The sequence below is a fragment of the Vogesella sp. AC12 genome (genome assembly GCF_024437575.1).
Taxonomy (GTDB): Bacteria; Pseudomonadota; Gammaproteobacteria; order Burkholderiales; family Chromobacteriaceae; genus Vogesella; species Vogesella indigofera.
On sequence record NZ_JANFNU010000003.1, the window covers coordinates 29,793 to 84,979 of the forward strand.

The 55,187-nt window shown below is 66.2% G+C and carries 57 protein-coding genes and 3 tRNA genes (1 of these 60 only partly in view); 20 read left to right on the forward strand and 40 right to left on the reverse strand.

Annotation, left to right across the window (positions count from 1 at the left end; genetic code table 11):
* Positions 1-2 precede the first annotated feature (2 nt).
* The 4 genes from NOM55_RS06470 to cutA form a co-directional block, all read right to left on the reverse strand.
* Positions 3-75 (reverse strand) — tRNA-Lys (locus NOM55_RS06470).
* Positions 76-90: 15 nt separating this feature from the next.
* Positions 91-166, reverse strand: a tRNA-Lys gene (locus tag NOM55_RS06475).
* Positions 167-180: 14 nt separating this feature from the next.
* A tRNA-Lys gene (locus NOM55_RS06480) sits at positions 181-256 on the reverse strand.
* A gap of 122 nt (positions 257-378) precedes the next feature.
* Complete coding sequence (gene cutA, locus NOM55_RS06485) at positions 379-702, reverse strand: divalent-cation tolerance protein CutA (RefSeq protein ID WP_255907947.1); 324 nt, start codon at positions 700-702, stop codon at positions 379-381.
* A gap of 15 nt (positions 703-717) precedes the next feature.
* Between cutA and NOM55_RS06490 the strand changes: the two genes are divergently transcribed.
* Positions 718-1,158, forward strand: coding sequence for an FxsA family protein (locus NOM55_RS06490; protein ID WP_255907948.1), 441 nt, complete (start codon positions 718-720; stop codon positions 1,156-1,158).
* On the opposite strand, the gene NOM55_RS06495 is transcribed toward NOM55_RS06490, so the two are convergent.
* Positions 1,144-1,446: a DUF167 family protein gene (locus NOM55_RS06495; protein WP_047966607.1), complete on the reverse strand. Its 303-nt coding sequence runs from the start codon at positions 1,444-1,446 to the stop codon at positions 1,144-1,146. The genes NOM55_RS06490 and NOM55_RS06495 overlap by 15 nt on opposite strands.
* A gap of 75 nt (positions 1,447-1,521) precedes the next feature.
* On the opposite strand from NOM55_RS06495, the gene NOM55_RS06500 reads away from it, so the two are divergent.
* The 5 genes from NOM55_RS06500 (at position 1,522) to NOM55_RS06520 (ending at position 4,278) form a co-directional block, all read left to right on the forward strand.
* On the forward strand, positions 1,522-1,986 hold the full coding sequence (locus tag NOM55_RS06500) for a Dps family protein (RefSeq protein ID WP_255907949.1): 465 nt from the start codon (positions 1,522-1,524) through the stop codon (positions 1,984-1,986).
* Between the two features lie 50 nt (positions 1,987-2,036).
* Positions 2,037-2,876 carry an energy transducer TonB gene (locus NOM55_RS06505; protein WP_255907950.1) on the forward strand — a complete coding sequence of 280 codons (840 nt, stop codon included), beginning with the start codon at positions 2,037-2,039 and terminating at the stop codon, positions 2,874-2,876.
* Positions 2,877-2,889: 13 nt separating this feature from the next.
* Complete coding sequence (locus tag NOM55_RS06510) at positions 2,890-3,252, forward strand: VacJ (RefSeq protein ID WP_255907952.1); 363 nt, start codon at positions 2,890-2,892, stop codon at positions 3,250-3,252.
* A gap of 89 nt (positions 3,253-3,341) precedes the next feature.
* Positions 3,342-3,752: a thioesterase family protein gene (locus NOM55_RS06515; protein WP_047966611.1), complete on the forward strand. Its 411-nt coding sequence runs from the start codon at positions 3,342-3,344 to the stop codon at positions 3,750-3,752.
* 34 nt (positions 3,753-3,786) lie between these two features.
* On the forward strand, positions 3,787-4,278 hold the full coding sequence (locus NOM55_RS06520; protein WP_047966612.1) for a peroxiredoxin: 492 nt from the start codon (positions 3,787-3,789) through the stop codon (positions 4,276-4,278).
* Between the two features lie 63 nt (positions 4,279-4,341).
* On the opposite strand, the gene NOM55_RS06525 is transcribed toward NOM55_RS06520, so the two are convergent.
* The 8 genes from NOM55_RS06525 to def all read right to left on the reverse strand — a co-directional run bounded on the left by NOM55_RS06525 (position 4,342) and on the right by def (position 12,864).
* Positions 4,342-5,106 (reverse strand): molybdopterin-synthase adenylyltransferase MoeB, encoded by a 765-nt coding sequence (locus NOM55_RS06525; RefSeq protein ID WP_255907953.1) that lies wholly within the window; start codon positions 5,104-5,106, stop codon positions 4,342-4,344.
* Positions 5,107-5,158: 52 nt separating this feature from the next.
* On the reverse strand, positions 5,159-6,427 hold the full coding sequence (locus NOM55_RS06530) for a sigma-54 dependent transcriptional regulator (protein WP_120810170.1): 1,269 nt from the start codon (positions 6,425-6,427) through the stop codon (positions 5,159-5,161).
* A complete protein-coding gene (locus tag NOM55_RS06535) occupies positions 6,427-8,538 on the reverse strand; it encodes a PAS domain-containing sensor histidine kinase (protein ID WP_120810171.1) in 2,112 nt (703 codons plus the stop codon). Before NOM55_RS06535 ends, NOM55_RS06530 begins: the two co-directional genes overlap by 1 nt.
* A complete protein-coding gene (locus NOM55_RS06540; RefSeq protein ID WP_255907954.1) occupies positions 8,538-9,149 on the reverse strand; it encodes a DUF4390 domain-containing protein in 612 nt (203 codons plus the stop codon). Before NOM55_RS06540 ends, NOM55_RS06535 begins: the two co-directional genes overlap by 1 nt.
* Positions 9,112-10,359 carry a 16S rRNA (cytosine(967)-C(5))-methyltransferase RsmB gene (gene rsmB / locus NOM55_RS06545; RefSeq protein ID WP_255907955.1) on the reverse strand — a complete coding sequence of 416 codons (1,248 nt, stop codon included), beginning with the start codon at positions 10,357-10,359 and terminating at the stop codon, positions 9,112-9,114. Before rsmB ends, NOM55_RS06540 begins: the two co-directional genes overlap by 38 nt.
* An 84-nt stretch (positions 10,360-10,443) precedes the next feature.
* On the reverse strand, positions 10,444-11,298 hold the full coding sequence (gene htpX / locus NOM55_RS06550) for a zinc metalloprotease HtpX (protein WP_255907957.1): 855 nt from the start codon (positions 11,296-11,298) through the stop codon (positions 10,444-10,446).
* 57 nt (positions 11,299-11,355) lie between these two features.
* On the reverse strand, positions 11,356-12,276 hold the full coding sequence (gene fmt, locus NOM55_RS06555) for a methionyl-tRNA formyltransferase (protein ID WP_255907958.1): 921 nt from the start codon (positions 12,274-12,276) through the stop codon (positions 11,356-11,358).
* Positions 12,277-12,360: 84 nt separating this feature from the next.
* Entirely contained in the window at positions 12,361-12,864 is a 504-nt protein-coding gene (gene def / locus NOM55_RS06560; RefSeq protein ID WP_255907960.1) for a peptide deformylase, read from the reverse strand.
* Positions 12,865-12,979: 115 nt separating this feature from the next.
* Here def and NOM55_RS06565 point away from each other — a divergent pair, with 115 nt between their 5' ends.
* From NOM55_RS06565 to topA, 4 genes are all read left to right on the forward strand, one after another.
* Positions 12,980-13,996 (forward strand): LysM peptidoglycan-binding domain-containing protein, encoded by a 1,017-nt coding sequence (locus NOM55_RS06565; RefSeq protein WP_255907961.1) that lies wholly within the window; start codon positions 12,980-12,982, stop codon positions 13,994-13,996.
* Positions 13,993-15,102 carry a DNA-processing protein DprA gene (gene dprA, locus NOM55_RS06570; protein WP_255907962.1) on the forward strand — a complete coding sequence of 370 codons (1,110 nt, stop codon included), beginning with the start codon at positions 13,993-13,995 and terminating at the stop codon, positions 15,100-15,102. The genes NOM55_RS06565 and dprA overlap by 4 nt, the downstream gene beginning before the upstream one ends.
* An 18-nt stretch (positions 15,103-15,120) precedes the next feature.
* The gene (locus NOM55_RS06575; RefSeq protein WP_255907963.1) at positions 15,121-15,579 is read left to right on the forward strand and encodes a DUF494 family protein; all 459 of its coding nucleotides are present in this window, start codon (positions 15,121-15,123) and stop codon (positions 15,577-15,579) included.
* 279 nt (positions 15,580-15,858) lie between these two features.
* On the forward strand, positions 15,859-18,153 hold the full coding sequence (gene topA / locus NOM55_RS06580) for a type I DNA topoisomerase (RefSeq protein ID WP_255907964.1): 2,295 nt from the start codon (positions 15,859-15,861) through the stop codon (positions 18,151-18,153).
* Between the two features lie 138 nt (positions 18,154-18,291).
* Here the strand turns inward: topA and NOM55_RS06585 are convergent, their stop codons facing one another.
* Both NOM55_RS06585 and NOM55_RS06590 read right to left on the reverse strand, forming a co-directional pair.
* On the reverse strand, positions 18,292-18,861 hold the full coding sequence (locus tag NOM55_RS06585; RefSeq protein WP_255907965.1) for a carbonic anhydrase: 570 nt from the start codon (positions 18,859-18,861) through the stop codon (positions 18,292-18,294).
* Between the two features lie 44 nt (positions 18,862-18,905).
* On the reverse strand, positions 18,906-19,250 hold the full coding sequence (locus tag NOM55_RS06590) for a zinc ribbon domain-containing protein YjdM (RefSeq protein ID WP_255907966.1): 345 nt from the start codon (positions 19,248-19,250) through the stop codon (positions 18,906-18,908).
* Between the two features lie 330 nt (positions 19,251-19,580).
* Here NOM55_RS06590 and NOM55_RS06595 point away from each other — a divergent pair, with 330 nt between their 5' ends.
* From NOM55_RS06595 to NOM55_RS06605, 3 genes are all read left to right on the forward strand, one after another.
* Positions 19,581-21,602: an NADPH-dependent 2,4-dienoyl-CoA reductase gene (locus tag NOM55_RS06595; RefSeq protein WP_255907967.1), complete on the forward strand. Its 2,022-nt coding sequence runs from the start codon at positions 19,581-19,583 to the stop codon at positions 21,600-21,602.
* Between the two features lie 323 nt (positions 21,603-21,925).
* The gene (locus tag NOM55_RS06600; RefSeq protein WP_120810180.1) at positions 21,926-22,750 is read left to right on the forward strand and encodes a phosphate/phosphite/phosphonate ABC transporter substrate-binding protein; all 825 of its coding nucleotides are present in this window, start codon (positions 21,926-21,928) and stop codon (positions 22,748-22,750) included.
* Positions 22,750-25,902, forward strand: coding sequence for an EAL domain-containing protein (locus NOM55_RS06605; protein ID WP_255907968.1), 3,153 nt, complete (start codon positions 22,750-22,752; stop codon positions 25,900-25,902). Before NOM55_RS06600 ends, NOM55_RS06605 begins: the two co-directional genes overlap by 1 nt.
* 61 nt (positions 25,903-25,963) lie before the next feature.
* Here the strand turns inward: NOM55_RS06605 and NOM55_RS06610 are convergent, their stop codons facing one another.
* Positions 25,964-26,452: a TlpA disulfide reductase family protein gene (locus NOM55_RS06610; RefSeq protein ID WP_255907969.1), complete on the reverse strand. Its 489-nt coding sequence runs from the start codon at positions 26,450-26,452 to the stop codon at positions 25,964-25,966.
* Positions 26,453-26,575: 123 nt separating this feature from the next.
* Here NOM55_RS06610 and NOM55_RS06615 point away from each other — a divergent pair, with 123 nt between their 5' ends.
* From NOM55_RS06615 to NOM55_RS06635, 5 genes are all read left to right on the forward strand, one after another.
* On the forward strand, positions 26,576-27,520 hold the full coding sequence (locus tag NOM55_RS06615) for a carbohydrate kinase family protein (protein WP_120810183.1): 945 nt from the start codon (positions 26,576-26,578) through the stop codon (positions 27,518-27,520).
* A 173-nt stretch (positions 27,521-27,693) separates the two neighbouring features.
* Complete coding sequence (gshA, locus tag NOM55_RS06620) at positions 27,694-28,977, forward strand: glutamate--cysteine ligase (protein WP_047966630.1); 1,284 nt, start codon at positions 27,694-27,696, stop codon at positions 28,975-28,977.
* 7 nt (positions 28,978-28,984) lie between these two features.
* Positions 28,985-29,938 carry a glutathione synthase gene (gene gshB / locus NOM55_RS06625; protein ID WP_120810185.1) on the forward strand — a complete coding sequence of 318 codons (954 nt, stop codon included), beginning with the start codon at positions 28,985-28,987 and terminating at the stop codon, positions 29,936-29,938.
* A 47-nt stretch (positions 29,939-29,985) separates the two neighbouring features.
* Complete coding sequence (locus NOM55_RS06630; protein WP_255907970.1) at positions 29,986-31,005, forward strand: FAD:protein FMN transferase; 1,020 nt, start codon at positions 29,986-29,988, stop codon at positions 31,003-31,005.
* Positions 31,002-31,385: a diacylglycerol kinase gene (locus tag NOM55_RS06635; RefSeq protein WP_120810187.1), complete on the forward strand. Its 384-nt coding sequence runs from the start codon at positions 31,002-31,004 to the stop codon at positions 31,383-31,385. Before NOM55_RS06630 ends, NOM55_RS06635 begins: the two co-directional genes overlap by 4 nt.
* On the opposite strand, the gene NOM55_RS06640 is transcribed toward NOM55_RS06635, so the two are convergent.
* The 23 genes from NOM55_RS06640 to NOM55_RS06750 form a co-directional block, all read right to left on the reverse strand.
* A complete protein-coding gene (locus tag NOM55_RS06640) occupies positions 31,374-32,294 on the reverse strand; it encodes an alpha/beta hydrolase (protein ID WP_120810188.1) in 921 nt (306 codons plus the stop codon). The genes NOM55_RS06635 and NOM55_RS06640 overlap by 12 nt on opposite strands.
* Before the next feature lie 21 nt (positions 32,295-32,315).
* Positions 32,316-32,618, reverse strand: a complete 303-nt coding sequence (locus NOM55_RS06645; RefSeq protein WP_047966669.1) for a hypothetical protein — start codon at positions 32,616-32,618, stop codon at positions 32,316-32,318.
* A gap of 10 nt (positions 32,619-32,628) precedes the next feature.
* A complete protein-coding gene (locus NOM55_RS06650; protein WP_255907971.1) occupies positions 32,629-33,561 on the reverse strand; it encodes a sodium-dependent bicarbonate transport family permease in 933 nt (310 codons plus the stop codon).
* 91 nt (positions 33,562-33,652) lie between these two features.
* Entirely contained in the window at positions 33,653-34,234 is a 582-nt protein-coding gene (locus NOM55_RS06655) for a GNAT family N-acetyltransferase (protein WP_047966636.1), read from the reverse strand.
* A 170-nt stretch (positions 34,235-34,404) separates the two neighbouring features.
* Positions 34,405-35,280, reverse strand: coding sequence for a phosphoribosylaminoimidazolesuccinocarboxamide synthase (locus NOM55_RS06660; protein ID WP_255907972.1), 876 nt, complete (start codon positions 35,278-35,280; stop codon positions 34,405-34,407).
* Positions 35,281-35,290: 10 nt separating this feature from the next.
* Entirely contained in the window at positions 35,291-35,701 is a 411-nt protein-coding gene (locus NOM55_RS06665) for a VOC family protein (protein WP_120810191.1), read from the reverse strand.
* Between the two features lie 48 nt (positions 35,702-35,749).
* Positions 35,750-36,880: a 5-(carboxyamino)imidazole ribonucleotide synthase gene (locus NOM55_RS06670; RefSeq protein ID WP_255907975.1), complete on the reverse strand. Its 1,131-nt coding sequence runs from the start codon at positions 36,878-36,880 to the stop codon at positions 35,750-35,752.
* A 1-nt stretch (position 36,881) separates the two neighbouring features.
* Positions 36,882-37,370 (reverse strand): 5-(carboxyamino)imidazole ribonucleotide mutase, encoded by a 489-nt coding sequence (gene purE, locus NOM55_RS06675; protein WP_047966639.1) that lies wholly within the window; start codon positions 37,368-37,370, stop codon positions 36,882-36,884.
* A gap of 298 nt (positions 37,371-37,668) precedes the next feature.
* Positions 37,669-38,424: a YbgF trimerization domain-containing protein gene (locus NOM55_RS06680; RefSeq protein ID WP_255907976.1), complete on the reverse strand. Its 756-nt coding sequence runs from the start codon at positions 38,422-38,424 to the stop codon at positions 37,669-37,671.
* A gap of 61 nt (positions 38,425-38,485) precedes the next feature.
* Positions 38,486-39,049 (reverse strand): OmpA family protein, encoded by a 564-nt coding sequence (locus NOM55_RS06685; RefSeq protein ID WP_047966640.1) that lies wholly within the window; start codon positions 39,047-39,049, stop codon positions 38,486-38,488.
* 66 nt (positions 39,050-39,115) lie between these two features.
* Positions 39,116-40,414, reverse strand: coding sequence for a Tol-Pal system beta propeller repeat protein TolB (gene tolB / locus NOM55_RS06690; RefSeq protein ID WP_255907977.1), 1,299 nt, complete (start codon positions 40,412-40,414; stop codon positions 39,116-39,118).
* Between the two features lie 4 nt (positions 40,415-40,418).
* Entirely contained in the window at positions 40,419-41,273 is an 855-nt protein-coding gene (locus NOM55_RS06695; protein ID WP_255907978.1) for a cell envelope integrity protein TolA, read from the reverse strand.
* Entirely contained in the window at positions 41,273-41,677 is a 405-nt protein-coding gene (locus tag NOM55_RS06700) for an ExbD/TolR family protein (RefSeq protein ID WP_255907979.1), read from the reverse strand. Before NOM55_RS06700 ends, NOM55_RS06695 begins: the two co-directional genes overlap by 1 nt.
* A 103-nt stretch (positions 41,678-41,780) precedes the next feature.
* Complete coding sequence (locus tag NOM55_RS06705) at positions 41,781-42,446, reverse strand: class I SAM-dependent methyltransferase (RefSeq protein WP_047966643.1); 666 nt, start codon at positions 42,444-42,446, stop codon at positions 41,781-41,783.
* 64 nt (positions 42,447-42,510) lie between these two features.
* Positions 42,511-42,690, reverse strand: a complete 180-nt coding sequence (locus tag NOM55_RS06710; RefSeq protein WP_047966672.1) for a DUF3460 family protein — start codon at positions 42,688-42,690, stop codon at positions 42,511-42,513.
* A 52-nt stretch (positions 42,691-42,742) separates the two neighbouring features.
* Complete coding sequence (locus tag NOM55_RS06715) at positions 42,743-43,624, reverse strand: hypothetical protein (RefSeq protein ID WP_255907980.1); 882 nt, start codon at positions 43,622-43,624, stop codon at positions 42,743-42,745.
* Positions 43,576-45,282: a tetratricopeptide repeat protein gene (locus NOM55_RS06720; RefSeq protein WP_047966645.1), complete on the reverse strand. Its 1,707-nt coding sequence runs from the start codon at positions 45,280-45,282 to the stop codon at positions 43,576-43,578. Before NOM55_RS06720 ends, NOM55_RS06715 begins: the two co-directional genes overlap by 49 nt.
* A gap of 37 nt (positions 45,283-45,319) precedes the next feature.
* The gene (locus tag NOM55_RS06725; RefSeq protein ID WP_255907981.1) at positions 45,320-47,473 is read right to left on the reverse strand and encodes a UvrD-helicase domain-containing protein; all 2,154 of its coding nucleotides are present in this window, start codon (positions 47,471-47,473) and stop codon (positions 45,320-45,322) included.
* A gap of 106 nt (positions 47,474-47,579) precedes the next feature.
* Positions 47,580-47,810: a DUF2061 domain-containing protein gene (locus NOM55_RS06730; protein WP_255907982.1), complete on the reverse strand. Its 231-nt coding sequence runs from the start codon at positions 47,808-47,810 to the stop codon at positions 47,580-47,582.
* A 366-nt stretch (positions 47,811-48,176) separates the two neighbouring features.
* The gene (locus NOM55_RS06735; protein WP_255907983.1) at positions 48,177-49,019 is read right to left on the reverse strand and encodes an isopenicillin N synthase family oxygenase; all 843 of its coding nucleotides are present in this window, start codon (positions 49,017-49,019) and stop codon (positions 48,177-48,179) included.
* A 356-nt stretch (positions 49,020-49,375) separates the two neighbouring features.
* A complete protein-coding gene (gene cysE, locus NOM55_RS06740; RefSeq protein ID WP_047966649.1) occupies positions 49,376-50,158 on the reverse strand; it encodes a serine O-acetyltransferase in 783 nt (260 codons plus the stop codon).
* Between the two features lie 69 nt (positions 50,159-50,227).
* The gene (gene rng / locus NOM55_RS06745) at positions 50,228-51,724 is read right to left on the reverse strand and encodes a ribonuclease G (RefSeq protein ID WP_047966650.1); all 1,497 of its coding nucleotides are present in this window, start codon (positions 51,722-51,724) and stop codon (positions 50,228-50,230) included.
* Between the two features lie 15 nt (positions 51,725-51,739).
* Positions 51,740-52,336 carry a nucleoside triphosphate pyrophosphatase gene (locus tag NOM55_RS06750; protein WP_120810202.1) on the reverse strand — a complete coding sequence of 199 codons (597 nt, stop codon included), beginning with the start codon at positions 52,334-52,336 and terminating at the stop codon, positions 51,740-51,742.
* Between the two features lie 305 nt (positions 52,337-52,641).
* On the opposite strand from NOM55_RS06750, the gene NOM55_RS06755 reads away from it, so the two are divergent.
* Together NOM55_RS06755 and NOM55_RS06760 are read left to right on the forward strand one after the other, a co-directional pair.
* Positions 52,642-54,276, forward strand: coding sequence for a methyl-accepting chemotaxis protein (locus NOM55_RS06755; RefSeq protein ID WP_255907984.1), 1,635 nt, complete (start codon positions 52,642-52,644; stop codon positions 54,274-54,276).
* Positions 54,277-54,349: 73 nt separating this feature from the next.
* Positions 54,350-55,084, forward strand: coding sequence for an ABC transporter substrate-binding protein (locus NOM55_RS06760; RefSeq protein ID WP_255907986.1), 735 nt, complete (start codon positions 54,350-54,352; stop codon positions 55,082-55,084).
* Here the strand turns inward: NOM55_RS06760 and tcdA are convergent.
* Positions 55,081-55,187, reverse strand: the 3' end of a protein-coding gene (gene tcdA / locus NOM55_RS06765) for a tRNA cyclic N6-threonylcarbamoyladenosine(37) synthase TcdA (RefSeq protein WP_255907987.1). It continues 679 nt past the right edge of the window; 107 of the gene's 786 nt are visible here — the last part of the coding sequence; the start codon falls outside the window, past its right edge; the stop codon is at positions 55,081-55,083. The genes NOM55_RS06760 and tcdA overlap by 4 nt on opposite strands.

Sequence of the window (55,187 nt, forward strand, 5' to 3'; positions counted from 1 at the left end):
GGTGGGTCGTGCGGGATTCGAACCTGCGACAAACGGATTAAAAGTCCGCTGCTCTACCAACTGAGCTAACGACCCCCGTAAGGGTCCTGATGGTGGGTCGTGCGGGATTCGAACCTGCGACAAACGGATTAAAAGTCCGCTGCTCTACCAACTGAGCTAACGACCCATCAGGGGTCTCGGTGGTGGGTCGTGCGGGATTCGAACCTGCGACAAACGGATTAAAAGTCCGCTGCTCTACCAACTGAGCTAACGACCCCCGAGAGAACGAAACTATACCGAAGCCGATTTTTCGCGTCAAGATTTTCTTGGCCGATAATTTGAAATTTGTGCTATCCGCCAATATTCCGTAGCAAAACACACGCAAAAACAATTTTTGCGTCAAGGGCTTGAAAGAACTTCCGCGGCCACCCATGTCAAATAAGCCGGCAAGCCGGCCGCCAGCGGCAGCACGACGATCTCCGGCACCTCGTAGGGATGCAGCTGCAACAAGCGCGCCTGCAGTGCCGGATAGGCCGCCGCGGTGGTCTTGATCTGCAACGGCACCTCGCTGGCGTTTTCCAGCTTGCCCTGCCAGCGATACACTGAGCGGCACGGCGCCATGATATTGACGCAGGCGGCGAGTTGCTCGCCGACCAGCGTCTCCGCAATTTGTTGTGCCAGTGCCGCATCCGGCACATTGCACAGCACCATGATCACTTCCATTTGGATACCTGTTTTATGCGTGCGTTTCTGATCGTATTGTTGCTATACCCGTTTGCCGAGATCTTCTCGCTGATCACGCTGGCCGACGCCATCGGCGGCGGCTGGACCATCGCCTGGCTGCTGTTCACCGTGCTGCTCGGCGTGGCGATGATGCGCAACAGCAAGCTGGCCAGCCTGCTGACCATCGGCTCGGTGCTGAAACAGGGCCAGGTGTCGCTGCTCGCCCTGCTGTGGCCGCTGCGCGTGATGCTGGCCGGCCTGCTGTTTGCCATTCCCGGCCTGATCAGCGACGTGCTGGCCCTACTGCTGATGTTGCCATGGCGCGGCCCGACGCTGGCGAACATGGCACCGCCGTCGCCACCGCCGCCCGCGGACGGCAGCGCCGGCGGCGACATCATCGAAGGCGAATACCAGCGCGTCGACAAGACCGTCGATCCCAACTCACGGTTGCATTAAGGCCTGCAGACGGGCCAGTGCGGTGGCGGCATCGATGCCGCGGATGGCGACGATCTTATGGCGGTTGCGCTCGCCGCTGAGCAGCGTCACCGACGACTTGGACACCGCCAGCGCCTGCGCCAGCCACAGCAAGAGCGCGGCATTGGCCTTGCCCTCCACCGGCGGTGCGGCCAACCTGATCTTCAGCGCGTCGCCGTATTCGCCGGCCAACGCCGTCTTGCGCGCGCCGGGCTGCAGGTGCAAGGTCAGCCGGATACCATCCGGCTGCGAAGTTAACCAGGGGTTCATGCCTGCCCCACCTCAAAAAGGCTATTGTAAATCGGGCGTATACTGCAACGACACCCATAAAGACAGGAGATCACCATGGATATTGGAATCAGCGAACAGGATCGTACCCGCATTGCCGAAGGCCTGTCGAAACTGCTGGCCGACACCTACACCCTGTATCTGAAGACCCACTATTTCCACTGGAACGTCACCGGCCCGATGTTCCAGACGCTGCACCTGATGTTCGAGCAGCAGTACAACGAACTGGCGCTGGCCGTCGACCAGATCGCCGAGCGCATCCGCGCACTGGGCCATATCGCCCCCGGCAGCTACGGCGACTACGCGCGCCTGACCTCGATCGCCGAAAGCCAGGGCGTGCCCAAGGCGCAGGACATGATCCGCGAGCTGGTGCAGGCGCACGAGACGGTCTGCCGCACCGCGCGCTCGCTGTTCCCGGTGACCGAGCCGGCCAACGACGAGCCGACCGCCGACCTGCTGACCCAACGCCTGCAAGTGCATGAAAAGACGGCATGGATGCTGCGCAGCCTGCTGGAAAGCTGAGGCCGCGGCGCGCGTGATACACTGCCGCAAAGTGTAACCGCACGCTCACCATGACACGTTTCACACCTACGCCAGCGCCACCGGACAAATCGCTGTTTCATGCCGCGATCCTGGTATCGCTGGCGCTGCATTTACTGTTGCTGCTCGCCGTCGGCCGGCACGGCCTGCCACGCATTCCGTCATGGCAGCCGGCGGCGCTGCAAGTCACGCTGCTGGCAACGCCGCCGGCCAGCGCCCCGCCGCCGCTGGCCACGCAACTGGCGCAGCACGACAGCCAGGCCGGCAGCGCCGCCCCGGCTGCCAAGCCCGCACCGGCGGCAGTCGCCACCACCACCGCTGCCACCAGCGTCAGGGCCACGCCGGCACCGGCCGCTCCCAAGGCCGAGTCCACTGCGGTGCTCAGCCGTACACAGTCCGCCTACACCACACCACCACCCACCCCGGAAGCGGCGCCGCGCAGCGCCCAGGACTGGCTGAGCCAGGCGCGGCAGCTGGGCAGCAGCGCCAATGCCGCCGCCGGCGAAGCGCAGGACAAGGCCAAGGCGGTGTTCGGCGTCAGCGCCACCGGGGTCAGCTGGGCGCGCTACGTCGAGGATTGGCGCCTGAAAATCGAACACATCGGCAAACGCAACTACCCGGCAGAAGCGCGGGCGCAGAACCTGTACGGCAGCCTGGAGCTGGCGGTGGTGATCCGCGCCGACGGCGCGCTGCAGGAAGTGCGCCTGCTGCGCAGCTCCGGCCACGCGGTGCTGGACCAGGCCGCGCAGAACATCGTGCGCATGGCCGCCCCCTACGCCCCGTTCCCGCCAACGTTGGCCGCAGAATTCCGCAGCCTTGAAGTGGTGCGCAAATGGAGCTTCACCACCGCCAACCAGCTCTCCGCCAATTGATACAGGATCCACCATGTTTGAAGTCAATCGCAGCGTCGTCATTCTGAAACCGCGTCAGCCGTTCGCCGACTGGCTGGGTAGCCTGCCCGGCGCCCCGGTCGTGGCGCTGGACGAGCTGCGCCGCAACGGCAATGCACTGCTGATCCCGCACGTCGACGATGTCGACCCCGCCGATTTCCTCGCCGAGCACTACCACGCGTTGTTCAGCGCCGAGCTGGCCGACTGGTGCGAGGACGACACGCTGTGGCCGCCGACGCTCAGCGCGGCGCTGTTCATGGACTGGTTCGACATCGACATCCACCCGGTGCTGACCGATCTGGTCAGCAGCCCGCTGGCACGCGAGGCGTTCCAGCCGTTTGATCTGGATAGTCAGTAAGCGCCGGCGCCGGCTGCTCACCGCCGGCACGGCAACAACAAACTGACACCACCTTGCCGGCAACGGCACTCCCACACGAAGGGGCAATCATGATTCACAGCACCAGCATCAAGGTCCGCGGCTACCACCTCGACCTGTACAGCCACGTCAACAATGCGCGCTACCTCGAGTTCCTGGAAGAAGCGCGCTGGACCTTCTTCGAGGAATGCGCCGACCTGCCGGCCTTTCTCAGCTCCGGCATCGCGCTGATCGTGGTCAATATCAACATCGACTACCGCTACCCGGCGACCATGAACGACCAGCTGGCGATCGAGACCGCGGTCAAGTCGGTCGGCAACCGCAGCGCGGTGATCCACCAGTGCGTGAAGCTGGCCGGGAGCGACACCGTGGTGGCCGAGGCCGACGTCACCTTCGTCGCGTTTGACGGCAAGCAGAACAAGGCGGTGGCGATCGAGGGTAAACTGCGGGAACTTCTGACCGGGCTGCAACACCAAGCCTGATCCTCACCGCCTTCGCAACAGGACAGACTCAGTCATGAAAAAATGGATACTGGCACTGGTCGGCATCGCCGTACTCGCCATCGTCGCCTACCTCGCGCTGTTCAACAAGCCGCAGGCGCCGCAAGTCCACTACACCAACCTGTCGGGCCAGACCGCCAGCACCGACAGCCTGAAAGGCAAGGTGGTGCTGGTCAATTTCTGGGCCACCAGCTGCAGCGGCTGCATGGCCGAGATGCCGAAACTGCGCGCCACCCACGAGAAGTATGCGCCGCAAGGCTACGAAACCGTGGCGGTGGCGATGAGCTACGACCCGCCCAACTACGTGCAGACCTACGTCAAGGACACCGCGCTGCCCTTCTTCGTGACGCTGGACAGCAGCGGCAGCATCGCCAAGGCGTTCGGCGAGGTGCAGCTGACCCCGACCTCGGTGCTGATCGACAAGCAGGGCAATATCATCAAGCGCTATGTAGGCGAGCCGGACTTCACCGAACTGCACCAGCTGATCGAGCAGAACCTGAAGGCCTGATCGCGCAGGCCGCAAAAAAGCCGTTGCCATCTTTCGATGGCAACGGCTTTTTTCATGCCGCAGTCAGTGACAACGTTGGCCGCACACCGGGCAATCCGGATCGCGTGGCACCTTCAGCTGGCGGAAGCTGCCGTCCAGCGCGTCGTACAGCGTCAGCTGCCCCAGCGCCGGACGACGCCCGGCCAGCAGCTTGATCGCCTCCACCGCCTGCAGGCTGCCGATGACACCGACCAGCGGTGCCAGCACGCCGAAGGTGGCGCACGGCCCGTCGCTGGCCTCACCCTCGTCCGGAAACAGGCAGTGATAGCACGGCGACGCGTCGTCGCGCACGTCGTACACCGCCAGCTGGCCGCTAAAGCGCACCGCGGCGCCGGACACCAGCGGCACCCTGGCCGCCACACAGGCGCGGTTGATCGCGTGGCGGGTGGCGAAGTTGTCGGAGCAGTCCAGCACCAGATCGTGCGCCGCCACTTCCGTCACCAGCCGCTCGCCGGCCAGCCGCTCGGCCAGCAGCCGCAACTGCACGTCCGGATTGATGGCGGCCAACCTTGCCGCCGCCGAATCCACCTTGCGCTGCCCCAGCGTGCCCATGTCGTGGATGATCTGCCGCTGCAGGTTGGTCAGCTCAACGGTATCGTCGTCGACCAGCGTCAGCTGACCGACACCGGCACTGGCCAGATACAGCAGCGCCGGCGCGCCGAGGCCACCGGCGCCGACCACCAGCACCCTTGCGGCCAGCAGGCGCTGCTGGCCGTCGATGTCGATTTCCGGCAGCAGGATGTGCCGGCTGTAGCGCAGCAGGGCTGCGTCGTTCAGTTCTTGCGTCATGATGCAAAAATGGCCGCAAACGCGGCCATCTCCCTTGATCTTGATTCAGGTTTTATTCTTCCACACCCTTGCGGCTGAACTTGACGCCCAGCTGCTTCAACTTGCGGTAGAGGTGGGTACGCTCCAGGCCGACCTTTTGCGCCACCCGGCTCATATTGCCGTTTTCCAGCACGATGTGGTACTCGAAATAGCGCCGTTCCAGCTGTTCGCGCAGTTCGCGCAGCGGCAGGCTGAAGTCGAAACCGGTTTCTTCCGCCGGCTTGTCGTGGCGGAACTGCGCCAGCACCTTGTTCACTTCCGGCGCGTCCAGTTCGCCGGATTCGGCGGTCAGCGCCAGGCTCTTGATGATGCTGCGCAGCTGTTCCAGGTTGCCCGGCCAGTCGTACTGGCGCAGCGCATTCAGCGCCGCGGTGGTCAGCTTGCGGCTGGGCACCTGCTTCGACTCCACCAGCTCGTGCAGGATCTGCTCGGCGATCGAGGTGATGTCTTCCGGGTGCTCGCGCAGCGCCGGGATCGGCACGATCACGCTGGACAGCGCGGTCAGCATGCGGTTGTCGCACTCCGGATCGACCAGCAGCTCCTGCAGCGGACGGCTGCAGGAACAGATCAGCCGCACATTGAAGCGGTCGAGCTTGGACAGCAGGAACAGCAGGCCCTGCTGCGTGCGGCGGCTGTACTGGCCGATTTCCGGCAGGAACAGCACGCCGTTATTGGCCTTCTGCAGCAATTCCAGCGGCGCATCCGCCAGCTGCTCCACCTTGGCCGGGGTCACCCACGGCGTATTGCCCTGGTGGAAAAAGCGCGCCACCAGCTCGAAGCCGGCACCGGATTCACCGGTCAGCAGCACCGGTGACTTCAGTTTCGATACCCGTTCCAGCTGCTTCTTCAGCTCCTGCACGGTTTCGCTCTTGCCCATCTTGTCGAGATTGAGCGAAGTATTGGCCTGCATGTCGCCATATTTCAGCGCACGCTGCACCGTGGTCAGCAGTTTCTGCAGGGCGATCGGTTTTTCGAGGAAATCGAAAGCACCGATGCGCGTTGCCTCAACGGCAGTGTCGATGCTGGCGTGACCGGACATCATCACCACCGGCATGTTCAGTTGCCCGGATTTGGCCCACTCCTTGAGCAGGGTGACGCCGTCACAATCCGGCATCCAGATATCCAGCAGCACCAGCGCTGGTCGGGTCTGGTTGCGCAATTGACGAGCCACTTCGGCATTTTCAGCCAGCGCGACGGTATAGCCTTCGTCCTGCAAAATCTCCGAGAGAAGCTCCCGGATACCGATCTCGTCATCAACAATCAGAATATCGCTGCTTCGCATTAAGCCTCCAGCAAGGGCAGGGTGAGAAGGATGCGCGCACCGCCGCTCTGTGCATTGGCAAGGGTGATCTGTCCATGGTGTTCCTCCACTATCTTTTTCACCACGGCCAGTCCCAATCCTGTCCCCTTGGCCTTGTTGGTTACATAAGGCTCAAACGCACGGGGAAGGATGTCCGGACTGAAGCCAACACCGTTGTCCTCTACGCAGACGAGCACGTTCCTTCCTTCTAGTCGGGTGCTAATTTGAATCATCGGGATGTCAGCGTCAAGGATTGCATCTTGTGCGTTCTGCAAAAGATTATGCAACACCTGACGCAGCAAAGCCGCGTCCCCCATGACTGGCAAGGCTTGCAGGCTTAAATCCACCTTCAGCGCGGGGTTACTTTCGTACAGCACCAGCACCTCGCGCAGCAGCGTATTCAGCTCCAGTTTGACCAGTTTGATCTTCGGCGCCCGTGCATAATCGCGGAAAGCGTCGACCATACCCTTGAGCGCGGTGACCTGTTTGATGATGGTATCGGTGGCGCGCTTCAGCATCTCGGCATCCGACGGCTGCAGCTTGTCGGCCAGTTTCATCGCCAGCCGTTCCGCCGACAGCTGGATCGGCGTCAGCGGGTTGCGGATCTCGTGCGCCAGCCGTTTCGCCACCTCGCCCCACGCCGCATCGCGCTGCGCGCGGCCCAGTTCGGTGATGTCGTCGAACACCACCACGTAGCCGGTGGCCGGCTGTTCCGGCAGGATGGCGCCGCGCGCCACCAGCTGCCGCGGCCCCTGGGCGCCAAGGTAGTCGATCTGCTGCTGCCAGTCGTGCGGATTGGTGGTCGCCGCCTCGCGCAGGATGGTTTCCACCAGCGGCGACAGCTCCGGACGCAACACCGGCCACACCTGCAGCTCGTGGCCGGACAGCTCGCCGAAGTCGACGCCGAGAATGCGCGAGGCACTGGTGTTGGCCGCACGCAGCTGCCAGTTGTAGTCGAAGGCGATCACCCCGGTCGACAGGTTGGCGAGGATGCTCTCCAGGTACAGCTTGCCCGATTCCAGCAGGCGCCGGCTCTCGTCGGCGGTCAGCCGCGCCTCGTCCAGCTGCTGCGTCATGCGGTTGAACATGGTGGTGAGGATGCCCAGCTCGTCCTTGCGGTACACCGGGTGGCGCTTGGAAAAGTCGCCCTGCGCCACCGCGCGGGTGCCGGCGGCCAGCTCCGACAGCGGCGCCGACAGCCGCTCGGAGATGAACAGCGCAAACGCCAGCGCTGCGGTCAACGCCAACAGGAACACCAGCGCCAGCGTCAGCATGTAGAAGGTTTTCAGGCCGTCGCGCGACAGCACCAGCTGCCGGTACTCGGCGCGCGCGTCCTCGATCAGCTCGGCGTCGCGGGCGATGTCCACCGGCGCCGGCTGAATGATCTGGATGATCTGGGTCTGGTCGTTGACGTAGCTGCGGTACGACAGCAGCACCTTCAGCTCCAGCGTGCCGTCGGGATCGCTGTCGATGATCTCGTGGCTCTTGCGCTGGCGCAGGCTGCGCAGCACGTCCGGATCCGGCGCCCGCGGCAGGTAGCGCACGTCATCCGGCCCGGCAAAGCTCAGCAGCCGTCCCTGCTGGTTGTAGACCGCGATCTCCTGCACCCCCAGCTGTTCGCGCATGCGCAGCAGCTGGCTGTTGAGGCTGTGGTCGCTGTAGTCGGCGATGTCGCGTGCCACCAGCCGCGACTTGCGGCTGAGATCGGACAGCACGAAGCCGAGCGCGTTGCGCCCCAGCTCCAGGCCGCGGTCGAGCGCGTTTTCCACCTCGACGTTGAACCAGCTCTCGATACTGCGCGTCAGGAACTGCGCGGAGACGGTGAACACCAGCATGCCCGGCAGCAGCGCGATCAGGGTGAACATCACCACCAGCTTCTGCGTCAGCTTGGCGCCGAACTCGCGGCTCTTCACCCGCCGGCGCAGGCGCAGCATCTGCCGCGCCACCACCGCCAGCAGGCCGACCAGGCCGAAGGCGTTGAGGCCGAACACCCACCAGTAGTATTCCGCCAGCTTGGAGGTATTGCCGGTGGAAATCGCCAGCAGGTACAGCAGCACGAAGCCGAAAGCGGTGGCGATGACGGGGTAGCGCATCAGTTGCCTCCTGACGGGGCGATGCTGTTCCAGCCGGAATCCATCGCCCAGTCATCGGCACCCAGCGCGTTGAGCTGGAACGGGCGCGGCAGCTGGCCGAGGTCCAGCTCCAGCCGCAGCCGGCCGCGCAGCTGCTGCTGTTCCGCCGGCGACCAGTCGGCGATGTCCATCACCTTCCAGCCGGCGATGCTGCCGACCGCGGCCAGCGCTTCGTCGAGGGAGGCGTAGTTCTTGGACAGGCCACCGATGGTGACGCGGTAGCGGCCGGTGAGGCCGTAGTGGCTCAGCTTGAAACTGAGGCTGGCGGTCGGGTCGAACCAGCGTGACAGCTGCAGCCAGTAGGCCGAGCTGCGCGGTCGCGTCAGCTCGAAGGTCAGACGGAAGGTCAGCGGCACGCCCTGTTGCAGCGCCTGCTGCAGCATGGCGGGCAGGGTGATGCGGTAACGGCTGGCCACGCTGAGCGCACCGTCCTGCGCCTCCAGCTGCAGCCGCTGCGCCACGATGCCATCGGCGGCGTGGCACAGCCCGGCCTGCGCCAGCAACAGCAGGCTAGCGAGCAGTAGCAGCTGTTGCTTAAGCTTTTTCCAGCAGCGCGTAATAGAAACCGTCATGGTCTGCCGAGGGCAAGAGTTGTTCGGAGCCGGCCAGGCGTGCATCCGGATGACGCTGCAGGAAGGTATCCAGCTGCTGCTGGTTCTCTTCCGGCATGATCGAGCAGGTGGCGTACAGCATCTTGCCGCCCTTGGCCAGCAGCGGCCACAGCGCGTCCACCATCGCCGCCTGTTGCTGGCCCAGCGCGGCGAAATCGTCCGGCCGGCGCAGCCACTTGATGTCCGGATTGCGGCGCACCACGCCACTGGCGGAGCACGGCACGTCGGCGAGGATGCGGTCGAACGGCACGCCGTCCCACCAGCTGTCCGGCTTGGCGGCATCGGCTGCGGCCAACGTGGCCGTCAGCTGCAGGCGCGCCAAGTTCTCGGCCACCCGTTCCAGCCGCGTCGCGTCGATGTCCAGTGCGGTGAGCTGAATATCGGCCAACTCCAGCAAATGACCGCTCTTGCCACCGGGGGCAGCGCAGGCATCCAGCACCCGCATGCCGTCGGCGATATCCAGCCGCAGCGCCGCCTGTTGCGCGCCGAAGTCCTGCACCGAGACACGGCCCTCGGCAAAACCCGGCAGATCGCGCACATTGCACGGTGCATCCAGCTTCACCGCGTAGTCGCCGAGCGCCTTGGCGCCGCGACCGGACGCCTGCAGCGCCTCGACATAGCTGGCGGCGGTGCCGTGGCGGCGGTTGATACGCAGCGTCATCGGCGGATGGCGGTTGCTCTTTTCCAGGATGTCGGTCCAGCGCGTCGGATAGGCGGCGCGCACCTTCTGTACCCACCAGCGCGGGTGGTTGTAACGCGCCTCGTTGTCGGCCTGGGCATCGGCCAGCAGCTGGTCCTTGTTACGCAGGAAGTTGCGCAGCACGCCGTTGACCAGCCCCTTGAGGCGGCCGGCGGCCAGATCCTGCGCCAGCGTCACCGCCTGGTCGACCACCGCATACGGTGCGGCACGGGTGTGGATCAACTGGTACAGCGCCACCAGCAGCAGGCGCTCGACATCCACCGCCGGCAGCGGCTTGGGCACCAGTGCCCGCAGAATGAAGCGCAACTGGCCGAGATTGCGCAGGCTGCCGTAGGCAATGTCCTGCAGTGCGCCACGCTCGCCGGGCGTCAGGGTCTCGCTGCGCTGGATGCTGCCCAGCGCCTCGGTCAGGGTACGCCCTTCTTCTACACGCGCAATGATGCCCGCGGCCAACTCCTGGATTCGATGCATGTCAGTCTGGTTCTTTCCAATGAAACCGGCCACCGTTCGCACAGGGAACGGTGGCCGTTTTAAATAATGGTGCAATGATACCGGTCAGCGACCGTTGCGCGCTATCTGATTGAGGCGGGCAATGCGCTCTTCGGTATGCGGGTGGGTGCGGAACAGGCTGCTGAGGCCACCACCGGACAGCGGGTTGATGATCATCATCTGCGCAGTTTCCGGATGCGCCTCGGCCGCCGGCATGATACGGCCCTGCGCGTAGTACTCGATCTTCTGCAACGCACTGGCCAGCGCCAGCGGATCGCCGCTGATTTCGGCGCCGCCGCGGTCGGCCTCGAATTCGCGCGCGCGCGAGATCGCCATCTGGATCAGGCTGGCCGCCAGCGGTGCCAGCAGCGCCACCGCGATGCTGGCGATCGGGTTGGTCGGGCGCCCTTCCTCGTCACGACCGCCGAAGAACATCGCGAAGTTGGCCAGCGCCGAGATGGCACCGGCCATGGTGGCGCTGATGGTGGAGATCAGCGTGTCGCGGTGCTTGACGTGGGCCAGCTCGTGCGCCATCACCCCGCGCAGCTCCTGGTAGCTGAGCATGCGCATGATGCCGGTGGTGGCGGCCACCGCCGCGTGCTCCGGATTGCGGCCGGTGGCGAACGCGTTCGGCTGCTCCTCGTGGATCACGTACACGCGCGGCATCGGCATCTGCGCGCGCTGCGCCAGCTCGGCCACCATGTTGTACAGCTCCGGCGCGGTGCGGGCATCCACCTCCTGCGCGTTGTACATGCGCAACACCATTTTGTCGGAGTTCCAGTAGGCAAACACGTTCATCACGCCGCCGAACAGCAAGGCCAGCAGCATGCCGCTCTGGCCGCCGATCATGCCGCCGATCATCCCGAACAGCGCCACGATCGCCGCCATCAGGATGGTGGTTTTCAGCCAGTTAAAGCCCATCGCGTCCTCCTTTGTACCAGTCCATGCTCCCGATATGGGGGCATCGGCATTGGAATATCAAGCCCCGAGCAGGGTTCCCGCCAGCGCGCTGCGACCGGCGACAAACTCGCGTGCGGCCAACCTTTTGCCGCCGGCGGCCTGCAGCTGGGTCAGCACCAGCAGGCCGGCACCGGTGCCGACCACCACGCCGTCGGCGTCGGCACGCAGCACCTCGCCGGCCGGCGCCGTGCCGGCCACGGCGTGTGCCTGCCACAGCTTCAGCGCCTCGCCACCCAGCAGCGTGTGCGCACCCGGTGCCGGGTTGTAGGCGCGAATGGCGCGGGCGATGTCGGCCGCCGGCTGCGTCCAGTCGATGCGCGCCTCGTCCTTGCTCAGCTTGGCGGCGTAGGTAACGCCCTCCTCCGGCTGCCGCTGCGGCGTGCAGCCGTCCAGCTGCGCCAGGGTGCCGACGATGGCGTCGGCGCCGAGCGCGGCCAGCTTGTCGTGCAGGCTGGCGGCAGAGTCGTCGGCCGCAATCGGCAGCGGGCGGATGCTCAGCATGTCGCCGGTATCGAGGCCGACATCCATCTGCATGATGGTGATGCCGGTTTCCGCGTCGCCGGCGAGGATGGCGCGCTGGATCGGCGCCGCCCCGCGCCAGCGCGGCAGCAGCGAGGCGTGGATGTTGAGGCAGCCGCGCGCTGGCATGTCCAGCACCGCCTTGGGCAGCAGCAGGCCGTAGGCGGCCACCACCATCACCTCGGCGCCGACCTCGGCCACCAGCGCCTGCGCTTCCGGCGTCTTCAGCGTCAGCGGCTGCTCCACGCGCAGGCCGTGCTTAAGCGCCAGCCCCTTCACCGGGCTGGGCTTCAGCTTCATGCCGCGCCCGGCCGGGCGGTCCGGCTGCGTCAGTACCAGCGCAATGTCGTGGCCGGCATCAAGCAGCGCCTGCAATGCGGCGGCGGCGAATACCGGCGTGCCGGCAAAAATCAGTTTCATTCGGGCTATCCTTGCAAATGCAAAGGGACACGCGGCGCGTGTCCCGACACCAGCTTGCGGCCAACCCTGGCCGCCGTCCCTGGCTTACAGGGTGTGCTTCTCGCGCTTTTTCATCTTGGTGCGGATGCGGTTCTGCTTCAGATCGGACAGGTATTCGACGAACACCTTGCCGTCGAGGTGATCCACCTCGTGCTGCAGGCAGATCGCCAGCAGGCCGCCGGTCTCCAGCTCGAAGAATGCTCCCTTGGCGTCCTGTGCACGCACCTTGACGTGCTCGGCGCGGGTCACCTTGTCGTAGATGCCGGGCACCGACAGGCAGCCTTCCTCGTACACCGTCTCGCCGTCCTTGTGCAGGAACTCCGGATTGATGAACACGCGCGGCTCGTTGCGGTCCTCGGAGATATCGATCACGATCAGGCGCTGGTGGAAATCCACCTGCGTCGCCGCGAGGCCGATACCCTTGGCCTCGTACATGGTCTCGAACATATTGTCGATCTGCTGCTGCAGCGCGCTGTCGAAGCTGGTTACCGGCTGGGCAACCTTGTGCAAACGCGGGTCGGGGTAATGCAGAATGTTGAGCAGTGCCATAATCAAACCGTTATTCCAGTTGTAGGATGCCGTGACAGGCAACGATAATGTTGCCAGCATCCGGTTTCACTATAAATTACTGAGCCAGTGCCGGTCAGGTGGGGTCAAATCATCAATGTTTAAACCTATTATACCGCTCATCCTCGCGCTGGGCCTCTCTGCCGCCGCATTTGCCGACACCCTGGTGCTGCGGCCAGATGCGCCGCAACGCTACGTGGTCAAGCGCGGTGACACGCTGTGGGACATCTCCGGCCGCTACCTGACCGCGCCGTGGAAATGGCCACAGCTGTGGAACATGAACCGCGACGAGGTGAAAAACCCGCACTGGATCTATCCCGGCAACGTGCTGTACCTGGAAATGGTCGACGGCAAGCCGCGGCTGCGCCTGGACAGCAGCGCGCTGCGCGTGGTCAAGCTGTCACCTCGGGTGCGCGCCGAGCAGCTGGACAGCGCCATTCCCACCATCCCGGCCCGGATCATCGACCCCTTCCTCAAGCGCCCGCTGCTGATCGAGGACGAGGCCAGCTACCTGCAGTCGCCGAAGATCATCGCCGGCCCCGACAACCGCGTGATCCTGTCCACCACCGACCGCGCCTACAGCCAGGGGTTGGACTCCGGCGGCCTGTGGCAGGCCTACCGCCTGGGGCGCACCATCACCGATCCGGACAGCAACGAGGTGCTCGGCCATGAGGCCACCTACGGCGGCGACCTGATGGTCGACAAGCTGGACGAGGTGTCCACCCTCAGCGTGCGCAAGATCGCGGAAGAAGTGCTGGTCGGCGACCACCTGCTGAAGAGCCTGCCGGCGCCGCTGCTCAACTACACCCCGCACGAGCCGCCGCCAGAGCTGGAGGGCCGCATCGTCACCAGCTACGCCGGTGTCAACGAGATCGGCCAGCAGTTCAACGTGCTGATCAACCGCGGCGCACGCGACGGCGTCGAGGTCGGCCACGTGTTCGGCATCTACCGCGCCCCGCGCCAGATCAGCGTCGACAAGAAGCAGCAGGTGACCCTGCCCAGCGAGAAAGTCGGCCGCCTGATCGTGTTCCGCGTGTTCAACAAGGCCTCCTACGCGCTGGTGCTGGACGCCACCCAACCGATCATGATCAAGGACCGCATCGCGCAACCGTGACCCAGCAAACCCTGCTCGACTGGGCCACGCTGGCGCTGACACCCGGCATCGGCCCGCAACGCTTCCTGCAGCTGCTGCAGCGCTTCGGCGATGCCGGCCACGCCTGCCGTGCCGGCCACGGCCAGCTGCGCGACATCCTCGACAGCAAGACGCTGGCGGCACTGGACGCCGGTGACGGCGCCCGCGCCGCCGAGGCGGCGCTGCAGTGGGCAGCGGGTGCGGACTGCCACCTGCTGACGCTCAATGACGACGACTACCCGTGCCAGCTGGCCGAAGCCGGCAGCGCCCCGCCGCTGCTGTTCGCCCGCGGCCGGCGCAGCCTGCTGGCGCAGCCGATGCTGGCGGTGGTCGGCAGCCGCCACGCCACGCCGCAGGGCGCGGACAATGCCCGCGACTTTTCCCAAAGGTTGGCCGCGCACGGCTACAGCATCGTCAGCGGCCTGGCCGGCGGCATCGACGCCGCCGCGCACGAGGGTGCGCTGCCCGAGGCCGCCAGCACCATCGCCGTGATCGGCACCGGCATCGACCGCGTCTATCCGGCGCGCAACCGCGAGCTGGCGCACCGCATCGCCGGCCACGGCCTGATCCTGTCCGAGTTCGCGCTCGGCACCCCGCCGCTGGCCGGCCACTTCCCGCAGCGCAACCGCATCATCGCCGGTCTCGCCCGCGGCTGCCTGGTGGTCGAGGCCGCGCCGCAGAGCGGCTCGCTGATCACCGCGCGGCTGGCGCTGGAAGCCGGCCGCGACGTGATGGCCATCCCCGGTTCCATCCACAACCCCCAGGCGCGCGGCTGCCACCGCCTGATCAAGGACGGCGCCCGGCTGGTGGAAAGCGCCGACGACGTGCTGGACGAGATCGGCCGCCTGGCGACGGCCCCCGCCGTCAGCGCCGTGGCCACGCCCGCCGCCAGCGACGCTGGTGCGCACCCGTTGCTGGCCGCCATCGGCTACGACCCGGTCGACAGCGACACCCTAGCGGCACGACTCAAGTTGACGGCAGGGGAGCTTTACGCGATGCTTCTTGAGCTTGAGCTGGCCGGACACATCGAAAGTCTGGACGGCGGGCGCTACCAGCGCCGATCACCGGCGCCAAGCCGTCCCACCTAACCCGATGATTAAATAAAGATGTTTGATGTTCTCGCCTATCTTCTCGAAGAATTCAACGACCCCGCAGCCTGCCCGGAACGTGACGACCTCGGTCGCCAGCTGGCGGCGGCCGGCTTTGAAAACGAGGAAATCAGCGACGCACTGGACTGGCTGGACGGCCTGAACCAGCTCAATGACGGCAGCTACGACGGTGCCGATGCCGGCAGCGGTTTCCGCTGCTTCAGCGAGCAGGAAAATACCCGCCTCAGCGGCGAGATTCGCGGCCTGATCCTGTTCCTGGAGCACAATGGCGCGCTGTCGCCGGCACAACGCGAAATGCTGATCGACCGCCTGCTGGCGATGCCGGACGACGAGATCTCCCTGCCCAGCGCCAAGCTGGCGGCACTGATGGTGCTGTGGGCACAAGGCGCGGAACTGCCGATCCTGCTCGGCGAAGACCTGCTGTGCGCGCTGCACGGCGAACCCACGATGCAATAAGAACGTGTTCACGATCTAGCGAGCTAGAGCGAGACAAGGCGAAAACGGCTGAGGAAGCGGAATTTACAAGTAGTAAATGAGCATTCCGAAGCCGTTTTCAACGCAGTATTGCCGAAGCGCAGCAGATCGCGAACAGGTTCTAAGCCCCGGCTGCGGACCTCAAAGGTTGGCCGCAGCGGAAAAACGCCCGATCAAGAGCGCAAACCTTGCGCTCTTGTTTTGTTTGATGAATACACAATATTGTCGTGCCCCCCGGCGCACTACCGAAAACAGACCGTTATGCCCTCAAACCTGCTGATTGTCGAATCGCCGTCCAAGGCGAAAACGCTGAAAAAATACCTGGGTCCGGACTTCGAAGTCCTCGCCTCCTACGGTCACGTCCGCGACCTGGTGCCGAAGAACGGCGCCGTCGATCCGGAAAAAGACTTCGCGATGAAATACCAGGTCGTGGCGCGCAACAGCAAGCACGTTGATGCCATCGTCAAGGCAGTGGCCGAGGTGGACCATGTCTATCTGGCGACTGACCCGGACCGCGAAGGCGAGGCGATTTCCTGGCACCTGGTGGAAATCCTCAACAAGAAAAAACTGCTCAAGGACAAGACCGCGCAACGGGTGGTGTTCCACGAGATCACCAAGAACGCGGTGCTGGACGCCATCGCCAACCCGCGCGCCATCGCGCAGGATCTGGTCGACGCGCAGCAGGCACGCCGGGCGCTGGATTACCTGGTCGGCTTCAACCTGTCGCCGCTGCTGTGGAAGAAAATCCGCCGCGGCCTGTCCGCCGGCCGCGTGCAAAGCCCGGCGCTGCGCCTGATCTGCGAACGCGAGAACGAGATCAAGGCCTTCGTCGAGCAGGAATACTGGTCGGTGCACCTGGACAGCCACAAGGGCCGCACCAGGTTCAGCGCCAAGCTGACCACGCTGGCCGGCACCCGGCTCGACCAGTTCGCGCTGCCCAACGAGGCGGAACAGGCCGGCGTGCTGGCCCGGCTGCAGGGCCACGACGCGGTGGTCACCAGCATCGAGAAGAAAAAGAAATCGCGCAGCCCGGCCGCGCCGTTCACCACCTCGACACTGCAGCAGGAGGCGGTGCGCAAGCTGGGCATGACCACCGACCGCGCGATGCGTACCGCGCAGCAGCTGTACGAAGGCGTGGACATCGGCCAGGGCACCGTCGGCCTGATCACCTATATGCGTACCGACTCGGTGGCACTGGCCAACGAGGCGGTCGAGGAAATCCGCGGCTACATCGGCGAGCGCTTCGATACCGAGCACCTGCCGAAAAACCCGGTGGCGTACAAGAACAAGTCCAAGAACGCGCAAGAGGCGCACGAGGCGGTGCGGCCAACCTCCATCCTGCGCACGCCGGAGGCGATGAAGCCGTTCCTGACCTCCGACCAGTTCAAGCTCTACGACATGATCTGGAAGCGGACGCTGGCCTGCCAGATGGCCCCGGCCAAGTTCGACACCACCAGCGTCGACATCAGCGTCGGCGAAGGCATCTTCCGCGCCAGCGGCCAGGTACTGGTGTTCGCCGGTTTCCTGTCGGTGTACGAGGAAGACGTGGATGACGCCGAGGACGAGGAAAACGCCAAGCTGCCGCTGCTGAACGAAGGCGACGCGCTGCCGGTGGACAAGCTGTACGGCGAGCAGCACTTCACCCAGCCGCCACCGCGCTTCTCCGAAGCATCGCTGGTGAAATCGCTGGAAGAGTTCGGCATCGGCCGGCCGTCGACCTACGCCAGCATCATCTCGACGCTGAAGGATCGCGAATACGTGATCCTGGACAAGAAGCGTTTCTACCCGACCGACACCGGCGACATCGTCAACAAGTTCCTGACCGAGCACTTCGCCCAGTACGTCGACTACAACTTCACCGCCAAGCTGGAAAACCAGCTCGACGAAATTGCCAGCGGCACGCGGCAGTGGGTGCCGGTGATGGACAGCTTCTGGAAAGGTTTCTCCAAGCAGCTGACCGAGAAGGAAGGCATCAGCCGCGCCGAAGTCACCACCGAAAGCCTGGACGAAGCCTGCCCGAAATGCAGCAAGCCGCTGTCGATCAAGTTCGGCAAGCGCGGCCGCTTCATCGCCTGTACCGGCTACCCGGACTGCGACTACACCCGCAACGTCGGTGAAACCGCGGAACAGGCCGCCGCCGAGGCGGAGGCGCCGACCATCATCGAAGACCGCACCTGCCCGGAATGCGGCGGCGAGCTGCACATCAAGAAGGGCCGCTACGGCAAGTTCATCGGCTGCGCCAACTATCCGAAGTGCAAGCACATCGAGCCACTGGAAAAACCGCGCGACACCGGCGTGCAGTGCCCGGAATGCAAGACCGGCAGCCTGATCGAGCGCAAGAGCCGCTACGGCAAGCTGTTCTACAGCTGCAACACCTATCCGAAGTGCAAGTACGCGACCTGGAACCCGCCGGTGGCCGAACCGTGCCCGCAGTGTCACTGGCCGATCCTGACCATCAAGACCACCAAGCGCCGCGGCACCGAGAAGGTGTGCCCGCAGAAGGAATGCGGCTACGCCGAACAGATCGCGCCGCCGGAAGGCAAGGAAGAAGCCTGACCCGGCTCCGCCTCAAGACAACGCCGCTGAGCTCAGCGGCGTTTTTTTATGGCCTGTCGCGCGCTTGCGGCCAACATTGGCCGCAAAAAAACCGCCGCGGCGGCAAGGCCGGGCGGCGGTGACGGGGTGAGCGCTGACTCAGGCGCGGGCCACGATCTGCTGCACGCTGCCATCCAGCGCCATCAGGTAGCTCTCCACCTGCAGCTGCGGATGCTTTTGCAGGATCGCCTTGCGCAGCGCCATCAGCGTTTCGGCGTGGACGCGGGTTTCCTTGTCCGGCGCCTGGCCGAAGTCCTCGCCCAGCACCACCTTGTAGGCACCGCAGTCGCGATGGTCGAGCAGCATCACCTTGTGGATGTGGTGCAGGCTGATGGCGACGTCGAGGTGCTCCCAGAACGCGGTATTCCACGCTGGGAACTTGCCGGTCACCGCGCCGAGCGAGGCGCCGGCCAGCACGATGTGGTCGTACTTGTCCTTCATGCCCTTGCCGGCCATGAAGCGCTCGGTGTCGTCGACCAGCCGGTAGTCCATGCACGACAGCAGCAGCGCCTCGGTGCCGCCGGCGGCGTGCGCCGTGCGCGGCAAGAAGCTGCCCAGCAGCGCCGCGGCGCCGCCCATGGCCGCGAGTTTCACGAACTGGCGCCGGCCGATCGGCTGCGCCGCGCTGCCGTGGCAGTCAGCCAGCCGCGAGTGTTGTGCCTGGCACATCGCATTTCCCCTTTCGCATTCCCGCGCGCCAGTGGCGCGGCGGATCAGGCTTTCTTGACGAATTCCGACTTCAGCTGCATGGCGCCGATGCCGTCGATCTTGCAGTCGATGTCGTGATCGCCGTCGACCAGGCGGATGCTCTTCACCTTGGTGCCGACCTTGACCACCAGCGACGAACCCTTGACCTTCAGGTCCTTGATCACGGTCACGCTGTCGCCATCCTGCAGCACATTGCCGTTGGCATCGCGTACCACGCGCTGCGGCTCGGCCTCATCCGTTGCCGCGGCATCGGCGGACCACTCATGGGCGCACTCGGGGCAGACGAACATCGCGCCGTCCTGATAGGTGAATTCCGAGCTGCACTGCGGGCATTGGGGCAAATTAGTCATGCTGTACCTTGTTTCTGAATGTGGCGGCCGCAGCGCCCCGGGCGCATCAACAACCCTGTAAACGGTGCGGTCTTTACGAGTGCCGTATTATCCGCCAGCCACCCCCGTTTTCGCCAGCAAAAGGCGCAGTCTTGTCATTACCGGCTGCCGCGCGCGACGGCCGGCGCGCACGTCGCACTCGCCCTCCCGCCGCGCCGGCGCATGGCGGGTTTGACAACTTACTGATCAGTAAGTATCTTCGCCAGCAAGGCTGACACATAACCAATAATCAACAACTTGCCTTGTGGCCAACCCTGGCCGCAACGCCGCAACCCACACGAGGGCAACACCATGACGGCTTATCCGCACCTGCTGGCACCACTGGATCTGGGCTTCACCACGCTGAAAAACCGCGTGCTGATGGGCTCGATGCACACCGGACTGGAGGAGGCGCCGCAAGGCTTCGAGAAGATGGCGGCGTTCTACGCCGAGCGCGCGCGCGGCGGCGTCGGCCTGATCGTCACCGGCGGCGTCGGCCCCAACGAGGAGGGCCGCGTGGCCGAGGGCGCGTCGATGCTGGCCGACGCACACGAGGTCCCGCAGCACCGCATCGTCACCGACGCGGTGCACGCCGCCGGCGGCAAGATCGCGCTGCAGATCCTGCACACCGGCCGCTACAGCTACCAGGAACAGCTGGTATCGGCCTCGCCGATCTGCGCGCCGATCAACTTCTACCGCCCGCGCGAGATGTCGGAAGACGACATCCAGCGCACCATCGCCGATTTCGCCCGCTGCGCCAAGCTGGCGCAGGACGCCGGCTACGACGGTGTGGAGGTGATGGGTTCGGAAGGCTATCTGATCAACCAGTTCATCGTGCGCCACACCAACAAGCGCACCGACGACTGGGGCGGCAGCTTCGACAACCGCATCCGCTTCGCGCTGGAAGTGCTGCGTGCGGTGCGGGCCGCGGTCGGCGCCGAATTCATCATCATCTACCGGCTGTCGATGCTGGACCTGGTCAACGACGGCAGCAGCTGGGACGAGGTGGTGCAGCTGGCGCAGCAGGTGGAACAGGCCGGCGCCACCATCATCAACACCGGCATCGGCTGGCACGAGGCGCGGGTGCCGACCATCGCCACCAGCGTGCCGCGCGGCGGCTTTGCCTGGGTCACCAAACGGCTGATGGGCAAGGTGGGCATTCCGCTGATCACCACCAACCGCATCAACACCCCCGAAGTGGCCGAAGACATCCTCGCCAGCGGCTGTGCCGACATGGTGTCGATGGCACGGCCCTTCCTCGCCGATGCCGAGTTCGTGAACAAGGCTGCACAGGGCCGCAGCGACGAGATCAACACCTGCATCGGCTGCAACCAGGCCTGTCTCGACCACATTTTCCAGGGCAAGCTGACCAGCTGCCTGGTCAACCCGCGCGCCTGCCGCGAGACCGAACTCAACTATCTGCCAACCACCACGCCGAAAAAACTGGCGGTGGTCGGCGCCGGCCCCGCCGGCATGGCGTTTGCCACCATCGCCGCCGGGCGCGGCCACGCGGTGACGCTGTTCGACAGCGCCAGCGAGATCGGCGGCCAGTTCAATGTCGCCAAGCAGATCCCGGGCAAGGAAGAGTTCCACGAGACGCTGCGCTACTTCGCGCGCCGTATCGAACTGACCGGCGTCACGCTGCGGCTGAACCAGCGCGTGAGCGCCGCCGAGCTGCAAGGCTTTGACGAGGTGATCCTCGCCACCGGCATCGCGCCGCGGCTACCGGCGATCCCCGGCATCGAACACCCGAAGGTGCTGAGCTACCTCGACGTGCTCAAGCACGGCAAGAAGGTTGGCCGCAAGGTGGCGATCATCGGTGCCGGCGGCATCGGCTTCGATACCGCCGAATTCCTCAGCCACGAGGGCCAATCCAGTTCGCTGGATACCGCCGCCTTCATGCGCGAGTGGGGGGTGGACATGCAGCTGGCGCACGCCGGCGGCCTGGCGCCGCAGGGGCCGCAGCCGCACCCCAGCCCGCGCGAGATCTACCTGCTGCAGCGCAAGAGCAGCAAGGTCGGCGACGGGCTGGGCAAGACCACCGGCTGGATCCACCGCGCCAGCCTGCAGATGAAGAAGGTGCAGATGATTGCCGGTGTCAGCTACGACAAGATCGACGATGCCGGGCTGCACGTGACCATCAAGGGCGAAGCGCAGGTATTGGCGGTGGACAACGTCATCGTCTGCGCCGGGCAGGATCCGCTGCGCGAACTGCAGCAGCCCTTGCTTGCCGCCGGCAAGACGGTGCACCTGATCGGCGGCGCCGATGTCGCCGCCGAGCTGGACGCCAAGCGCGCCATCGACCAAGGCGCGCGGCTGGCCGCCAGCATCTGAGCACCGGATAGCGCCCGTCCGGCGTGCCGTCACGGCGCGCCGGGTGCGGCCGGTGCCATCTCCCCCGCTTGCGGCCAACCTGCGCCCAAGGTTGGCCGCAAGACTTCATTGCTCATTGCAACGGCATTGTTGTGCATTGCCGCATTTCGATAGATTTTTCACCTCGTTTGCGCCAGATCAGTTCCCGTTTTTGCACCCGCCGCGTATTTGCTTCATCATTGGCGAGGCAATCGCGCAATTAAATTCCATTGTCATTGACGATCCTGCCATCGTGTCCATGCCGCAGCGCGCCATGGCGACCCAACGATAACGAGACTGGATGGATGGCCAAGAACCTACTGACCGCCGGCCTGCTGTGGCTGTGCCTGCTGCCAAGCGCGCACGCCGCCGCCTCGCTGGTGCTGGGCGTGGTGCCCTATATGTCGGCCCGCAAGCTGGCCACGCTGTACGAACCGCTGCGCGCCGAGCTGGAACGCACCCTGCAGCAACCGGTGACGCTGGAAAGCGCCGCCGACTACAGTTTTTTCCTCGAGCGCACGCGCCAGGGGCGCTACGACATCATCGCCACCTCGCCCTACTTCGGCCGCCTGGCGCAGCTGGAGCAGGACTACCAGCCGCTGGCGCGACCGCTGGCCGACCTGGAGCCGCTGCTGGTCACCCGCCGTGACGGCATCCGCGAGTTGGCGCAGCTGCGCGGCCAGACGGTGTCGACCAGCGACCGTCTGGCCAACCTGACCCTGGCGGCACAGCGCTACCTGAGCCAGGCCGGCTATCACCCCGGCCAGCACCTCGTCATCCACCCCACCGGCAGCCACGCCAATTCGCTGGCGGCGCTGCTGAGCGGCGAGTCGGCGGCCGCCATCATCTCGGTCAGCGCGCTGCACCAGTTCGGCGGCGACATCCATACCAGGATCCGCATCCTGGCCCGGCTGCCGCACACCACGCCGCAGCTGTACCTCGGCCACAAGCGCCTCGGCAGCGCGCGGCTGGCACGGTTGCAGCAACAGCTGCTGACCTTTGCCAATGACACGCCGCAGGGGCGCGCCTTCAGCCGCGACCTCAACCACGGCGGCCTGCGCCCGGTCAGCGAGCAGGACATGCGCGCGCTGGACCCGTTCGTCCGGGATCTGAAAGGGCTGCTGCGATAATGCGTCTGCCGCTGCGTCCCCGTTCGCTGAAATGGGCCATCATCCCGGTACTGCTGCTGATCCAGCTGCTGGTCTTTGCCGGCATTGCCTGGCAGAGCGTGCGCGTGCTGCAGGACACCGCGGTGGCGCAGGCACAACTGCGCACCCGCAGCCTGCACAGTGAGCTGCAGGCGGCGCTGATCGCGCCGTTGCTGGAGCGCGACTTCATCACGCTGCAGGAGATCGCCAGCGAGCTGACCCACGGTGGCGACATCGCCTACCTGATCATCCGCGACTCCAGCGGCAAGGAGCTGGCGCGCGCCGGCCTCGCCGACGGCCTGCAGCCGCAAGCGGACCGCTCGCTGCCGGACAGCGACGACGACATCTTCGACACCCGCTTCAAGATCAGCCAGGGCCAGATCCAGGCCGGCCTGCGGCAGAGCGAATCCAGCCGCATGCTCAGTGGCCTCGCGCAGCGCACCGGGCCGCTGATCGTCGCCGGCATCATCCTCGCCACCGGCTGGATGATCTGGGTCACGCTGTGGCTGAGCCGGCGGCTGCAATACCTGTCCCTCGCCGCCGAGGCACTGGGGCAAGGCAAGCTGCTGACGCGGGCGCCGGAAAGCCGCCACGACGAGATCGGCCGCCTCGGCGCCGCCTTCAACCGCATGGCGGCGGCGGTGCAGTCCGCCGACGAGCACTGGGCCAAGAGCCAGCGCTTTGCCGACATGCTGCTGATGGCGATCCCGATCCCGATGTTCTACAAGGACGCGCAGGGGCGCTTCCTCGGCTGCAACGCCGCCTTCACCCGCGTCACCGGCTACGGCCGCATCGACATCCGCGGCAAGACCCCGGCCGAGCTGTGGCCGGCCGACATCGCCGCGGTGCACTGTCTGCACGACGCCGAGCTGCTCGCCGGCCAGCCGCACCTCGACTACCAGGCCAGCATCGTCACCCAGCGCCAGCAGCGCCGCGAGGTGATCCTGTCCAAGGACGTGTTCTACAACGACCACGGCGACATCGCCGGCATCATCGGCGCCTGGAACGACATCACCGAGCAGACCCGCGCCGAAGAACGGCTGCGGCTGCTGGCCGGCGTGTTCAAGCACTCCCACGACGGCATCATCATTGCCGATGCCCGCGGCCGGCTGCTGGACGTCAACCGCGCCTGCTGCAGCATCACCGGCTACGAGCGCGACGAGCTGATCGGCCATACCCCGCGCAAGCTGCAGTCGGCACGCCACGACTCGGTGTTCTACCTCGCCATGCGCGACAAGCTGCAGAGCAGCGGCCACTGGCAGGGCGAGATCTGGAACCGGCGCAAGGATGGCGAGGTGGCACCGCTGCTGCTGTCGGTGTCGGTGATCCACGACCAGTCCGGCAATGTGCGCCACTACATCGCGGTGTTCGCCGACATCACGGTGATGAAGGCGCAGGAAAACCGGCTGGCGCAGATGGCGCACCACGACCCGCTCACCCAGCTACCCAACCGCGTGCTGCTGGCCGACCGCATGAAGGTGGCCATCGCCCAGGCGCAGCACAGCGGCCACTGGCTGGCGATCTGTTTCATGGATCTGGACGGTTTCAAGGCGGTCAACGACCGCTACGGCCACGAGGTCGGCGACCGCCTACTGGTGCAGGTCGCCGAGCGGCTGCAGCACACGCTGCAGGGCGGCGACACCCTGGCGCGGCTGGGCGGCGACGAATTCGTGCTGCTGCTGTCCGGCCTGCCCGACCTGCAGACCTGCCGCCACAGCCTGCAGCGGGTACTGGACACCGTCGCCCACCCGGTCTTGCTGGGGGACATCCATATCGAGATCTCGGCCAGCATCGGCGTCACGCTGTATCCGCAGGACGAGCAGGATCCGGACACCCTGCTGCGCCACGCCGACCAGGCGATGTACCAGGCCAAGGAAAAGGGTCGCAACGGCTACCAGATCTTCGACGCCGAGCACGACCGCCAGAGCCGCTTCCGCCAGGAAGGGCTGGGGCGGCTGGCGCAGGCGCTGCAGCAAGGCGAGCTGTGCCTGTTCTACCAGCCCAAGGTCAATATGCGCGACGGCAGCGTGGTCGGCGCCGAGGCACTGATGCGCTGGCAGCATCCGGACAAGGGCCTGCTGACCCCGGCCCACTTCCTCGACGACGCCGAAGGCAGCCCGCTGGACATCGCGCTGGGCGAATGGGTGCTGCGCAGCGCGCTGGCGCAGATGCGCTTCTGGCAGGCGCAGGGCATGACGCTGCCGGTCAGCGTCAACATCTCCGCCTATCACCTGCAGCAGGACAACTTCGCCGAACGGCTGGCAGCGCTGCTGGCGGAATACCCGGAGCTGCCGGCCGGGATGCTGGAAATCGAGGTACTGGAAAGCACCGCGCTGAAGGACATCACCCGCGTCGGCGCGCTGATGACCACCTGCCGCGAGCTGGGGGTGGAGTTCTCGCTCGACGACTTTGGCACCGGCTACTCCTCGCTGCTGTACCTGAAGCGGCTGCCGGCCGGCAAGCTGAAGATCGACCAGTCCTTCATCCGCGACATGCACGAGGACGGCGACGACCTCGCCATCGTGCAGGGCATCATCGGGTTGTCGGAGGCGTTCAGCCGCTCGGTGGTGGCCGAGGGCGTGGAAAGCATCGAGCACGGCAGCCTGCTGCTGCACATCGGCTGCGACCACGCGCAGGGCTTCGGCATCGCGCGGCCGATGCCGGCGGACGCGCTGCTGGGCTGGGCGCAGCAGTGGCAGGGCGCCGCCGCCTGGCAGCTGGCCAGCAAACGGCGCTGGACCGGCGACGACACCAAGCTGTTCAACCTGGAGCTGGCGCACCGCCAGGCCAGCAACCGCCTGATCGACTGGCTGCAGCAGGGATCGCGCGAGCTGCCGCAGCAGGAGAACGGCAACAGCTACCGCGACTTCGACAACTGGTATCACGGTGCCGGCAGCGCCTACTTCGGCCAGCACCCGCTGTACCACCGCATCGGCCAGCTGCACCAGCAGCTGTACACCCTGAACGAGCGGGTACTGACCTGGCGCCAGTTCGAACTGCAGGATGCCGACGAGCAGACCGTGAGCCAGCTGCAGCAACTGCGCGACGAACTGCAGCAACAGGTGCGCCAGCTGCTGGATGCGCCGGCGACCGCCGCGGCAGCGGCGAAAAGCGCCGCCGAAGTGATGATCTGAGCGGCGGCGTCAGCGCGCCCGCCGCCTCAGCGCCAGATGCCCAGGGTTGGCCGCAACGCCGTCAGCGCAGCGGCAACGCCTTCATCAGCTCCGCCTCGCTCACCAGCCCGGCGAGGCGCGCCAGCGGCCGGCCCTGTTCGTCCAGCACCACGGTAAACGGCAGCCCGCCGCTGCGGTTGCCCAGCGCGCGCATCAGCGCGATGCCCTCGCCGTCGCTCATCAGCACCGGATAGCTGACCGGCAGCTGCTTCAGGTAGGCCGCCACCTCGCCCGGCTGGTCCAGCGCGATGCCAACGAAGCGCACCTGGCGTGCGGCCAACCTTGGCGCCAGCGCCGACAGCAGCGGCATCTCCTTGCGGCACGGCGCACACCAGGTGGCCCAGAAATTCACCACCGTGGTCTTGCCCTGGTAGCGGGCAAAGCTGGCCGGCTTGCCGTTAAGCTCGGTCAGCACGGCGCTGTCCAGCAGGCCACCGGCCACGGCACCCAGCGGCAGCAGCAACAGGCCGCCCAGCAGCAGGCGGCACGAAAGCATGGTTTTTACAGACATCAGTTTATTCCGGAGTAATGCGTCAGATGGCGTTAGATCGCCACCAGTACGCCACAGTTCAGCGCGGCACGGCCGCGGCTTCGTGATAGAATGGTCGATTCCCCTTCTGTTGACGCACGGGCCATGTCCATTCTCGTTTGCGGGGCGCTAGCCTACGACACGCTGTTCAATTTCGAAGACCGCTTCGATAACCATATTCTGCCCGATCAGCTGCACAAGATCTCGACCACCTTCAAGGTGCCGACCATGCGCCGCGAGTTTGGCGGCCCGGCCGGCAACATCGCCTACAGCCTGTGCCTGCTCGGCGAGACGCCGCTGGTGATGGGCGCGGTGGGCGAGGACTTCGAGCCCTACCGCCAGCACCTGAAGCGCGCCGGCGTCGACGACCGCTTCATCCGCACCATCCGCGGCCAGTACACCTCGCAGTGCTTCGGCATCGCCGACAAGGATGGCAACCAGCTGATGGCCTTCCATCCCGGCGCCATGGACCACGCCACCGTCAACCACATCGCCGACGTGCCACAGCGCATCGAGGTGGCGATTGTATCGCCTGGCGGCCACGCCGCCTTCCTGCAGCACACCCGCGAGCTGCACGAGGCCGGCATCCCGTTCATCTTCGACCCCGGTCAGGAGCTGCCGCTGTTGTCGCGCGAGGAACTGAACGAGATCGTGGAACTGGCCAGCTATGTCGCCATCAACGACTACGAGAGCGAGCTGATGCGCGAACGCGCCGGGCTGCCGGTGGAAGTGCTGGCCGGCAAGGTCGAGGCGCTGATCGTCACCCGCGGCTCCAAGGGCGCCGAGATCTACGCCGATGACACCATCCACCTGATTCCGCGGGTGCAGATGCCGATCAAGCCGCTCGATCCGATGGGCTGCGGCGACGCCTTCCGCGCCGGCCTGCTGTACGGCATCAAGCAGGGGCTGGACTGGAAAACCACCGGCCGCCTCGCCAATGTCATCGGCGCGATCAAGGTCACCAGCCACGGCCCGCAGAACCACTTTTTCGACTGGGAAAAACTGCGCGCGCTGTACCAGCAGGCCTATAACGAACCGTGGCCGCTGTAAGCCGCCCGCGCTGAATCCGACTGGCGACCATCGGCGCGATGGCAGGCCGGCAACTGCCGCAGGCGACGGCATTTGCCGGCCTGTTTGCATTTTGACTTGAATAAGCCCTGTCGCGACCCCACCATCCTGCAGTTAAACTGACACTCATCGATTGACGGGCAAGAGAGGGATTCATGACTGTACCGCACCTGACCACGGCACTCACCGGACCGTTACTGGAACTGGAAAGCCGCATCCTGGCGGCACAGCCGCACATCGAGCACTGGTTCCGCAAGCAGTGGAACAACCATGCCGCCCCGTTCTACGGCTCGGTTGACCTGCGCAACAGCGGTTTCAAGCTGGCTCCGGTGGACATGAACCTCTTTCCCGGCGGCTTCAACAATCTGAATCCTGACTTCCTGCCGCTGGCGGTGCAGGCGGCGCAGAGCGCGGTGGAGCGAGCCTGTCCGGAGGCCAAGAGCATCCTGCTGATCCCGGAAAACCACACCCGCAACACCTACTACCTGCAGAACGTGGCGGCGCTGGTGCACATTTTCCAGCAGGCCGGACTGAAGGTGCGCCTGGGCTCGCTGAACCCTGAAATCACCGAACCGACGCAGCTGACTGCCGCCAACGGCGACATCATCACCGTCGAGCCGCTGGAGCGGCGCGGCAACCGCGTGGTGCTGGCCGACGGTTTCAGCCCCTGCATCGTGCTGCTCAACAACGACCTCTCCGCCGGCCTGCCCGACATCCTGAAGAACATCGAACAGAACCTGCTGCCGCCGCTGCACGCCGGCTGGGCGGTGCGGCGCAAGACCAACCACTTTGCCGCCTACGACAAGGTGGTCGCCGACTTCGCGCAGATGCTGTCGATCGACCCGTGGCTGATCAACCCCTACTTCTTCGCCGCCAAGGGCCTCGACTTCCAGTCGCGCCAGGGCGAGGACCAGCTGGCCGAGCTGGTGGAACAGATGCTGGAAAAAATCCGCATCAAGTACCGCGAGTACGGCATCAGCCACGAGCCCTACGTGATCGTGAAGGCCGACGCCGGCACCTACGGCATGGGCATCATGAGCGTGAAGAGCGGCGACGAGGTACGCGGCCTCAACCGCAAGGCGCGCAACAAGATGGCGGTGGTGAAGGAAGGACTGGAAGTCAACGAAGTCATCGTGCAGGAAGGGGTGTACACCTTCGAATGCGTCAACGACGGCGTCGCCGAGCCGGTGGTGTACATGATGGACCGCTACGTGATCGGCGGCTTCTACCGCGTGCACACCGGGCGCGGCGTCGACGAGAACCTCAACGCCCCCGGCATGCAGTTCGTGCCGCTGTCGTTCGAAGAGCACTGCCTGCCCGACCACAAGGCGGCGCCGAACGACGCCCCCAACCGCTTCTACGCCTACGGCGTGATCGCACGGCTGGCGATGCTGGCCGCCGCGCTGGAGCTGGAAGCGACCGACCCTGACGCCGAGTGAGGCCCGAATGAAAATCCTGTTCATTGCCGACCCGCTGGCCGGCTTCAAGATCAAGAAAGACAGCACCTTCGCGATGATGGAAGCGGCGGCGGCACGCCAGCACGCGATCTACTTCTGCGAGGCGCGCGACATCGCCATCGAGGGCGGCCGCATCCAGGCCGACGTCGTCAGCGTCAGCCTCACCGGCAAGGACGGCAAGGACTGGTTCCGCGCCAGCGACGGGCAGCGCCTGCCGCTGAATTCGTTCAGCGCGGTGGTGATGCGCAAGGACCCGCCGTTCGACCTGGAATACCTGTACGCCACCCAGCTGCTGACGCTGGCCGAGGCCGAGGGTGCGCGCGTGTTCAACAAGGGCCAGGCGCTGCGCGACTTCAACGAGAAGCTGGCCATCCTCAACTTTGCCGAGTTCACCGCACCGACGCTGGTCACCTCGCAGCCGTCGCGGCTGCTGGCCTTCGTGCGCCAGCACCACGACGCCATCCTCAAGCCGCTGGACGGCATGGGTGGCAGCAGCATCTTCCGCGCGCGGCCGGACGACCCGAACCTGAACGTGATCATCGAAACCCTGTCCGAACAGGGCCAGCGCACCATCATGGCGCAGCGCTACATCCCGGAAATCCGCGACGGCGACAAGCGCATCCTGGTGATCGACGGCGTGCCGGTCGACTACTGCCTGGCGCGCATCCCGCAGGGCGGCGACAACCGCGGCAACCTCGCCGCCGGCGGCCGTGGCGAAGTGCGGCCGCTGAGCGCGCGCGACCGCGAGATCGCCGAGGGGCTGGCGCCGGAGCTGAAACGGCGCGGCATCCTGCTGGCCGGGCTGGACGTGATCGGCAACTACCTGACCGAGGTCAACGTCACCAGCCCGACATGTTTCCGTGAAATCATGAACCACAGCGACATCGACGTCGCCGGCCTGTTCATCGATGCGCTGGAACGCGCGGTGACGGAACGGCGCTGATGCGGCCAACCTGCTTCACCACAAGGGCGGCGCTGGCCGCCCTTGTCATGTCCGGCCTTGCCGCCTGCAGCGAGCCGCCACCGCCGTGGCAGCAGGAAAGCTACGTGTTCGGCACCCGTGTCGAGCTGAAGCTCAACGCCGCCACACCGCAGCAGGCACAGCAGGCCGCCGCCGCGGTGCTGGCCGAGCTGGACCGCCTGCACCGGCTGCTGCACCCGTGGCAGCCGGACAGCGACGCCGGCCGCCTGAACCACGCCCTCGCCGCCGGCCAGCCGTACCGGCCGTCGCCGGAGCTGCTGGAACTGCTGCGCAGCGGACAGGTGCTGGAGGCGCGCAGCGACGGGCTGTTCTCGCCGGCGATCGGCCGGCTGGTGGCACTGTGGGGCTTTCACCAGGACACGCCGGCCAGCACGGCCGTGGACATGACGGCGATGCAGGCACTGGTTGCGAGCCGGCCGCGGCTGCGCGACCTGCACATCAGCGCCGACGGCGAGGTGCGCAGCGACAAGCGCACGGTGCAGGTCGACGTCGGCGGCATGGCCAAGGGCTGGGCGCTGGATCGCGCGCGGCGGCAATTGCAGGCCGCCGGCATCCGTTCAGCGTTGCTTAATATTGGCGGCAATATCATGGCGCTGGGGCAGAAAGCCGACGGCACGCCGTGGCAGGTCGGCATCCGCCACCCGCGCCGCAACGAGGCGATGGCGACGCTGCCGCTGTACGACGGCGAGGCGATCGGTACCTCCGGCGACTACCAGCGCCATGTGCTGCGCGACGGTCGCCGCCATTGCCACCTGATCGACCCGCGCGACGGCAACAGCGACTGCCGCCAGCAGTCGGCGACGGTGCTGATCGCGCCGGCAAGCGATGCCGGGCTGCGCTCCGACGTCGCCAGCAAACCGCTGTATCTGGACGGGCCAGGGTTGGCCGCACGCCATGCGCGCGCGCTGGGCGTGGCCGGCTGGCTGCTGATCGACGGACAGGGCCGCGCGTGGCTGGACCCCGCGCTGGCCGCACGGCTGCACTGGCGCGTAGCGCCGGACAGCATTACCGAAACAGGAAACGGATGACACCGCATCAAGAAAGCCCGTTCAAGGGCAAGACCGGCGTACGCCGCCTGCTGAATGCCTTCGGCTACTCGCTGGACGGCCTGCGCGCCGCCTTCCGCCACGAGGACGCCTTCCGCCAGCTGTCGCTGCTGGCGCTGCTGCTGGTGCCGCTGGCGCTGTTCGTGGTCGACGCCACGCCGCTGGCACGCGCGCTGCTGGTGGCCAGCTCCATCGCCACGCTGATCATCGAGCTGCTCAATTCCGCGATCGAGGCGGCGGTGGACCACACCTCGCTGGAACGCCACCCGCTGGCCAAGCGCGCCAAGGACATGGGCAGCGCGGCGCAGCTGCTCGGCCTCGTCAACCTGCTACTGGTCTGGGGACTGGTGCTATTTGGCTGAACGGCAGACGCGGTTGAGCCAGGCCAGCAGATCGGCCTCGAACTCGGCGCGGTTGGTCTCGTGGTGCATCTCGTGGCGGGCGCCGGGATACACCGTCACCGTCACGTCGCGCAGCCCGGCCTTGCGGTAGCGCCGCGCCAGCTGGCCGAGGCCGAACTTGCCGAGGCTGACCGGATCGCGGCTGCCGGCCTGCAGCCACACCGGGCAATCGTGCAGGCCGCGCCCGGCGGCCTCGCCCTGCTCCAGCGCGATGATGCCGCCGAACAGGTCGATCCACAGCTGCGGTGTCGGAAACTGGCCGCACAGCGGATCGGCGAGATAGGCGTCCACCTGCGCCGCATCGCGCGACAGCCAGTCCAGCGTGGTGCGCGTCGGCATGAAGCCGAGATTGAAGCTGCCGAACACCAGCGCCGTCATCAGCCTGCTGGGGCTGGCGGCGCCGCCCAGCCTTGCGGCCAACCTTGCCACGCCGCGCATCAGCCGTGCCAGCACCCGCTGGCGATAGCCGGTGGCGGACAGCACCATGCCGGACAGGCGCTGGCCGTAGCGCAGGAAAAAGGCGCGCGCCACGAAGCTGCCCATGCTGTGGCCGTACAGCACCAGCGGGGTCTGCGGATGTGCCGCCGCGGCATGATCGACCACCTCGCGCAGGTCATCGACCACCAACGACCAGCCGTCGTGCGCGGCGAACCAGCCCGGCAGCGGCGCCTCGCGGCCGTGGCCGCGGTGGTTGTGGGCGTAGACCCAGTAACCGGCGGCCGCCAGCCGCCCGGCCAGCACGTCGTAGCGCTCGGCGTGCTCGCTCATGCCGTGGGCAATCACCAGCACGCCGCGCGGCGCCTGCTGCGTCGGCCAAGACACACCGTGGATCACGTGACCATCGCTGGCCGTCAGCTGAAAAGGCTTCATCGCACACCCTGCAAGCGGGAATCAGAACTTGTCGGCACGCAGCACACCGACATCGGACACGTAGAGGATCAGGCCGTAGTGCGGCAGGTAGGCCTGCTGGCAATGCGCGGCAATCGCCTCCGCCACCGCCGTATCGCATACCACGTCAACGCGGATATTGCCCTCGAACGACCAGCCGCCGCCCTGCACGCCGTGGCTGCCGCCACCACGGGCATCGCTGACGGTATAGCCGTGGGCGCCGAGCTGCTGCAGCACTTTCACCAGCGGCGCTTCCAGCACCGCCTCGGTGACGATGGTCAACAGTTTCTTGGCATGAAAGGTCATCACACGCTCCTCAGGCATACAGCCATTGTGTCAGCATCCAGTACAAAGGGATACCGAACAGCAGGTTGAACGGAAAGGTCACCCCCAGGCTGGCCGCCAGCGACAGCGCCGGATTGGCCTCGGGCACCGCAATACGCATCGCGGCCGGGGCGGCGATATAGGAAGACGAGGCGCACAGGGTCGCCAGCAGCAGCGCCCCGCCCGCCGACAGCCCCATGGCGTAGGCGCTGCCAAGTCCGATGCAGGCAAAGCCGAGCGGCACCAGCAGCCCGAACAGCACCACGAAGCCACCCTGGCGCCGCAAGCCGCCGAGCTTGGCCGCCGTCAGCAGCCCCATCTCCAGCAGGAACAGCGACAGCACCGGCTTGAACAGGTCGACGTACAGCGGCGACAGGCTGACGATACCCGTCGGTCCGGCCAGCCAGCCGATCACCAGCCCACCGAGCAACAGCACCATGCTCTTGCCGAGGAACACCTCGTGCGCCAGCTGCCCCCAGCGCAGCTGCTGCCCGTCGCCCAGCCGCGCCAGCAACACCCCCACCACCAGCGCCGGCATCTCCATCACCGCCAGGAACAGCGTCAGTTGCGGCTCGGCCTCGATGCCCTGCCGCGCGAGGAAGCTGGCGGCGACCGCGAAGGTCACCACGCTAACCGAACCGTAGTGGGCGGCGGTGGCCGCCGCATCGGCACGGTTCAGGCGCCAGCGCAGGATGCCGAAAGCGAGCAGCGTCAGCAGCGTGCCCAGCAGGATCACCAGCAGCACCTGCAGCAGCACCTGCGGGCTGCCCGTTTTCGCCAGCGCCACGCCGCCCTTCAGGCCGATGGCCAGCAGCAGGAACACCGACAGCGTCTCGTACAGGGCCGGCGGCAGCTTCAGCTCGGAACGCGCCAGGGCCGCGAACAGCCCCAGCAGGAAAAACAGTACAACCGGATCCAGTGTCATCTCACTCCTTTCATTGGCTCGTGATCCTGCCGTCCGGCTGACGGCGGCGTCAGCTGGACAAGGCAGAGAAAGGGAAGTTTCGTGCCGGCGCTCAGGCCTGCAGCGGGGTGTGATCGTAGTTGCGGTTGATCAGCGCGGTCAGCACGTGGTCGCGCCAGGCGCCGTTAAGGAACAGGTAGTCGCGGGCGTGGCCCTCGATCTGGAAGCCGAGCCGCTTCAAGAGCGCAGCGCTGCGCTCGTTCTCCGGCTGGTAGTTGGCCTGCACCCGGTGCAGCTTCAGCGTGCCGAAGGCAAAGGCGATCACCGCCTCCACCGCCTCGCGCATCAGCCCCTGGCCCTGGTGTGCGTGATCGATGTTGTAGCCCAGATGGCAGCCCTGGAACACGCCGCGGCTGATATTGGACAGGCTGACGGTGCCGATCACGCGGCCGGCTTCCTTCTCCGGCATCACCAGGAACAGCGCGCCGCGGCTTTCCTTCCAGTCCATTTCGCGCTGGCGCATGCGCATCGCCCAGAACAGCTCGGTGTAGAACATCCCGCCCGGGGTCGGGTCCCATGGCGCGAAATGCTCGCGGTTGCGCACCTGGTAATCCAGCATGGCACGCGCCCACGCACTTTCCGCCGGCAACAGGTGCAGACGCGCGGTGCTGAGCGATGGCTGGGTGGTTGGCATGTCAGTACTCCGGAAAACGCAAGAAATGGGGAACAAGGTTGGCCGCAGGCCGCCGAAAGTGCGTCAGTATGCCATTGCCGGCGCCGCCCCGCATCCGTGGCGCAGGTGGCATAGGCAAACGCCCGTACCGGGGGTACGGGCGTTCAGCGGCAAGCGGGCAGATGCCAGCCTTAGCCGGTCAGTTTTTCCAGCGCTTCGCGGTACTTGGCGGCGGTCTTCTCGCGCACGTCCAGCGGCACGGCCGGGGCCGGCGCCTGCTTGTTCCAGCCGGAGGCTTCCAGCCAGTCGCGCACGAACTGCTTGTCGAACGACGGCGGATTGGTGCCTTCGGCATAGCTGTCGGCCGGCCAGAAACGGCTGGAATCCGGCGTCAGCGCCTCGTCCATCAGCGTCAGGGTGCCGTCTTCGTCGAGGCCGAATTCGAACTTGGTGTCGCAGATGATGATGCCGCGGCGGGCAGCGAATTCGGACGCGGTCTGGTACAGCAGGATGGCGGTGTCGCGTACCTTGGCTGCCAGCTCGGCGCCGACGATGGCCTCGCACTGCGCGAAGGTGATGTTCTCGTCGTGATCGCCCACCGCCGCCTTGGTCGACGGCGTGAAGATCGGCTGCGGCAGCTTGCTGGATTCCTTCAGCCCGGCTGGCAGCGCGATGCCGCACACGGTGCCGGACTTCTGGTATTCCTTCCAGCCGGAGCCGGCCAGGTAGCCGCGTACCACGGCCTCGATCATCACCGGCTTCAGGCGCTTGGCCACCACGCCGCGGCCGGCCACCAGCGGCAGATCCGCCGCCGACACCACGTCTTCCGGCTTGTCGCCGGTCAGGTGGTTGGGCACCACGTCCTTCAGCGTCTCGAACCAGAAGTTGGAGATCGCGGTCAGGATCTGGCCCTTGCCCGGGATCGGGTCGTCCAGGATCACGTCGAACGCCGACAGGCGGTCGGAGGCGATCATCAGCATGCGCTTGTCGTCGATCTCGTACAGATCGCGCACCTTGCCGGAATAGATTTTCTTCAGGCTGGTGAGAGTGGTATTGGTTGCGGTCATGGTAATTCCTTCAATCAAAAAACTGCATGTCCTGATAGGGACGTATCCTGCATGCCGCCAGACGGCTGGCGAGTGAGCCCACATGTAGCTCCAGCTGGTGGCCATCCGGGTCGAGAAAATAAAACGACTCGCCCTCGCTGCGGTTATCACGCCAGCAATGGACTCCGGCACGCTGAAGGCGCGCCACCCACAGCGAAAACTGCGCCTCGGCAACACCAAACGCATAATGGGTATAGCCAGCCTGCGGCGGCCCCTGCCAGTCATCCCGCGACAGGCACAGCCACAGTCCACCCAGCGTCAGGTAGCCGCCAGCAGCCCAACGAGCCTCCGGTTTCGCGCCCAGCACGGCGGTATAGAACTGCCAGGCACGCTCCAGATCGCTTACTGCCAGAGTCAGGTGATTCAAACCTTGCAGCGTCATGCATCGACTCATGAAAAAGGCGATGCCTTATCGGCACCACCTGATTTCTTACAAGGTATCCTTCAGCGCGCGCGCCTGGTCCAGCGCGTCGTCGACGTTGGCCGCGAGCACGGTGAAGTGCCCCATCTTGCGGCCGGCACGCGCCTCTTTCTTGCCGTACAGGTGCAGGTGGGCGTTCGGTGCTTCCATCAGCACGTCCCACAGCGGCTCGCCGCCGTCCTCGCGCCACACATCGCCCAGCAGGTTGACCATCACCACCGGCGACAGCAGCTCGGTACGGCCCGGCAACAGGCCGCACATGGCGCGCACCTGCTGCTGGTACTGGTCAGTGACACAGGCGTCGATGGTGTAGTGGCCGGAGTTGTGCGGCCGCGGCGCGATCTCGTTGACCACCAGGCTGTCGTCGGCGAGCACGAAGAATTCCACCGCCAGCACGCCGATGTAGTCCAGCGCCTCGGCCAGCTTCACCGCGTAATCCTGCGCCTGTGCGGCCAAGGTCGGGCTGATGCGCGCCGGCACAATCGATTCGTCGAGGATGCCGTTCTTGTGGATGTTTTCCGACACCGGGAACACCGCCACCTGCGCCGCGCTTACGCGGGTGACGATGGCGGACACTTCCAGTTTCAGGTCCAGCATCTTTTCCAGCACGCAGGCCTGGCCGCCGAGGTCGGCGTAGGCGGCGCGGGCTTCGTCGGCGGTCTTGACCCGCACCTGGCCCTTGCCGTCGTAACCGAGACGCGCGGTCTTGAGGATGCCCGGCAGGTAGGGCGCCAGCTCGACCTGGATGTCGGCGACGCTTTCGATGGCCAGATACGGTGCGGTCGGCAGGCCGGCCTTGTTGATCCAGCTCTTTTCGGCGATGCGGTCCTGGGCGATGGCCACGCAGTCGCCGGACGGCGACACGCGCGTGGTTTTCGCCAACGCGCGCATCGCGTCGGCGTTGACGTTCTCGAATTCGGTGGTTACCGCGGCGCAGCTTGCGGCCAACGTTTGCAGTGCAGCGGCGTCATTGAACGGCGCGCACAGGTGCACGTCGGCAAAGTCGGCGGCCGGCGCGTTCGCGTCCGGGTCCAGCACGGTGACGCGATAGCCCATGCGCTTGGCGGCGGTAACGAACATGCGGCCCAGCTGGCCGCCGCCGAGTATGCCCAGCATCGCCGGGGGCAGGATGGCCGCCATGTCAGTCCACCTCCGGCAGGCTCATCGCCAGCACGGTCTGTTCCTGTTGCTTGCGGAAGGCCTTCAGCTTGGCCGCCAGTTCCGGCTGCGCATTGCCCAGCATCGCCACCGCGAACAGCGCGGCATTGGCGGCACCGGCTTCGCCGATGGCGAAGGTGGCCACCGGGATGCCCTTCGGCATCTGCACGATGGACAGCAGCGAATCTTCGCCGCGCAGGTATTTGGACGGCACCGGTACACCCAGCACCGGAACGTGGGTCTTGGCGGCCAGCATGCCCGGCAGGTGCGCGGCACCGCCGGCGCCGGCGATGATGGCCTTCAGGCCACGCGCTTCGGCTTCTTCGGCGTACTGGAACAGCAGGTCGGGAGTGCGGTGCGCGGAGACGACGCGGGTTTCGAACGCGACACCGAAGTCCTTCAGCACGCGCGCGGCGTTCTGCATGACTTCCCAGTCGCTGTTGCTACCCATCACGATGCCAACTTCGATCATGGAGGCGGGTTCCATCAAGGAGGGGAAAAACGCGATTTTACCTGATTCGGCAAGGGCTTGCCGAGTTGACTTGCAGCCGGCGCCCGCACCGGCGCCACAAAAAAAGCGGCCGGCGGCCGCTTTTGACGTTTTCGGTGCGCCGGCAAGCCGGCACGTTAGAACGTGTTCACGATCGCGCGAGCTAGAGCGAGACAAGGCGAAAACGGCTGAGGAAGCGGAGTTTACAAGTCGTAAATGAGCATTCCGAAGGTGTTTTCAACGCCGTATCGCCGAAGCGCAGCAGATCGTGAACAGGTTCCTACAGTTTTGCCAGCCGCTCGCGCGCCTTGCTCGCCGCCGCGCTGTCCGGGTACTGCTTGAGCAGCTTGCGCAGGGTGACCTTGGCCTGGTCCTTCTGCTGCAGCTCGATCTGGTTTTCCGCCATCAGCCGCAGCGCCTCCGGCGCCCGCACGTGTGCCGGGTACTGCTCGGCAAAGCGGCGGTGGATATCGATGGCGGCGTCGTACTGCTTGAGGTAGGTGTGCGCCACCCCCAGCCAGTAGCTGGCTTCCTGCGCCTCGCTATTGGCCGGGAACTTGTCCATCACCGCCTTCAGCTCCGGCACCGCGCGGGCAAACTCGCGGTTGCGCAGCGTCGCCAGTGCCTTGTTCAGCGCATCCTGCGCCGGGCTGACCAGCGGTGCCGCCGGGCTGGCGCCAGCCTCCGCCTCGCCACTTGCCGCCGGGTTACTGGCCGGCTGCTCCAGCTTGCCCAGGCGCAGGTCGAGATCGGCGTACAGGTCGTTCTGCCGCTTCAGCGTTTCGCCCTGCTGGTGCTGCAGCATCTCGTTCTGGCCGCGCAGTGCCGCCATTTCGCTGCGCAGGGTGGCCACTTCCTTGACCAGGTCCAGCAGCCGCTCGTTGGACAGCCGCGCCTCGACCTCGGTCAGCCGCGCGCTGGTCTGCTGCTTGGCGGCGTCCAGTTCGCGGCGGGTCTGTTCGATATCGCTGGTGGTGGCACAGGCGCCCAGCAGCAGGCAGAGGGCGGCAACGGGCAACAGGCGGGGCAAGCTCATGGTGGCATCCTGAAAAACAGCGCGGGACGGCATCGTGCCATCCCGCAACCGGGTCAACACATTACTGCGGGTAGACGAAGTCGGCGCGGCGGTTTTCGGCGTTGGCCGCTTCGCTGTCACCCTCGGCACGCGGTTTTTCCTTGCCGAAGCTGACCGCCTCGATCTGCGCCGGCTTCACGCCCAGCACTTCCAGCGACTGCTTCACGCTTTCGGCACGGCGCTGGCCCAGCGCCAGGTTGTACTCGCGGCTGCCGCGGGCGTCGGTATTGCCCTGCACCAGCACCTTGCTGCTGAAGCGGTTGAGGAAGGCGGCATTGCCTTCCACCACGCCGCGCTGGTCGTCCTTCACCACCGACTGGTCGAAGTCGAAGTACACGCTGTGACCGTTGAGCAGCGCCTGCGCGCTGCGCTGGTCCGGCGCCGCCTTCACCGCGGCCGCCAGCTGTGCGGCGCTAACCTTGCCGCCCTGCAGTGCCGGCTCGCTGCCGGTGACATCGACGGTGGCCACGCTCGGCGTGCTCGGCACGGTGGCGGCCGGCGGGTTGCTGACGACCGGCGCCGGGGTGCTGGCACACGCGGCCAGCAGTGCCGCCGCAATGGCGACGATAAACGGTGATTGTTTCATTCGGCTCTCCTGCATCGGATGGGATGGATTAACTGGCAACATGATGCGCGTACCGCCGGCAGCGCATCAAGGATTGAATGGCCCCCAGGCCGGATCCTGCACCTGGCCGCCGAGGGTGCCCAGCCGTACGCGGCCGGGATAGGCGGTGGCGGCGGCGTACAGCACGCTGCGGCCGCCCTCCTCGCTGGCGTACAGCACCATCTTGCCGTTGGGGGCGAAGCTTGGCGATTCGTCGAAGGCGCTGTTGCTGATCAGGCGGTTGTCGCCGCTGGCCAGATCGAGCAGCATCACCTTGAAACGGCCGCCTTCGCGCCGGACGTAGGCGATCTGGCGCCCATCGGGAGAGAATGTCGGCGACACGTTATAGTTCCCCTCGAAGGTAACACGACGGGCGTTGCGGCCGCCGTCCAGCGCCTGCACGTACAGCTGCGGGCTGCCGCTGCGGTCGGACACGAACACGATCTGGCGGCCGTCCGGGCTGAACGCCGGCTCGGTGTCGATGGCGTCGCTATAGGAAAAACGCTGCACGCCACCGCCGTCGGCATTGATCAGGTACACCTGCGAGTTGCCGCTGGTGGTCAGCACCACCGCCAGCCGCCGCCCGTCCGGGCTCCACACCGGCGCCGAGTTGCTGCCGCGGAAATTGGCCAGCACGCGACGCTGGCCGCTGACCAGGTCCTGCACGTAGATCACCGGTTTTTGCTGCTCGAAGGAGACATAAGCCAGCCGCGTGCCGTCCGGGCTCCACGCCGGCGACATGATCGGCAGGCGCGAGCGCAGCACCGTCTGCGCACGGCGGCCGTCCATGTCGGCGATCTGCAGCCGGTATTCCTTGCCGCTCTGGGTGATGTAGGCGATACGGCTGGAGAACAGGCTCTTCTCGCCCAGCAGCGCCTCGTACACCATGTCCGCCATGCGGTGCGCCATGTCGCGCAGCTGCTCCGGCGCCAGATCGAATTCCGCGCTCAACTTCTGTTCGCGCGGGCTGACGGTGTCGGCCCAGAACGTCAGCCGCACCCGCCCGCCGCCGAGGCTGACCAGCTTGCCGTACACCACCGCGCGCGCGCCGCGCTGCTGCCACGCCGCGGCGTTCAGCTGTGCCGGTGCCGCCAGCGCGTCGCCGGCAGCGGTTTCCAGCAGGCTGAAGGCGCCGGTCATCACCAGATCGCTCTTCACCGTTGCGGTGATCGCCTCCGGCAGCAGGCTCTCGCCCTGCAGCGGCACGATCGCCACCGGGTAGCGGTTACTGCCGCCACCGATCACTTCCACGCTGAGGTCGGCGCGGGCAAGGTTGGCCGCAGCGGTCATGCTCAGCAGCAGCAGGGCAAACAGGCGCGGCCAGAAGCCGGAGACGGTGGCGGACAAGGCATTACTCCTTAGGACGGAAAGACATGGTCACGCGCCGGTAGTCGGCAAACGCCGCACCCTTGGGCAGCGGCGGGAAACGGCGCATCTCGCGCACGGCGGCTTGCACCGCCTCATCGTACAGGCTGTTGCCGCTACTGCGCAGCAGGCGGATCTGGCGCACTTCCAGCGACGGCAGGATCTCGATCTGCAGCACCACCTCCGGATTACCCTTCAGCGTATCGGGGATGAGCACGTAGGGGCGCACGCGGTTGCTCAGCGTCTGCGCGTACAGCGCCTTGGCGTCGGCCACGCCGTGGCTGCTGCCGCCGGCAACGCCGCCCTGGCCGCCGCGCTGGCTCTGTTTGGCATTGCCGGGGCCGGGCGGCAGGTCCAGCTCCGCCAGCAGATCGTTGTCCGCGGCGCTTGGCGCCGGCTTGCTCGCGGTCTTGGTGGCCGGCTTGGCAGTGGGCACGCTGGCCTTGGCTGGCGCAGGCGCCGCCTTGGCAGCCTTCTCCGGCACCTTCTCTGGCACTTTTTCCGCCGGTTTCGGCTTGGTCTGCGGTTTTTCCGTGGCCACCGGGGGCGGCGGCGCTTTGTGCTGCGGCAGCGGGCGGCTGGCCTTCAGCTTGATGTCGGCATCGGCCAGCAAAGGGGTGGCGGCCTGTGCCAGCGGCGCGGCCGGCGGGGCGGCACGCACTTTCGGCGCAGGGGCCGGAGCCGCCGGCGCACCGCCGGCCCACAGCTCCACGGCCAGCGGTGGCGGCGTGTACACCGGCGTCGGCGCATACAGCCACCACAATGGCAGCAGCAGCGCCAGATGCAGCAGCAGCGACATGCCCCACGCGCCGTAACCGATGGCGCCAGTCTGCGGCGACATCAGTTGCCCTGCCGTACCGTCAGCGCGACGCGGGTGATGCCGGCCTGGTGCAGGCGGTCGGCCACCTTCACCACCTCGCTGTACTTGAGATCGCGGTGCGCGGTGACCACCACCGGGCGATTGTCGCGCAGCCGCGCCTTGACCTCGGCCACCAGCACGTCAAGGTTGGCCGCAGGCGCGCGCTTGCCGCCCTCGCCCAGCAGGTAGCGGCCGTCGGCCTCGATGCTGATTTCCAGCGGCGTGCTGTCCACCTGCGCCGCGCGGGTGACGCTGGGTACCTCGATCACGCCGGGGGTGAACATCGGCGCCGTCACCATGAAGATCACCAGCAGCACCAGCATCACGTCGATATAGGGCACGACGTTCATCTGGTTCATCATTCGGCGCGGGCGTCGCTGCAGCATCGGGCATTCCTGTGGCTAGAGGGGGCGGCCGGCACGGCGGGCCGCCGGAGAAACGGATAATGACAGACCGCCGCGGCACCGCATCGGTTCCGCGGCGCCGGCATCAGCGGCGGGTAAGCAGGGTCATGCCGTCGCCGATCGGCAGCACCGACATCACCACCCGCGGGTCGTGTTTCAGGCTGGCATTGAAGGCCTGCATCGCCCGTACTGCCGGCGGGTCACCCGGCTTGGGACTGACCACGCGACCGTTCAGGAAAATATTGTCGACCGCGATCACGCCGCCGGGGCGCACCAGCTGCAGGCAGGCTTCATAGTACTGCGGGTAGCTGGTCTTGTCGGCGTCGATGAAGGCGAGGTCGAAGCTGCCGGCCTGACCGTCGTCCAGCAGCATCTGCAAGGTCTGCACCGCCGGCTGCACGTAGAGCGCGATGCTGTCCTCGACCCCGGCCTGGCGCCAGTAGTCGCGGGCGATGGTGGTGAATTCGACGCTCATGTCGCAGGCCACGGTACGGCCCTGCTCGCCCATGGCCAGCGCCACGGTCAGCGCGCTGTAGCCGGTGAACACGCCGATCTCCAGGTAGCGGCGCACGCCGAGCAGCTTGACCAGCCAGGCGAGGAACTGCCCCTGCTCCGGCGAGATCTGCATCTTGGCCATGCGGTGGGTGGCGGTGAACTCGCGCAGCGCGGTCTGCACCGGGTGCTCGGTGACGCCGATCTGCAGCAGGTAGGCGGCAAGCTGGTCGTCAACGGCGATGGTCGTGCGGGTCATGCTTTACTCCAGAAAAGCACAACGCCCTTGCGGGCGTTGGTCGGCGATACGGCGGGCGTGATGCTCAGTCCGGCTGGTACACGTACGGCTTTTGCGGCACCTTGGACGCGTTCCAGCGACGCAGGTCCTCCAGATCCAGCTTGCGATCCCACCAGGTCAGGCGCAGCTCGCGGCGTTCGCTCTCTACCTGCGGGTTTTTCGCCAGGAAATCGTTCATGAATTGGGTGAATTCGGACTGGTACATGGTATGACCCCGGAAAATGATGCCCTGATTGTACTGCAAAACCGCGCCGCTTTCAGCTGTCGGCGAGGGAAAGGCCGCGCGCCAGCCGCCAGCGGAACAGCGCGCCAACCAGCAGCAGGCCCAGCAGCAGCAGCCACACCAGCAGCAGCGGCAGCCACAGCGAAATGCGGAAATCGCTGCCGCGCAGCGGCCGCTGCAGGCTGAGCCAGTAGCGCTGCTCGCCGACGATCACCACCTCGCGCACCTGCAGCATCGCCGGCCACGCCACCGCCGGGTGCGCATCGCCCATCAGCTGCAGCGCGCGGCCGATATCCGGCTCCGCCAGCGGCGGCAGCCAGCGCTGCGGCCGCAGCCACAGCGCGATGAAACGCCGGTCGCCGGCGCGCGCCAGCGGGTAGATGCTCAGCAGCTGCGCCTGCTCGCCCTCGCCCTGCAGCATCTGCACCTGCGGCTGGCCCTGGCGCAGACGGCCAAGGTTGGCCGCCACCGCCGGCTGCCGCGCCAGATCCTGCCACGGCACCACGCCGGCCCCGAGGCGCAGCGGCACCACCTGCGTCACCAGCAGGCCGTCCTCGCTGTCGCGCAGCAGCGCCACCCGCTCCAGCGCCGGAAAGCGCTGCAGCACCATGCCCGCCTGCCACGCCGGGATCTGCTCGCCGGGGGTGGTGGCGAACTGCTGCGCCAGCTCCAGCAGATGCTGATGCAGCTGCAAGAGGTCGCGCGTCAGCAGCGCCGACTGCTGCTGCGCCTGCCGCTGCAGTGCCTGCTCGGCATCGGCGCGGCTGGCTTCCAGCGCCAGAAAGCCGCTGCTGAGCAGCAGCGCCAGCCAGCCCAGCAGCAGCAGCGCCAGCTGCAGGCTGCGGCCAACCCTGGCCAGCGGCGCGCTCAGAGCAGGAACTCCCGCTTGTCGTGCTGCTCGATCAGCAGCCGCCACGCCTGCATCAGCTTCTGCAGCTTGTTGTTGGTCGGCGCCACCTGCCGCACCTTCTGCAGGTAGTCGTAAGCCTGGCGCACATGGCTTTCATGCCAGCCCTTGAGGTGTACCTGGGCGATGACGGCGTTGACCAGGTTCAGCATCAGCTGGATGCTGTCCGGCATCTCCTGCAGCGCCTGCTGGAACATGGCGATCGCCTTGTCGTGCTCGCCGGCCTGCGCCTCGCGCACCGCCTTGTTGTTGAGGTCGACCATGCCCTGCACGTTGTGCATGATCAGGTCGGCGCCGGCGTCGGCCATGCCCAGCTGGTCGAACATGGTCGACAGCCGCTGCAGCAGCAGCTCGTTGTCGTGGTTGTTGCGGATCAGCTGGCTGGCGACGCCGTCGCCGAGCACCTTCTGCCCCTGCGCGTAACAGGTGCGCGCGAACTCCATCTTTTCCTCGGCCGACAGCTTGTCCAGCTGCGGCAGGCGCTCGGCGGCGGACTGCAACAGCTTTTCCGCCTGCTGCTTGTTGCCGCTGTGCTGCTGGATCTGGCTGTCGAGCACGTCAGCCATCCACTCGCCTTCCGGCTTGTACTTGTAGTCGCGGCGCAGCGAGGCCAGCGTCTTCATCGCCTCGCCCTTCTCGCCGCAGGCCAGCTGCGTGCGCGCCAGCGTCGCGTACAGTACCGGGTTGCGGTGCCAGCTGGCCTTGGACAGCTCCAGCGTGGTGCCGTAGGCGTCCTTCGCCTGCGCCAGGTCGCCGTTTTCCAGCGCCACCTCGGCCAGCGCCTTGTGGCGGCGCACCGTCGCCGGCGACAGCTCGGTGGCACGCTTGAGCACCTGCTGCGCCTGCGCCAGCTCGTGGTTGCCCTGGTACAGCCGCGCCAGCCAGTCGTAGGCCTCCATCACGTGCTCGTTTTCCATCACGATGTGGTGAAACATTGCCAGCGCCGGCTCCACCTGCTTCAGCGAGGCCAGCGACTTGGCCATGCCCAGCTGCGCCCACGGCAGTTCGCGGATCTTCAGCACCTGCTCGTACAGCGCACGCGCGGTGTCGTAGTCGCCGATCTTCAGGCTCAGGCTGCCCTTCAGCTTCATGAAGTCGAGGGTGAACTCGCTGCGCTCGCCGATCTTCTTGTTGCAGGCGTCGATGGCGGCCAGGTACTCGTGGTTCATCAGCGCCTCGTCGACGAAACGGAAGGCGTCGCGGCGGCGCATCGCGCGCTCCAGCCGCTCGGCCAGCACCTCGCCGGTGAAGGGCTTCAGCAGGTAGTCGTCCGGCACCAGCTCGGCGGCGGAGATCACCTTCGCCGCGCGGCGCTCGCCGCTGACGATCATGAACACGCAGGACTGCTTCAGCAGGTTGCGTTCCTTCGCCTCCTCCAGCAGGTACAGGCCGTCGTTGCCGGTGCCGAGGTCGAAATCGCACAGCACCACGTCGAAGTCGTAGCGCATCAGCTTCACCAGCGCATCGCTGGCCTTGCCGGCGTACTCCACCTTCTCGGCGCCGAACGACGCCAGCGTCATCGCCAGCGCGCGCTGCATCTCCGGCACGCTGTCGACGATCAGGAACTGCTTCTTGGCGTAAGGATTGCTGTATTCCTTGTGATGCCGGCTTTTCTGCACGCTGGTGATGGCGTTGAAGGTCGAGGAGTGGATCGGCTGCTCGCTCATGCTCTGAATTCCCCTTTGCCGCCGTGGCGGACAGCGCTTACTGCGCGCTGAGTTTGTCTTTGGCGTAACGCAAATCCAGCCACTTGATGCCGTGCTCGGCAAAATTGATCTGCAGGCGCACATCGTCGCCGGCGCCCTCGGCATTGATCACCACCCCGTCGCCGAACTTGGTGTGGTGCAGGCCCTGACCCATCTTCCAGCCGCCAAGGTTGGCCGCCAGCGGCGCCGCCGCGATGCGGCCCTGCGCGTAGCCGTCGCGCGCCGGTGCCGCCGTCTTTTTCACGGTAGCAGACAAAGTCTGCAACAGCTCGGCCGGCAGCTCGTCGACAAAGCGCGAGCGGATCGGGTAGCGGCTCTGGCCGTGCAGCATGCGGCTTTGCGCGCAGGACAGGTACAGCCGCTTGCGCGCGCGCGTCATCGCCACGTACATCAGCCGCCGCTCCTCCTCCAGCCCCTTGCCGTCGTTCATGCTGTTCTCGTGCGGGAACAGCCCCTCTTCCAGCCCGCCGACGAACACCGCATCGAACTCCAGCCCCTTGGCGGCGTGCACCGTCATCAGCTGCAGCGCGTCGGCGCCGGCGTCGGCCTGGTGGTCGCCGGCCTCCAGGCTGGCCTGGGTCAGGAATTCGATCACCGCCATCGCCGGCTCCTGCGGCAGGAAGCCCAGCGCCGCGTTGACCAGTTCGTCGAGGTTGGCGAGGCGCTCCTCGCCGTCCTTGCGGTCGGCCTCGTACATCGCGCGCAGGCCGGAAGCGTCGATGATCAGGCTGATGGTTTCCGCCAGGCTCAGCGCCTCGCAGCGCTGGCGCAGGCTGTCGATCAGGCGCACGAACTCGGCCAGCTTGCCGGCGGTGCGGCCGCCGCCGGCGCCGCACAGCGCCTGCCACAGGCTGACACCCTGCTCGCGGCTGGCGGTCTGCAGGTTTTCCACGCTGCGCGCGCCGATGCCGCGCGCCGGCACGTTGATCACGCGCAGCAGCGCGTTGTCGTCCTCCGGATTGGCGACCAGCCGCAGGTAGGCCAGCGCGTGCTTGATCTCCTGCCGCTCGAAGAAGCGCAGCCCGCCGTAGATGCGGTAGGCGACGCCGCTCTGTACCAGCACGTGTTCGAGGATGCGCGACTGCGCGTTGGAGCGGTACAGCACCGCCATGTCGGCGAGGTTCCAGCCGTCGCGCGCGAGCGCCTTGACCTCGTCGACGATGAACTGTGCCTCCTCGCCGTCGGAGTAGGCCTCGAACAGGCGGATCTTGTCGCCGGGGCCGGCGTCGGTCCACAGGCTCTTGCCGAGACGACCGTCGTTGCGCTCGATCAGCGCGTTGGCGGCATCCAGAATGGTGCCGGCGGAGCGGTAGTTCTGCTCCAGCCGGATCGGGCCGCTCACGCCGTAATCGGACAGCAGCGCGCGCATATTGCCGACCTCGGCGCCGCGGAAGGCGTAGATCGACTGGTCGTCGTCGCCGACCGCGAACAGCGCGTTGTCCGGCCCGGCCAAGAGCTTCAGCCATGCGTACTGCAGGCGATTGGTGTCCTGGAACTCGTCGACCAGCACGAAGCGGAAGCGGTTGCGGTAGTGCTCGGACAGCGCGGCGTTGCGGCTGAGCACCTCGTAGCTGCGCAGCAGCAGCTCGGCGAAATCGACCACGCCTTCACGCTGGCACTGCGCGTCGTAGGCGGCGTACAGCTCGATCAGCTTGCGGGTGTACGAGTCGTGCGCCGACAGCTCGCCGGCGCGCACGCCGGACTCTTTCTGGCCGTTGATGAACTGCTGCACCTGCTTGGGCGGGAATTTCTCGTCGGAGATGTCGAGGCTCTTCAGCAGGCGCTTGATCGCCGACGACTGGTCGCCGGAATCGAGAATCTGGAAGGTCTGCGGCAGGCCGGCGTCGCGGTAGTGCACGCGCAGGAAGCGGTTGCACAGGCCGTGGAAGGTGCCGATCCACATCGTCTTGACGTTGACCGGGATCATCGCCGCCAGCCGCGTCTGCATCTCGCGTGCCGCCTTGTTGGTAAAGGTCACCGCCAGCACGCCGGCCGGGCTGGTCTGCCCGGTCTGCAGCAGCCAGGCGATGCGCGTGGTCAGCACCCGCGTCTTGCCGCTGCCGGCGCCGGCCAGCACCAGCGCGCTCTTGGCGGGCCAGGTGACGGCGGAGAGTTGTTCGGGATTGAGACCGGCGAGCAGATCGTTATTCATGGGGCAGGCTTTGAGGTGACGCGCAAAACGCCGATTCTACACCACCACCCGCCCCGACAAGGTTGGCCGCAACGCATTGCGGCCAACCTTGTCGCCGCCGGCGCGCTCAATGGGCGTGAAAAAAGCCGTGCCGGCCTTCGCTGACGCGATCCGGTGCGCCCTGCCGCCGTGCGCGGATGCCGTCCCATGCCTTCTCGTGGAAGTAGTAGGCGACGGTATTCACCAGCGGCTCGACCAGGGCCAGCAGGCTGGCGATGCCGAAGCTGCCGGTCAGCAGATAGGCCACCGTGAACGCCACGCTGAAGTGGCAAATGGCGAAAGTGATGGTCTTGAGCATGATGGCCTCCTGGCTGACTGGCGATGCGGTACAGGGGGATGATAGCCAGTCGCATTCAATAGTTAAAATTGAATGTTTTTAGCAAATCGATAGCCAAAATCCGGATCGGGATGCCATGCCCGCAGCCAGGTAGACAAGCAGGCAAGGCGGCGACCGCGGGGGCAGGTGATTGCCGCAGTAAACAGCGTCGCCCGTGGTCGGCCATGCGCGGGTAACAGGATGCGGCTCAGCCGGTGCACGACAGGCAAAAAACGTGGCCGCCAGGCAGCAAGGCCGGCGGCCACATTGTTGGCTACGCGCGCCACCCAAACAGCGGGAGTGCCGGCGCTCGGCCGGCGGCCAGGGTTGGCCGCAAGCCGCAGTCGTTCAGCTCTTGACGCCCAGTTCGCGCAGGCGCTCGTCGAGGTAGGCACCGGCACTGTAGCGCGCCGACAGCACCACCTCGTCGCGCGGGTGCAGGAACAGCGGCAGCGACACCCGGCTCTTGCTCGCGCCGTCGCCAGTCGGGTTCACCACCCGGTGCTGAGTGGACGGGTAGTAGCCCTGCGACGCTTCCTGCAGCATGTCGCCGATGTTGATGATCAGCATGCCGAAGTCGCACGGCACGTCGATCCAGTTGCCGTCCATGTCCTGCACCTGCAGCCCCGGCTCGTTGGCGGCCGGCAGGATGGTCAGCAGGTTGATGTCGCCGTGCGCGGCGGCGCGCAGCGAGCCGGCCGGCTCGTCGCCGGTCAGCGGCGGATAACGCAGCACGCGCAGCAGCGTCTTGTTGCTGCCCTTGATCATGCCGGACAGCGGTTCGCTGTAGTTGGCCGCAATCGCGGGCGGCGTGTACTGCTCCACCCAGCCCAGCAGCTCGGCCGCCAGCGCGTTGGCGGTGTCGTAGTACTGCATCGCGTCGGCCTTGAGCTGCGCCGGGATGCGCCCCCACGGGTAGACATGGAAGTATTCCTTGATGTCCTTCTGCGTCGCGCCCTTGGCGGTTTCCGAGATCGCGGTGGAGAAGTAGCCGTCCTGCTTCTCGACCGAGAACGCGTAGTCGTGCTTTTGCTCGCTGTCGAAGAAGGCCAGCCAGTCGCGGTAGATGCTTTCCACCAGCTGCTGCGGGATGGGGTGGTTGACCAGTACGCCGAAGCCGGTTTCGTGCAGGCTGCGGGTGAATTGGGCTGCCGCATCGGCGGCGCGGTAGTCTACAACGCGTACATTCATGGGAAGGGTTCCCTTGCAGAAAGTGACCGTCAGGCAATATCGGGACGGGACACGGCGGCCGATTCTACACAGCCACGCCCGCGCACGAAAGCACCCGATTTAATTTACCAATGTCATTTACGTTGCCCGTCACGCCGCATTTTGCAGCATTCATGCCATAACCATAGCACGCCGCCAGTGCGCCGCTGATGCCCGCTCACCCGCCGCGGCCCGGGCAAGGCGCCGGCGGCGCGGTCTCCGCGTTGCGGCCAACCTTGGCCGCGCTGGCGGTGGCGGCGTTCACGCAACGCCGCAGCAGGACAAAAAAAAACGGCAAGCCGCCTGGCTTGCCGTCGGGAGTGACTGCGCGACGCGGCTTACACGCGCTGGTCCATGTCCAGTGCCGGGGTGCCCGGCCCCAGCTGCGCCACCACCTTGGCCGGTACGCCCGCCACCGTGGTGTGCGGCGGCACGTCGTCCAGCACCACGCTGCCGGCACCGACCTTGGCGCACTCGCCAACGCGCAGGTTGCCGAGGATCGCAGCACCGGCGCCGATCATCACGCCGTCACCGATTTTCGGGTGACGGTCGCCGCGCTCCTTGCCGGAACCGCCCAGCGTCACGCCGTGCAGGATGGACACGTTGTTGCCGATCACCGCGGTTTCACCGACCACCACGCCGGTACCGTGATCCAGCATCACGCCCTCGCCGATGCGCGCCGCCGGGTGAATATCGGCGCTCATTACTTCGGAGATGCGGTTTTGCAGGAAATACGCCAGTGTCTTTCTGTCTTGCTGCCACAGCCAGTGGGTGATGCGCTGGCTTTGCAGCGCATGGAAGCCCTTGAAGTACAGCAGCGGCGTGGAGTAGCGGTCGCAGGCCGGATCGCGGTCGTAGCAGGCGCTGATGTCGGCGCGCATCGCGCGGCTGATCTGCGGATCGGCGGCCAGCGCCTCGCGGAACAGCTCCAGCAGCGCGCGGGCGTCCATTACCGGGCTGGCCAGCTTGCTGGACAGGTGGAAGGCCAGCACGTCTTCCAGCGTGCTGTGCCGCAATACCGTCATGTGCAGGAAGCTGGCCAGCAGCGGCTCGTCACGCACCGCCTGTTCGGTTTCCTGCAGGATGGCGAGCCACAAGGGATCGCGGTTTGCTTCGCTCATTTCTACTGCCTTTCTGTTGCTGCCACCCTGCCAACGTGGCGGCAGCCCTGCGCTTTACAACAGCCCCACTTACAGTAACACCACGTCAAACTGTTCCTGGCTGTAGGTGGCTTCCACCGACAGCGAGATCGGCTTGCCGATGAAGTCGATCAGCATCGCCAGGCTCTGCGATTCCTCGTCCAGCAGCATGTCGATCACGCTCTGCGACGCCAGGATGCGGAAGCCCTTGGCCTCGAAGCGGCGCGTCTCGCGCACGATTTCGCGCTGGATCTCGTAACACACCGTCTGCGCGGTCTTGATCTCGCCGCGGCCCTGACACACCGGACACGATTCGCACAGCACGTGCGCCAGGCTCTCGCGGGTGCGCTTGCGCGTCACCTCCACCAGCCCCAGGCTGGTGAAGCCGTTCAGCGTCACGCGGGTACGGTCGCGCGCCAGCGCCTTGGCCAGCTCCGCCAGCACCGCCTCGCGGTGTTCGGCGTTATCCATGTCGATGAAGTCGACGATGATGATGCCGCCGAGGTTACGCAGCCGCAGCTGGCGCGCCAGTGCCAGCGTCGCCTCCAGGTTGGTCTTGTAGATGGTCTCGTCGAAGTTGCGGTTGCCGACGAAACCGCCAGTGTTGACGTCGATGGTGGTCATCGCCTCGGTCTGGTCGATGATCAGGTAGCCGCCGAACTTCAGGTTGACGCGGCGCGACAGCGCCTTCTCGATCTCGGTCTCGATGCCGTGCAGCTCGAACAGCGGCCGCTCGCCGCTGTAGCGCTCGATCTTGTCCACCGCCGACTGCACGTAGGCCTCGGCAAATTCGACCATCCTGCCGTAGTTCTCGGTGGAGTCGACGATCACCTTTTCGGTGTGGTCGCTGACCATGTCGCGCAGCACGCGCACCGCCAGCGGCAGATCGTCGTACAGCAGGCTCTTGGCCGGCAGGTGCTGCGACTTGTAGCGGATGTCCGACCACAGCTTGGACAGGTACTCGACGTCGGCACGCAGCTCTTCGTCGGTGGCGGTCTCGGCACTAGTGCGGATGATGTAGCCGCGCGGGCTGCCGTCCGGCAGCAGCTTTTCCAGCCGCGCCTTCAGCGATAGGCGGTCGGCCTCGACCTCGATCTTCTGCGAGATGCCGATGTGTTCTTCCTGCGGCAGGTGCACCAGGAAACGGCCGGCGAGGCTGATCTGCGTCGACAGCCGTGCGCCCTTGGTGCCGATCGGGTCCTTGATCACCTGCACCAGCACGGTCTGGCCCTCGAACAGCATCTTCTCGATGCGCTGCGGCTCGCTCGGGTGCTGGCGCTGTTCCAGCACGTCGGCGATGTGCAGGAAGGCGGCGCGCTCGAAGCCGATCTCGATGAAGGCGCTCTGCATGCCGGGCAGCACGCGCTTGACCTGGCCCAGATAGATGTTGCCGACGATGCCGCGACTGGCGGCGCGCTCGATGTGCAGCTCCTGCACCACGGCGTCTTCCAGCACCGCGACCCGGGTTTCCTGCGGCGTGATGTTGACCAGGATCTGCTCTTTCGGACGCGGCAGATCGCGTGGCAGGGGAATCGGTTGTTGCAGCATGGTGGCCTTTCGCGCTCAGGGCAGGGTGATGTCAAAGGCCGCCAGCAGTTGCGCGGTTTCAAAGACGGGCAGACCGACGACGCCGGTGAAACTGCCGGAAATGTGCTGCACGAATACCGAGGCCTTGCCCTGAATACCATAGGCACCGGCCTTGTCGAATGGTTCGCCGGTATCGAGATAGCGCTCGATCTCGGCGTCAGTCAGCGGCTTGAAGGTGACATCGGTGCAGCTGGTGGCGATCTCGGTGCGCTCGCCCTCGCGGATCGCCACGCTGGTCAGCACTTGGTGGGTGCGCCCGGAAAAGGCGCGCAGCATGCGGAAGGCGTCGTCGGCGTCGGTCGGTTTGCCGAAGATCTCGCCGTCCAGCACCACGGTGGTGTCGGCCGACAGCAGCGGCCGCGACGGCAGTCCCAGTGCCTGCGCCACGCTCCAGCCGGCGGCGGCCTTGTCGCGTGCCAGGCGCTGGGTGTAGCCGACGGCGTCCTCGCCCGGCTGCACCGTCTCGTCGACGTCGGCGTGCACGCGCTCCAGCTGGAAACCAAGTTGTTCGAGGATCTCGCGGCGGCGCGGGCTGCCGGAGGCCAGATAAAGACGGATCTTTCGGGAATTCATGAGCGGGCAATCTGCAAAGGGAAACGCAATGGCCACAAGATTACCAGAGCGGGCCAGTGCCGGATATGTTGGCCGCGTGCGCTGGCAGGTGGCAGGCGGCACACCGCATTGCGGCCAACCTTGCGCGTTACCAAACGGCCATCGCGCGCGGCTGTCATTTCATACAACATAAAAAATGTCGTTTCACTCGAAAAACATTGTGACAAATCAGAAAAGTGGCAATATCGCCTCTCTGATCTATAAGTCATGAAAAAATACAGCCCGCACGGCATCTTCCCCACTGCAATAACAAGGATGGCGACCCCATGAAACTGCTGCACGACATCAGCCTGCGCACCAAGCTGGCCTGCCTGTTCCTGCTCCTGAACATCGTCACGGTGCTGGCATTCAGCACCCACACCTACCTGCGCAGCAGCGAACAGGCGATGGCGCTGATCGATACCCGCCTCAACGCCAGCGCGCGCGCGGTGCCGGCCCTGCTCGGCGACCAGTTCCTCGCCAGCATGTTCAGCCCCGGCAGCATCAGCCAGGCGCAGATGGTCAGCAACGCCCGCAAGCTGGACGCCTATGCCAAACAGTTCAACGTGGTGTATCTGTACCTGTTGTGGCAAAAGGACGGCAAGATCGTCTACCTCGCCGATGGCGCCGGCGAGAAAGAGCTGAAGGAGAACTCCTTCGGCCACCATCTGGAAGAATACGAGCCCAGCGAGGGCCTGAAGCGCAGCTTCCAGCAGCACAGCATCGAATTCGACGAATACACCGACAAGTACGGCACCTTCCGCTCGGTGTTCATCCCGCAGACCATCGGCGGCCAGCAAGTGGTGATCGCCGCCGACATCCTGCTTTCCGACGCGCTGGCCTCGCGCCAGCGGGTGCTGGAGGAAACCCTGTTCATCGGCGGCCTGAGCCTCTTGCTCGGCACCCTGATCGCGTGGTGGCTGTCCGGCCTGGTATCGCGCGCCATCCTGCGCATCTCCAGCCACATCGCGCTGCACGCCGAAGAGTGCCAGCTGAACGCGCCGCTGCAGCCCAAGGGGCGCGACGAGATCGCGCAGATCGCGCACAGCTTCAACCTGCTGTGCCAGCGTTTCCGCGACACCCTGCTCGATGTCGCCAGCCACGCCCGCGACACCTTCCACAGCGCCGAAAACGTGCGCCAGAACGCGCACGACACGCAAAGCTCCAGCAGCAGCAGCCGCGAACAGCTGAGCCAGCTGGCACAGCGCAGCGAGCGCATCCACGGCCTGGCGGAAAACAGCCGCCACACCATCGACGAGGTGCAGCAGCACCTGGAAGCGGTACAGCAGCAGCTGCAGCAGTCGCGCAGCCAGGTCGGGGTGATGGCAGAGGACATGCAGAGCCACGTCGCCGCCAACCGCGAGCTGGCACAGCGCTTTGACGCGCTGTCCAGCGACGTGCAGCACATCACCCAGATCCTGCAGCGCATCGCCGGCATCTCGGAGCAGACCAACCTGCTGGCGCTGAACGCGGCGATCGAGGCGGCGCGGGCCGGCGAGGCCGGACGCGGCTTTGCCGTGGTGGCCGACGAGGTGCGCAAGCTGGCCGGCCAGACGCAGAACACGCTGTCGGAGACCGACAGCTTTGTCGCCAAGCTGCTGAACACCATCCACGATACCGCCGGCATCATCACCCACCAGGCCGACGAGGCCGCCACCCTGTCCGGCACCTCCACCGCGATGGAGCAGGCGCTGGAACAGACGCGGCAGGTACTGGCGTCGCTGGAAAGCCGCTTCGGCCAGATCGTCAGCGAGCAGCAGTCGATCCGCAACGACCTGCAGCAGATGCACCACGGCATGCAGCAGCTGGATCAGCAAAGCACGCAACAGGGGCAGACCAGCCAGCAGCTGTCGGACGAGGCCGGCAGCCTGGAACAGACCGCGCGCCTGCTCAACCTGTCGCTGGCGCGCTTCAAGATGTAACGATCAGTTACCTGTCATTTTGCTTTTGATCTAATCTGGAGACTCCGCCCCGCCAATGACAGAACGGTACCGCATGCTGCGCTTGCTCCTGATCAGCTGTCTGTTCGCGACCGCCGCCGGTGCCGACATCGTGCGGCTGGCCGTCGGCCTCGCCAAACCGCCGTATGTCGAGGCGGGCGGCAACAGCGGACTGGAGGTGGCGCTGGCGCTGGCCACGCTGCGGCTGGCCGGCCACCAGCCGCTGGTGGTGCAGCTGCCGCAAGCGCGCGGGCTGGCGATGCTGGACAGCGGCCGGGTCGATGCCATGCTGTCGCTGGTGCCGGGGTCGCTGGAAGGGGTGTTCTATTCGCAGCCGCTGCTGCACTACCGCAACCGCGCCATCGTGCTGCAGGGCAGTGGCATCGTGCTGACGCAGCTGTCGCAGCTGGCGCAGTACCGGGTGGTGGCGTTCCAGAATGCGCGCCGACTGCTCGGCGACGACTTCCGCCGCACGGTGGAGCGCGCGCCCAGCTACGCCGAGCAGGGCGACCAGGACATCCAGAACAAGATGCTGTTCAATCACCGCGTCGACGTGGTGATCGGCGACGAGCTGATCTTCCACGCCAATCCGACGCAGCGCGACCTCAACAACCGCAGCCAGGCGGTGCTCAGCTACGCGCTGTTCCCCAGCTCGCCGCGCCATGTCGGCTTTCGCCGCGAGCGCCTGCGCCAGGACTTCGACAACGCGTTGCTGCAGCTGAAAGGCAGCGGCGAGTACGAGCGCATCCAGCAGTTCTACCGCGACAAGTACCAGCTGCCGCGCTATTAGCGTTTGGCGGTGCGCGCCAGCTGGTTCAGCACCTGCGACGCGGCAAACAGGCCGAAGCTGGCCGTCACCACCACGCTGGCGCCAAAGCCGGCGCAGGACAGCC

Coding starts and splice junctions, on each gene's coding strand:
- cutA (WP_255907947.1), bottom strand. CDS start 702: ATGGAAGTGATCATGGTGCTGTGCAATGTGCCGGATGCGGCACTGGCA.
- NOM55_RS06490 (WP_255907948.1), top strand. CDS start 718: ATGCGTGCGTTTCTGATCGTATTGTTGCTATACCCGTTTGCCGAGATC.
- NOM55_RS06495 (WP_047966607.1), bottom strand. CDS start 1,446: ATGAACCCCTGGTTAACTTCGCAGCCGGATGGTATCCGGCTGACCTTG.
- NOM55_RS06500 (WP_255907949.1), top strand. CDS start 1,522: ATGGATATTGGAATCAGCGAACAGGATCGTACCCGCATTGCCGAAGGC.
- NOM55_RS06505 (WP_255907950.1), top strand. CDS start 2,037: ATGACACGTTTCACACCTACGCCAGCGCCACCGGACAAATCGCTGTTT.
- NOM55_RS06510 (WP_255907952.1), top strand. CDS start 2,890: ATGTTTGAAGTCAATCGCAGCGTCGTCATTCTGAAACCGCGTCAGCCG.
- NOM55_RS06515 (WP_047966611.1), top strand. CDS start 3,342: ATGATTCACAGCACCAGCATCAAGGTCCGCGGCTACCACCTCGACCTG.
- NOM55_RS06520 (WP_047966612.1), top strand. CDS start 3,787: ATGAAAAAATGGATACTGGCACTGGTCGGCATCGCCGTACTCGCCATC.
- NOM55_RS06525 (WP_255907953.1), bottom strand. CDS start 5,106: ATGACGCAAGAACTGAACGACGCAGCCCTGCTGCGCTACAGCCGGCAC.
- NOM55_RS06530 (WP_120810170.1), bottom strand. CDS start 6,427: ATGCGAAGCAGCGATATTCTGATTGTTGATGACGAGATCGGTATCCGG.
- NOM55_RS06535 (WP_120810171.1), bottom strand. CDS start 8,538: ATGCGCTACCCCGTCATCGCCACCGCTTTCGGCTTCGTGCTGCTGTAC.
- NOM55_RS06540 (WP_255907954.1), bottom strand. CDS start 9,149: ATGACGGTTTCTATTACGCGCTGCTGGAAAAAGCTTAAGCAACAGCTG.
- rsmB (WP_255907955.1), bottom strand. CDS start 10,359: ATGCATCGAATCCAGGAGTTGGCCGCGGGCATCATTGCGCGTGTAGAA.
- htpX (WP_255907957.1), bottom strand. CDS start 11,298: ATGGGCTTTAACTGGCTGAAAACCACCATCCTGATGGCGGCGATCGTG.
- fmt (WP_255907958.1), bottom strand. CDS start 12,276: ATGAAACTGATTTTTGCCGGCACGCCGGTATTCGCCGCCGCCGCATTG.
- def (WP_255907960.1), bottom strand. CDS start 12,864: ATGGCACTGCTCAACATTCTGCATTACCCCGACCCGCGTTTGCACAAG.
- NOM55_RS06565 (WP_255907961.1), top strand. CDS start 12,980: ATGTTTAAACCTATTATACCGCTCATCCTCGCGCTGGGCCTCTCTGCC.
- NOM55_RS06575 (WP_255907963.1), top strand. CDS start 15,121: ATGTTTGATGTTCTCGCCTATCTTCTCGAAGAATTCAACGACCCCGCA.
- topA (WP_255907964.1), top strand. CDS start 15,859: ATGCCCTCAAACCTGCTGATTGTCGAATCGCCGTCCAAGGCGAAAACG.
- NOM55_RS06585 (WP_255907965.1), bottom strand. CDS start 18,861: ATGTGCCAGGCACAACACTCGCGGCTGGCTGACTGCCACGGCAGCGCG.
- NOM55_RS06590 (WP_255907966.1), bottom strand. CDS start 19,250: ATGACTAATTTGCCCCAATGCCCGCAGTGCAGCTCGGAATTCACCTAT.
- NOM55_RS06595 (WP_255907967.1), top strand. CDS start 19,581: ATGACGGCTTATCCGCACCTGCTGGCACCACTGGATCTGGGCTTCACC.
- NOM55_RS06600 (WP_120810180.1), top strand. CDS start 21,926: ATGGCCAAGAACCTACTGACCGCCGGCCTGCTGTGGCTGTGCCTGCTG.
- NOM55_RS06605 (WP_255907968.1), top strand. CDS start 22,750: ATGCGTCTGCCGCTGCGTCCCCGTTCGCTGAAATGGGCCATCATCCCG.
- NOM55_RS06610 (WP_255907969.1), bottom strand. CDS start 26,452: ATGTCTGTAAAAACCATGCTTTCGTGCCGCCTGCTGCTGGGCGGCCTG.
- NOM55_RS06615 (WP_120810183.1), top strand. CDS start 26,576: ATGTCCATTCTCGTTTGCGGGGCGCTAGCCTACGACACGCTGTTCAAT.
- gshA (WP_047966630.1), top strand. CDS start 27,694: ATGACTGTACCGCACCTGACCACGGCACTCACCGGACCGTTACTGGAA.
- gshB (WP_120810185.1), top strand. CDS start 28,985: ATGAAAATCCTGTTCATTGCCGACCCGCTGGCCGGCTTCAAGATCAAG.
- NOM55_RS06630 (WP_255907970.1), top strand. CDS start 29,986: ATGTCCGGCCTTGCCGCCTGCAGCGAGCCGCCACCGCCGTGGCAGCAG.
- NOM55_RS06635 (WP_120810187.1), top strand. CDS start 31,002: ATGACACCGCATCAAGAAAGCCCGTTCAAGGGCAAGACCGGCGTACGC.
- NOM55_RS06640 (WP_120810188.1), bottom strand. CDS start 32,294: ATGAAGCCTTTTCAGCTGACGGCCAGCGATGGTCACGTGATCCACGGT.
- NOM55_RS06645 (WP_047966669.1), bottom strand. CDS start 32,618: ATGACCTTTCATGCCAAGAAACTGTTGACCATCGTCACCGAGGCGGTG.
- NOM55_RS06650 (WP_255907971.1), bottom strand. CDS start 33,561: ATGACACTGGATCCGGTTGTACTGTTTTTCCTGCTGGGGCTGTTCGCG.
- NOM55_RS06655 (WP_047966636.1), bottom strand. CDS start 34,234: ATGCCAACCACCCAGCCATCGCTCAGCACCGCGCGTCTGCACCTGTTG.
- NOM55_RS06660 (WP_255907972.1), bottom strand. CDS start 35,280: ATGACCGCAACCAATACCACTCTCACCAGCCTGAAGAAAATCTATTCC.
- NOM55_RS06665 (WP_120810191.1), bottom strand. CDS start 35,701: ATGACGCTGCAAGGTTTGAATCACCTGACTCTGGCAGTAAGCGATCTG.
- NOM55_RS06670 (WP_255907975.1), bottom strand. CDS start 36,880: ATGGCGGCCATCCTGCCCCCGGCGATGCTGGGCATACTCGGCGGCGGC.
- purE (WP_047966639.1), bottom strand. CDS start 37,370: ATGATCGAAGTTGGCATCGTGATGGGTAGCAACAGCGACTGGGAAGTC.
- NOM55_RS06680 (WP_255907976.1), bottom strand. CDS start 38,424: ATGAGCTTGCCCCGCCTGTTGCCCGTTGCCGCCCTCTGCCTGCTGCTG.
- NOM55_RS06685 (WP_047966640.1), bottom strand. CDS start 39,049: ATGAAACAATCACCGTTTATCGTCGCCATTGCGGCGGCACTGCTGGCC.
- NOM55_RS06695 (WP_255907978.1), bottom strand. CDS start 41,273: ATGTCGCCGCAGACTGGCGCCATCGGTTACGGCGCGTGGGGCATGTCG.
- NOM55_RS06700 (WP_255907979.1), bottom strand. CDS start 41,677: ATGCTGCAGCGACGCCCGCGCCGAATGATGAACCAGATGAACGTCGTG.
- NOM55_RS06705 (WP_047966643.1), bottom strand. CDS start 42,446: ATGACCCGCACGACCATCGCCGTTGACGACCAGCTTGCCGCCTACCTG.
- NOM55_RS06710 (WP_047966672.1), bottom strand. CDS start 42,690: ATGTACCAGTCCGAATTCACCCAATTCATGAACGATTTCCTGGCGAAA.
- NOM55_RS06720 (WP_047966645.1), bottom strand. CDS start 45,282: ATGAGCGAGCAGCCGATCCACTCCTCGACCTTCAACGCCATCACCAGC.
- NOM55_RS06725 (WP_255907981.1), bottom strand. CDS start 47,473: ATGAATAACGATCTGCTCGCCGGTCTCAATCCCGAACAACTCTCCGCC.
- NOM55_RS06730 (WP_255907982.1), bottom strand. CDS start 47,810: ATGCTCAAGACCATCACTTTCGCCATTTGCCACTTCAGCGTGGCGTTC.
- NOM55_RS06735 (WP_255907983.1), bottom strand. CDS start 49,019: ATGAATGTACGCGTTGTAGACTACCGCGCCGCCGATGCGGCAGCCCAA.
- cysE (WP_047966649.1), bottom strand. CDS start 50,158: ATGAGCGAAGCAAACCGCGATCCCTTGTGGCTCGCCATCCTGCAGGAA.
- rng (WP_047966650.1), bottom strand. CDS start 51,724: ATGCTGCAACAACCGATTCCCCTGCCACGCGATCTGCCGCGTCCGAAA.
- NOM55_RS06750 (WP_120810202.1), bottom strand. CDS start 52,336: ATGAATTCCCGAAAGATCCGTCTTTATCTGGCCTCCGGCAGCCCGCGC.
- NOM55_RS06755 (WP_255907984.1), top strand. CDS start 52,642: ATGAAACTGCTGCACGACATCAGCCTGCGCACCAAGCTGGCCTGCCTG.
- NOM55_RS06760 (WP_255907986.1), top strand. CDS start 54,350: ATGCTGCGCTTGCTCCTGATCAGCTGTCTGTTCGCGACCGCCGCCGGT.